The following is a 46,670-nucleotide window of genomic DNA, read 5'->3' as shown; positions in this document are numbered from 1 at the left end:
GGCTCGAACAGCCTGCCGCCTTTTTTGATTTCGGACCGACCGGCTGGATCAGTGCTTCATCGCGCCGTGGTCGTGGCTCATGCCGGGATTGTGCGAAGCCGGCTTGACCTTGAACTGCACCGCCACCTCGCCCGCCTTTTCGAACTTGAGGGTGGCCGGCACCGTGGCGCCCTCAGCGAACGGCGCCTTCAGCTTGATGAACATGACGTGATAGCCGCCCGGCGACAGCTTGACCTCGCCATTGGCCGGCAGCACGATGCCACCCTCGACCTGCCGCATCTTGGCCACGCCGTTGGTGTTCTCGACCGTATGCAGCTCGACGCGCTCGGCGGCGTCGGACGAGATCGACAGCAGGCGGTCGGCCGTCTTGGCATCGTTGTCGATGTCCATGTAGCCGGCGCCATTGGACTGCCCAGGCGCCGACGCGCGCACCCAGAGGTCATCGATCTCGACCTGGCCAACCTTGTAATCCTTGGCCCAGGCCGAACCAGCCGCGCACAGGCCCAGGACAACGACGGCGGCGAACTTGCGGATCTTCATGAGGATGTCTCTCCTGTGGGTTAACGCCGCCGGACCAGGCTGCGGGCGGCTGACAGAACCGAATCGGTCAAAGCTTCCATGGCTTCGGAGTTTACCCGCCAATGCTGCCAGTAGAGCGGCACGTCCTCCCAGGCGCGGCCCCGCAGCAGCATCAACTGACCAGCGTCAAGATGTTCCTGCACCAGCGGCAGTGGATTCATGGTCCAGCCCAACCCGCCCAGCGTTGCCTGCACGAAGGCGCGGGTGGATGGCACCCACCAAACGGGGGGCTGCCACGGCGCCGGGTCGGAGATCTTGTGCGCAAACCTCGCCTGCAGCGCATCCTTGCGGTTGAACACCAGCACCGGCGCCAGCGCCAGCGTCTGCGCGTTCACGCCCTGGGCGAAATAGCGTTTGTGGAAGGCCGGCGTACAGGTTGCCACGTAGCGCATGCTGCCCAGGGCATGAATGCGGCAGCCCTGCACCGGATCGGCCAGCGTCGTCACCGCCCCCAGCACCGCGCCATTGCGCAGCAACGCCGCGGTGTGGTCCTGGTCTTCGGACTGCATGTCGAGCGTGGCGCGGGTACGGCTGGAAAACTGCAGGGCGGCCTCGACGAACCAGGTTTCCAGGCTGTCGTGGTTCACGGCTATCGGAATACTGGCGTGAGGGACCTCGTCATCCGCCACCCCCAGGCGATTCAGGGCATCGTGTTCCAGCAGCGCGGTCTGCTCGGCCAATTGCACCAGCACCTGGCCATCGGCAGTGGCCGCTGCCGGCACGGTGCGCTGGACCAGCAGACGGCCCATGCGATCCTCCAGCGCCTTGATCCGCTGCGACACCGCGGACGGCGTCACGCTCAAGGCCTGCGCCGCCCGCTCGAAACTGCCTTCGCGCACCACCGCGGCAAGGGCCCGCAGATTGCCATGATCGATTTTCATTGGATTAGATTTACTTAATATAGTGAAGGAAAATTAGCTGTATTTCATATGCGTGGCAAGTGAGAATGTTGCATTGCCGGCCTGCGCAATGCGGCCGGCCCGCAATCCAAGCGCCGCCACAAGGCGTTGCAGTCAAAAGGTTCGCTGTCATGTTCACCACGCTGTCATCCCCCCTCTTTCTCACCGCCTGGGCCAGCGGCACGGCCACCGGGCTGGGACTGTTCGCCGTCGTCGGCGCGCAGAGCGCATTCATCCTGCGCCAGGGATTGATGCGCGCGCACTTGCTGTCGGTGGTCGCGATCTGCGCGCTGATCGACGCGGTCTTCATCTTCGCGAGCGTCTCTGGCCTGCAGGCCCTGACTGCCTGGTTCCCGTGGCTGACCACCGCCGTGCTGTGGTTCGGCGTGGCATTTCTGTCCTGGTATGCATTGCAATCGGCGCGTCGTGCCTGGACCGCCACGGGCGGTCTGGCCGCCGCGCGCGACGTGGTGCCTTCGCGCCGCGCCGCGATGCTGGGCGCGCTGGGCTTTTCGCTGCTCAACCCCCACTTCTGGCTCGACATGGTGGTAGTGGGATCGCTCGCCCACGGCTTCGATGATGCCCGCATGGCGTTCGCCGCCGGCGCGCTCACGGCCAGCCTGCTGTGGCTCGCCGTGCTGGGTATCGGCTCGCGCCTGTTCGCCCGCTTCTTTGCCAGCGCGGCGGCCTGGCGGGTGCTGGACGGCATCATCGCCGTGGTCATGGCCGGCCTGGCAATCAGCCTCGCCGTCAAGGGCGTCTGACCGTCGGGCGGCGCGGGCGTGACGGCAGCGAGGTGACCGCCGCCCGGATAGCGCGGAAGAACGCGGGCTGGGCGGCACTTTTATAATCGCCGTGTTGCCACTCTTTCGTCGGGCGCATGGCCGGCCCGCCAGACGATCATGCGCGGACCCTCTCCCTCCAAAGACGTGCGCCTGCCGCCACTGGCCGCCATCCAGGCCTTCGAGGCAGCCGCCCGGCTCGGCTCGTTCGAACGCGCCAGCGAAGAACTGTTCGTCACCGCCAGCGCCATCGGCAAGCGCATCGCCGCGCTGGAAGCCCAGCTCGATGTCACGCTCTTCATCCGCAGCAGCCGTGGCGCCACCTTGAGCGCGGCCGGCCATGAGTACCTGGAACAGGTGCGCACCGCGCTGGCCCTGCTGTCGGATGCCTCGCTGCACCAGCGCGGCGAACCCAAACTGGAACCCCTGCGGGTCGTCTCGACGCCCACCTTCGCGCGTCAGGTGCTGATCCCGGCCTTGCCCGGCTTCACCGCCGACCATCCGGAGGTCGAACTGGAGATCCTGCTGTCCATCCCCTACCTGGACATCATGCCGCCGAACGCCGATGTCTGGATCCGTTTCGGCAGCGGCAAGTATCCCGGCCTGCAGGCCCGGCCGCTGACCGCCGATCCGGTGTTCGCGGTCTGCGCGCCCGCGTACCGCGATTCCCATGGCCCCTTTGCGCAGCCGCAAGACCTGTCGCGCGCGGCGTTGTTGCGTTGCCCGATGGAACCCTGGCGCCCCTGGCTGGCCGCCGCGGGGCTGGACTGGCCCGAACCGGCGCGCGGGGTCTGGCTGGTCGACCTGGGCATGATGCTGGCGGCGGCCCGCGCCGGCCAGGGCATTGCCCTGACCCGCCGCACCCTGGCCGCCGAATGGCTGGACGAGGGCAAGTTGGTGCGCGTGCTCGACATCGAAACGGCCGGCGAATCACAGTACTACCTGTGCACCGAGGCATCGCGTCCACCCGGCGGCGCGGTCCAGGCGTTTTCCCTATGGCTGGCCGCGGTCTGCGAACGCGCCGCCCAGTGGCCAAGGGCCGCTTCGGCGGGAGCGGAATAAATTTCCAGCCCCAGGCGGAAGGAAATTCCGCGCACTCGGACGCATCGCTGGCTAGCATGCGGCGGACAGGGCTTGCGCGGCAGACCGGCAACCCGCCGTCCGCCCGCCGACATGCGGTGGCCGCGTGCTGCATCGCAGCAACCAGTTCGCCAGCCGTGCATCCGTACTAGGTATTTACGCGGAAAAACCCCGTCGGGTCAGATTCGCGTAAGCGATTAAGCAGACAGTCACAACACGCAACACAGGAGCGCGCCACCCACTTTGCCTTGCCGCCTGGCGCCGGCACACGGTTTTCCACGCAGTTCTACTAATTACAACGGAGACATCCATGGATTTTCGTTTGAAGCTGCTTGCAGGAACCCTTGCTTTTGCTGTCTCGGCCGCGGGTTACGCCGCCGATCCCATCAAGATCGGCGTTACCGGCCCCTACACCGGCGGTTCTTCTTCCATGGGCGTGAGCATGCGCGATGGCGTGCGCCTGGCCATCGAGGAAATCAACAAGAACGGCGGCGTGCTCGGCCGGCAACTGGTCGCGGTGGAACGCGATGACGAAGCCAAGAACGAGCGCGGCGTACAGATCGCCCAGGAGCTGATCAACAAGGAACAGGTCACCGCCACCGTCGGCTACATCAACACGGGCGTGGCGCTGGCGTCGCAACGCTTCTACCAGGATGCCAAGATCCCGGTGTTCAACAACGTCGCCACCGGCAGCGTCATCACGCACCAGTTCAAGGCGCCGGAATACAAAGACAACTACGTGTTCCGCAACTCGGCCAACGACAGCATCCAGGCACCGATGATCGTCGAGGAAGCCATTACCCGCCGCGGCTTCAAGAAGGTCGCGATCCTGGCCGACTCCACCAACTACGGCCAATTAGGCCGCGAGGATCTGGAAAAGGCGCTCGACGCCAAGGGCATCAAGCCGGTAGCCGTCGAGAAGTTCAACATCAAGGACGTCGACATGACGGCCCAGTTGCTCAAGGCCAAGGCCGCCGGCGCCGAAGCCGTGCTGACCTACGGCATCGGCCCCGAGCTGGCGCAGATCGCCAACGGCATGGCCAAGCTGGGATGGAAGGTGCCGATCATCGGCAGTTGGACGCTGTCGATGGCCAACTACATCGACAATTCCGGCGCCAACGGCGAAGGCGCGCGCATGCCGCAGACCTTCATCCAGGACCCCGACACCCCCAAGCGCAAGGCCTTCATCGACGCCTATCTGGCCAAGTTCAAGCCCAAGAACGACCGTATCGATTCGCCGGTATCGGCGGCACAGGGCTATGACTCGGTGTTCCTGCTGGCCGCGGCCATCAAGCAGGCCAATTCCACTGAAGGCCCGAAGATCCGCGAGGCGCTCGAGAACCTGCAGACACCCGTCGAAGGCGTGGTGATGACCTACAACAAGCCCTTCACCCACGACAACCACGACGCCATCACCGCCAAGCAAGTGCTCATTGGCGAGGTCAAGGGCGGCCGCGTGATCAAGGCCAACTAAGTTCGTCCGCAGCAATGCGGCGGCGGCTGCCCGGCCGCCGCCGCCGGCGCTCCCGCGCGCGGGGCGCCGGCATGCAGCCGTCTGACAACAGCGTTCTGCCCACGGGGGTTGGGACGGAACACAGCGCCTCACGACACATACCATGATTCTTCTACAGCTTATCTATAGCGGTATCGCGCTGGGCATGATCTATGCCGTCATCGCGTTCGGATACCAGCTCACCTTCGCCACATCCGGCACCCTTAACTTCGGCCAGGGGGAGGCCCTGATGCTGGGCGCGCTGGTCGGGCTCACGCTGGTCGGACTGGGGGTGAACTACTGGGTCATGATCCCCATCGTCTGCATTTTCGGCTTCGCGCAAGGCGTGCTGGTCGAGCGGGTGGGCGTACGACCGGCCATCAAGACGCGATCGGAATTCGGCTGGATCATGGCCACCATCGCGCTGGGCATCATCTTCAAGAACGTAGCCGAGAACGTCTGGGGCCGCGATGACCTGCGCTTTCCCTCGCCGCTGCCCGAAGCGCCGATCCAGGTGATGGGCGCCAACGTGCTGCCGATGGAACTGCTGGTGGTGTTCGGCGCGCTGGCCATGATGCTGCTGGTGGAAGTGTTCAACCGCAAGTCCATCTACGGCAAGGCCTTCGTCGCCACCTCCAATGACCGCGACGCCGCCGGCCTGATGGGCATCAACACCGGCATGGTGATCACGTTTTCGTATGCACTGTCGTCGCTGACCGCCGCCTTCGCGGGCGTGCTGGTGGCGCCGCTGACCTTGACCGGCGCCACCATGGGCGCGGTGCTGGGGCTGAAAGCCTTCGCGGTGGCCATCATCGGCGGCCTGTCCAGCGGCATGGGCGTGGTGGTGGGCGGACTGATCCTGGGGATCGCCGAGACCACCACCGGTTTCTATATTTCCACGGGGTACAAGGATGTGCCGGGCCTGGTCCTGCTGCTGCTCGTACTGACGTTCAAGCCCGCCGGCCTGTTCGGCAAGACCGCCATCAAGAAGGTGTAACCGATGAAACCCCTGCACCTTCTGCTTTCCATCGTGGCGGTTGCCTGCCTGGCGGCCGTGCCGCTGGGCGTGACCAATACGTATTACCTGCACCTGATCGAAACCATCATGATCTACGCGATCCTGCTGTTCGGGCTCGATATCGTGGTGGGCTACACGGGGCAGGTGTCGCTGGGCCATGCGGGCCTGTTCGGCATCGGCTCCTACGTGGCCGGCGTACTGTTCTTCCATCTGCAACTGCCGATCTGGGTCACCCTGCCGGCGGCCATCCTCATCGCCGCGGCCTTTGGCGTGGTGCTGGCATTGCCGGCGCTGCGCGTAACCGGGCCCTACCTGGCGATGGTGACACTGGCGTTCGGCACCATTATCCAGATCCTGATCAACGAAATGACCTTCATGACCGAAGGCCCGCTCGGCATCAAGATACCCAAGCCGTCCATCGGCGGACACGTCCTGACCAAGAGCGAGTACTTCTGGCTGGTGGCGGCGTTGCTGGTGCTGTCGCTGATCGTGGTGCACCGGATCCTGAAGTCGCACCTGGGACGCTCTTTCGAGGCGCTGCGCGACAGCCCGATCGCATCGGACTGCATGGGCGTGTCGGTCTACCGGCACAAGGTGTTCGCCTTCGTCATCAGCGCCGGCTTCGCCGGCCTGGCCGGGGCGCTGTATTCGTATTCCGAGCAGTACATCTCGCCCAATACCTATAACTTCGAGCTGACCATCCTGTTCCTGCTGGCCATCATCATGGGCGGGCGCAAAAGCCGCACAGGCGCGTTGCTGGGCGCGTCGATCATCGTGCTGCTGCCCAAGATGCTGGACGATATCGATACCTTCCGCCTGATCGCGCTGGGCGTGGCAATCGTGGTGACCGTGGGCAGCGCGCTCGCGGTGTCGAAAGGCCGCGCCGAAGCCCGCCGGGTGGCGGTGCCGGTGGCCGGCACTGTCCTGCTGGCGGTGTTCTCGTACTGGCTGGATGCGGTGACCGACTGGCGCCTGACGATCTTCGGCGCCATGATCCTGTTCGTCGTCTACTACCTGCCTGACGGCATTGTCGGCTTCGTGCGCAACCTGTTCTTCTCGAACCGCCGCGCGGCGCTGGCGGTCAAGAAAGACTTGATCAACGAGCGCGACGCTGTCCCGGACGCCGTCCAGGGCAAGGGCGAGACCCTGCTGGCGGCCAAGGGGGTGCTGATGCAGTTCGGCGGCCTCAAGGCGCTCAACGAGGTTGACCTGACGGTCGAGCGCGGCACCATCCACGGGCTCATCGGGCCGAACGGCTCGGGCAAGAGCACGATGATGAACGTGCTGACCGGCATCTACGTGCCCACGGCCGGCGCGGTGGAATTCTCGGGCAAGTCACTGGTGGGCCTGGCGCCGGCCGACATCGCCGCCACGGGCATCGCCCGCACCTTCCAGAACGTGCAGTTGTTCGGCGAAATGACGGCACTGGAGAATGTGCTCGTGGGTCTGCACCATACCTTCACCACGGGCCTGGCCGGGATCGCGCTGCGTACGTCCAAGTGGAAGGGCGAAGAACAAGGCGCCCGCGCCCGCGCCCTGGCCCTGCTGGAATTCGTGGGGCTGGAGGACATGGCCAACGAAGAGGCGCGCAACCTGCCCTACGGCAAGCAACGCCTGCTGGAGATCGCCCGCGCATTGGCGCTGGATCCGCAGTTGCTGCTGCTGGACGAACCCGCGGCCGGCCTGACGGCGCCGGATATCGTCGAGCTGCTGGCCATCATCCGCAAGGTGCGCGACCACGGCATCACGCTGATCCTGATCGAGCATCACATGGATGTCGTAATGGGCGTATGCGATACCGTGTCGGTGCTGGACTTCGGCCAGAAGATCGCCGAAGGGCTGCCCAACGAAGTACAGAGCAACGCCAAGGTTATCGAGGCGTATCTGGGCGGCGCGCCCGCCTGACGCCGAGGACGACAACATGCTATCGATCAAGAATCTGGAAGCGGGCTACGGGAAGGTGAAAGTGCTGCATGGCATCAGCATGGAGGTCCCGAAGGCCAAGGTGGTGACGTTGATCGGCTCGAACGGGGCCGGCAAGACAACGACAATGCGGGCGCTGTCGGGGATGATCCGGCCGACGGCGGGCGAGGTCACGCTGGGCGGCAAGCGCATCGACGGACTGGAATCGCATCGGATCGCACGGCTTGGGTTGGCGCATTCGCCCGAGGGGCGGCGGGTGTTTCCAACGCTGTCCGTCACCGACAACCTGCTGCTGGGCGCATTTCCCCGGCTGACGGGAAGCCGGCCCAAGGGCAATGTGCAGGCGGATCTGGAAAGGGCGATGGATCTGTTTCCGCGCCTGAAGGAGCGGCGCGATCAGTTGGCGGGGACGCTGTCCGGTGGCGAGCAGCAGATGCTGGCGATGGCGCGGGCGGTGATGCTCAATCCGGAGCTGGTGCTGCTGGACGAACCTTCGATGGGGCTGGCGCCGATCCTGGTGGAGGAGGTTTTCCGGATCATTGCGCGGCTCAAGGACGAAGGCGTGACGATGTTGCTGGTCGAGCAGTTTGCGGCGGCGGCGCTAAATGTCGCGGATTACGGGTATGTGCTGGAGAACGGCAAGATCTCGGTGCATGGGAGTGCGGACAAGCTCAAGCATGATCCGGCTGTGGTGGCGGCTTATCTTGGGGGGTCGCACTGAGGTCGTCGTTGTTGCTTGCAGCTTGTTGATTTCTTGAGACGCACGGCGGGACGCCTGCTCCTGGTGGGCCGAGGGGGCGGACGAAAAAAAAGCAGGATTGCGCTTGGCGCAATCCTGCCTTTGCTTTTTCCCGCGCGGGACGGCCGCAGGGCTTAGACGTTGATGGTCAGGGTAACGTCGATGTTGCCGCGGGTGGCGTTCGAGTAGGGGCAGACGATATGGGCGGCGGCGACGAGTTTTTCGGCTTCGGCGCGGTCCATGCCAGGCAGCGAGATCTTCAGTTCGGCTTCGATGCCGAAACCGGTGGGGATCGGACCGATGCCGACCGAGCCGTCGATGGTGGCATTAGCGGGCATGGCGATCTTGTCGCGGCCGGCGACGAACTTCATGGCGCCCATGAAGCAGGCGGAGTAGCCAACGGCGAACAGTTGCTCGGGATTGGTGCCGGCCGCGCCGGCGCCGCCCAGTTCCTTCGGGGTGGTCAGCTTGACGTTCAGGTTGCCGTCGTCGGAGACGCCGGTGCCTTCACGACCGCCGGTGACGTGGGCGTGGGCGCGGTACAGGACTTTTTCGATGGACATGGTGCGTTCCTTTTGGATGAAGGTGGGACTGCCAGGCTGGCGGGACCCTTCCCGCTTCGGCCTTTACTAACAAAATAGCGTGCTATTGCATAGCGCACTATTTTTAATCGAAGATGACAGCAGTTGCCATCATCCGCCTCAAAGGCTGCGAATCAAAGACTACCGACCAACTTTTCGCGCAACGCGTGCAACGACCTCATGGTGCCCTGCGCCTCTTCCAGCGAACACTGGGCCGCGGCGGCGATGGCGTGGGGCACGGCTTCGGCCTGGCTGCGCAGGTCGCGGCCCTGCCTGGTCAAGGTGACGATGACCTGGCGTTCGTCTTCCTGCGCGCGGGTCCGGGTGACCAGGCCCGCCGCCTCCAGCCGTTTGAGCAGGGGCGTCAGTGTGGCCGAATCCAGGAACAGGCGTTCGCCGATGTCGGAAACCGTGATTTCGTCGCGTTCCCACAGTACCAGCATGACCAGGTACTGCGGGTAAGTCAGATCCAGGCCGCGCAGCAGCTTGCGGTACACCTTGTTCATGGCCAGGGAGGTCGAGTACAGGGCGAAACACAGCTGGCTGTCTAGCAGCAGCGGGTTGAACGCGCTTTTGGGCTGGGATCTGGATTTCATTGTGCAATATTAAATAGCGCGCTATTTATAGTCAAGCACTTTTTCCGGTTTTTGTATCCGCCATGGTTGTCGGGCGGCTGGCGTCCCCGCGCCGTCGCGGCCAGCGCTGGCGCCGGCGCCTCGGCCGCCACTCAGGCGGCGTGCTCACTTTCCAGCGCGCCACGGTCGGAACCGTAACGCTTGAGGCCGTCCAGGTCCAGCACCCGCACGGCGCCATACTCGACATTCAGCAGGCCGGCCTCTTCCAGCTTGCGCAGCGCCTGGTTGGCGCGCTGGCGCGAAACCCGGGCCAGGTAGCCGACTTCTTCCTGCGTGATCGTCAAACGCATCCCCATGCCGGGATACAGCAGGGGATTGAACAGTTCAGCCAGGCAGCGTGCCACGCGCGCGTCCGGGTCCAGCAGGCGATCGTACTCGGCCTTGCCGATGAACTGCGCGACGCGCTCGTTCAACTGGTGCAGCAGGTAGCGATTGAACGGGATGCTGGAATCCAGCAGCCAGTCGAATGTGGCGGCCGGCAGGCGCGCGACCACGGAATCACGCAGTGCCACGATGTCGTACTTGCGGACTTCGCGCTTGAGCAGCGAGCCCTCGCCGATCCAGCCGCCGGCCGGCACGCCCGTCAGCGACGCGACCTTGCCTTCGGCATTGCCCACCGACACTTTGACCAGGCCGGCCAGCACGCCGATCCATGCCTGGGCGAGCTCGCCTTTGCGCTCTATGATCGACCCGGCGGCAACCTGCTGCACGGACAGGTCGCGCTCGACGCGCGCTTGCTGTTCGCTGTCGAGCACGCGAAACCAGGCCGCGGCGAGTTGCAGGGAGTCGGATAGCTGCATCGGGAATACCCTAAAAGTTCCTTGAATGTCGCGATGGTGACAGTTGGTAGCAACCCAACCTTATACCTTAACTCCTGCCGTAAATCTAAAACCAACTGGTCAAGCGCGATCACCCGCGCGCCGCATCTCGCGGCCCCGGGCCCGACACGCCCAAACCGGAGGAGACAACGTGGCACATTCATCGCCCGCATCCGCACAGATGCCGGCGGCGCTGGACACCTTTCCAGCGCTGCTGTTCGCGCATGCCGACGTACGCGGGTCGCGGCCCGCGATACGAGAGAAAGACCTGGGCATCTGGCAAACCCTTACCTGGTCGCAAGTGGCCGAGCATGTGCGCCAGGTCGCTCACGGCCTCGCCTCGCTGGGCATCCAGCCGGGCATGCATGTGGCCGTGATCGGCGAGAACCGTCCGCGGCTGTACATGGCCATGATGGCCGCGCAATCGCTCGGCGCCATTCCCGTTCCGCTCTACCAGGACGCCGTGGCCCAGGAAATGGTCTACGTGCTGCAGGACGCCGAGATCAGCGTCGCCGTGGTCGAGGACCAGGAACAGGTCGACAAGATGCTGGAAGTGCGCGAGCAATGCCCCGCGCTCAAGCACGTGGTCTACGACGACCCGCGCGGCCTGCGCCACTACACCGATGCGATGCTGCTGTCGTACGACCGGCTCGAGGAAATCGGCCGCGACTACGCCGCGCAGCACCCCGACTTCTTCGCCCGCGCCGTGGCCGCGGTGCAGCCGCATGACGCGGCCGCGATGTTCTATACCTCGGGCACCACCGGCAAGCCCAAGGGCGTGGTGCTGACGCACCATGCGCTGATCGACCGCGCCCGCGCCGTGTCCGAAATGGAGAACCTGACCGACCGCGAGGACGTGCTGGCCTACCTGCCGCCGGCCTGGATCGGGCAGAACATGTTCTCGTACACGCAACTGCTGGTCACGGGCTTCACCGTGAACCATCCAGAATCGCCCGATACCGTGTCGATCGACATGCGCGACATCGGGCCGACCTATTATTTCGCGCCGCCGCGCGTGCTGGAAGGCCTGCTGACGCACGTGATGATCCGCATGGAAGACGCCGGCTATCTCAAGCGCAAGCTGTTCCATGCCTGCATGAAGCTGGCGCGCCGCGTCGGCACGCGCATCCTGGACGGCGAATCCGTCAACCCCTGGGACCGCCTGCGCTATGCGCTGGGCAATGTGCTGATCTACGGCCCGCTGCGCAACGCGCTGGGCATGAGCCGCGTGCGGGTGGCCTATACGGCGGGCGAGGCAATCGGCCCCGACCTGTTCGTGTTCTACCGCTCCATCGGCATCAACCTCAAGCAGCTCTACGGCTCCACCGAGACCTCGGTGTTCGTCTGCGTGCAGCCGGACGGCCAGGTGCGCGACGACACGGTCGGCCCGCCCGTGCCGGGCGTGGAGATCCGCGTGGCCGACAATGGCGAGATCCTGGTCAAGAGTCCCGGCTTGTTCAAGGAGTACTACCGCAACCCCGACGCCACCCAGGAAGCGCGCAGCGCCGATGGCTGGTTCCACACGGGCGACGCGGGTTACCTGGACACCGACGGCCAGCTCAAGATCATCGACCGCGCCAAGGATGTCGGCAAGCTGGCCGACGGCAGCCTGTTCGCGCCCAAGTACCTGGAGAACAAGCTCAAGTTCTTCCCGCACATCAAGGAAGCCGTGGCCTTCGGCGCCGGCCGCGACGATGTCTGCGCCTTCATCAACATCGACCTGGAAGCCGTCGGCAACTGGGCCGAGCGCCGCGGCCTGCCCTATGCCGGCTACACCGACCTGGCGGGCAAGGACGAGGTCTACCAACTCATCGCCGATTGCGTCGAACAGGTCAATGCCGACCTGGCCACCGATCCGAAGTTGTCGGCCTCGCAGATCAGCCGCTTCCTGATCCTGCACAAGGAACTGGACCCCGACGATGACGAGCTGACCCGCACCCGCAAGGTGCGGCGCGCCTTCATCGCGCAGAAGTACGGCGTGCTGATCGACGCCCTCTTCCAGAACAAGCCGTCCCAGTACATCGAGACCGAGGTGAAGTTCGAGGACGGCCGCACCGGCAAGATCGCCGCCGACCTGAAGATCCGCCTGGTCAAGACTTTCCCCGCCATCACCGCCCGAGCCGCGTAGAGACCATGAGCAACAACGACCGCGACCAGCGCATCGGCGACGTGATGCTGGACATGCAGAACATCTCGCTGTCCTTCGGCGGCGTCAAGGCGCTGACGGACATTTCCTTCAATGTGCGCGAACACGAAATCCGCGCCATCATCGGCCCCAACGGCGCGGGCAAGAGCTCGATGCTGAACGTCATCAACGGCGTCTACACCCCGCAGCAGGGCGGCATCGAGTTCGGCGGCAAACGCTTCTCGCGCATGAATCCGCGCCGCGCCGCCGAAATGGGCATCGCCCGCACCTTCCAGAACCTGGCCCTGTTCAAGGGCATGAGCGTGCTGGACAACATCATGACCGGCCGCAACCTGCGCATGAAGTGCGGGCTGCTGGCGCAGGCCTTCCGCCTGGGCGCCGCCGAGCGCGAAGAGATCGAGCACCGACAGTTCGTCGAGAACATCATCGACTTTCTCGAAATCCAGGCCTATCGCAAGACGCCGGTCGGGCGCCTGCCCTACGGCCTGCAAAAGCGCGTCGACCTGGGCCGCGCGCTGGCCATGGAACCGCGCCTGCTGCTGCTGGACGAGCCGATGGCCGGCATGAACATCGAGGAAAAGCAGGACATGAGCCGCTTCATCCTCGACGTGAACGATGAATTCGGCACCACCATCGTGCTGATCGAGCACGACATGGGCGTGGTCATGGACATCTCCGACCGCGTGGTGGTGCTGGACTACGGCAAGAAGATCGGCGATGGCAAGCCGGAAGAAGTCCGCGCCAATGAAGACGTCATCCGCGCGTACCTTGGCGTCGACAGCGCTCCCGCCGCCGAGGGCGCCGACGCGCAGGCAACGCCCCCCGCCCCCTACCCTCCCCGCGAGGGGGAGGGTGATAACTCACTGGCAGCACGGACATAAGGGGCGAATGATGGGATTTTTTCTGGAAACCTTGTTCGGCGGCCTGATGAGCGGCATGCTGTACGCGTTGATCGGCCTGGGCTTCGTGCTGATCTTCAAGGCCTCTGGCGTCTTCAACTTCGCCCAGGGCGCGATGGTGCTGGTGGCGGCGCTGTCGATGGCGCGCTTCTCGGAGTGGATTCCCCGCTGGTTCGGCTTCGAAAACATGATCCTGGCCAATGTGCTGGCGTTCATCGTCAGCGCCATCGTGATGTTCCTGCTGGCAGTGGCGATCGAGCGCTTCGTGCTGCGCCACCTGGTCAACCAGGAAGCCACCACGCTGCTCATGGCCACGCTCGGCATCAGCTACTTCCTGGACGGACTGGGCCAGATCGCCTTCGGCAGCTCGGTCTACTCCATCAATGTCGGCATGCCGAAAGACCCGCTGCTGATCCTGGATACGGTGTTCGAAGGCGGCCTGCTGATCAATCTCGAAGACCTGACCGCCGCGGTCATCGCCGCGCTGCTGGTGGCGGCGCTGGCGCTGTTCTTCCAGTTCACCTCCACCGGCCGCGCCCTGCGCGCCGTGGCGGACGACCACCAGGCGGCGCAGTCCATCGGCATTCCGCTGAACCGCATCTGGGTCATCGTCTGGAGTGTCGCCGGGCTGGTGGCGCTGGTGGCCGGCATCATCTGGGGCTCCAAGTTCGGCGTGCAGTTCACGCTCTCGACCGCGGCGCTGCGGGCGTTGCCGGTGGTGATCCTGGGCGGACTGACGTCGGTGCCGGGCGCCATCCTGGGCGGCCTGATCATCGGCGTGGGCGAAAAGCTGTCCGAAGTCTATCTGGGCTCGCTGGTCGGCGGCGGTATCGAGATCTGGTTCGCCTACGTGCTGGCGCTGGTGTTCCTGCTGTTCCGTCCGCAAGGACTGTTCGGCGAGAAGATCATCGACCGCGTCTGAGCGCCTTCTAGGATAAAAACATGTTCTATCGCGAAAACGGCCAATTCAAGACCAGCTATCGCGCTGACCAGCAGATCTTCCCGATCCGCCAGGACCGCGTGTTCATCTGGCTGCTGCTGGCAGTGGCGTTCATCGCCATCCCGGCGCTGTCCAGCGACTATCTGCTGCGCGCCATCCTGATCCCGTTCCTGATCCTGTCGCTGGCCGCCGTCGGCCTGAATATCCTGGTGGGCTATTGCGGCCAGATCTCGCTGGGCACCGGCGCCTTCATGGCGGTGGGCGCGTATGCGGCCTGGAACTTCGGCGTGCGCTTTCCGGGCATGCCGCTGATCGTCCAGATCCTGCTGGGCGGCTGCTTCGCCACCATCGTCGGCGTGATATTCGGCATTCCCAGCCTGCGCATCCGTGGCCTGTACCTGGCCGTGGCCACGCTGGCGGCGCAGTTCTTCGTCGACTGGGCGTTCCTGCGCATTCCGTTCTTCACCAACTACTCGTCGTCGGGCAACGTCTCGGTGCCGCCGCTGACCGCCTTCGGCCTGCCGGTGCAGAGCGCGCTCGAGAAATACCTGTTCGTACTGATCCTGGTGGTGGTGTTCAGCCTGCTGGCCAAGAACCTGGTGCGCGGCGCCATCGGCCGCCAGTGGATGGCGATCCGCGACATGGACGTGGCCGCGTCGGTGATCGGCATCCGCCCCATGTACGCCAAGCTCACGGCCTTCGCGGTCAGCTCCTTCATCGTCGGCGTGGCTGGCGCGCTGTGGGGCTACATTCACCTGGGTTCCTGGGAACCGCTGGCCTTCGACCTGACCCGTTCGTTCCAGCTACTGTTCATGGTCATCATCGGCGGACTCGGCTCGATCATCGGCAGCTTCTTCGGCGCGGCCTTCATCGTGCTGGTGCCGGTGGCGCTGACCAACGTGCCGCACATGCTGGGCCTGTCGCTGTCGGTGGACACCGCCGCGCACGTCGAGCACATGGTGTTCGGCGCGCTGATCGTGTTCTTCCTTATCGCCGAGCCGCATGGCCTGGCGCGGTTGTGGAGCATCGGCAAGGAAAAGCTCCGCATCTGGCCGTTCCCCCATTAATGATGAGCCCACCCCCGAAGCGCCTGCGGCGCTTCCCCCCAAAGGGGGCGCCACCGGGGACCGGCAAAGCCGGATTCGCCGCGGCCCGGATGGTGTGGCTCCCGTTGTGATCATCGTCGGTAGTAGCGGTATGCGCGCCACGACCGACATCCTGAATACCCGGCTCAAGACCGGGCCAACCCCGGTGTCCGAGGGTTTATGACCCAAACACCACGCAGGAGGTAAATGGAGATGAAGCGTCTTAACCTGAAGTTGGCGGCAGCCTTGGTGGCCGCAGCCGGCGCCGTCGGCGCCGTGGCCACGCCGGCAATGGCGGCGGAAGAGCAGTTCGTTCCGTTGCTGGTGTATCGCACCGGATCCTTCGCGCCGCTGGGCATTCCGTGGGCCGACGGCAAGCTGGATTACCTGAAGCTGGTCAATGAACGCGACGGCGGCGTCAACGGCGTCAAGATCACCTATGAGGAGTGTGAAACCGCCTACGCCACCGACCGCGGCGTGGAATGCTACGAACGCCTGAAGGGCAAGGGCACCGGCGCCTCCGGCTTCGACACCCAGTCCACCGGCATCACCTTCGCGGTCAGCGACAAGGCCATCGTCGACAAGGTGCCGGTCGAGACCATGGGCTACGGCCTGTCGCAATCGGTCGATGGCAGCGTGTTCGAATGGAACTTCCCGCTGCTGGGCACCTACTGGACCGCGGCCGACGTGATGATCCAGGACATCGCCAAGAAAGAAGGCGGCATGGCCAAGCTCAAGGGCAAGAAGATCGCCCTGGTCTACCATGACTCGCCCTACGGCAAGGAGCCGATCCCGCTGCTGCAGAAGCGCGCCGCCAAGGAAGGCTTCGAACTGCTGCTGTATCCGGTGACCGCGCCGGGCGTGGAGCAGAAATCCACCTGGCTGCAGATCCGCCAGGCCCGCCCGGCCTACGTGCTGCTGTGGAGCGCGGGCATCATGACGCCCACCGCCATCCGCGAAGCGCAGGCCAGCGGCTACCCGCGCGACAAGATGTACGCGATCTGGTGGGCCGGCTCGGAAGGCGACGTCAAGGACCTGGGCGATGTCGCCAAGGGCTACAACGCCATCACCATCCACAACAGCGGCGCCGAACACGACAAGGTCTATGACGATCTGAAGAAGTACGTCTATGACAAGGGCCAGGGCGCCGACAAGACCGGCAAGACCACGCTCGGCACCATCGCCCATACCCGCGGCATGATGATCTCGATGCTGCAGGTCGAGGCGATCCGCACGGCGCAGGAGAAGTACGGCAAGGGCAAGGCCATGACGCCGGAGCAGGTGCGCTGGGGCTTCGAGAACCTGAACATCACCCAGGAACGCCTGGACCAGCTTGGCTTCGGCCACATCATGCGTCCGGTGAAGACCTCTTGCAGCAACCACAAGGGTGACGACTGGGCCCGCATCGTGCAGTGGGACGGCGCCAAGTTCAAGGTCGTCTCGGACTGGTATCAGGCCGACAAGGCCCTGCTGGACCCGATGGTCAAGGAAGCCGCGGCGAAGTACGCCAAGGAAAAGAACATCACGCCCCGCACTTGCGAGAACTGATGTGAACCGGCGGCCGGCGCCCCCCCGGGGCGTCGGCCGCCACCAAGCCGCAGGAACCGCCATGACCGCAGCAACGACTACCGCTACTACCGCCGACACCCCCAAGGTGCTGCTCGATGTGAACGGCATCGAGGTGATCTACAACCACGTCATCCTGGTGCTCAAGGGCGTGTCCCTGCAGGTGCCGGAAGGCCGGATCGTGGCCCTGCTGGGCGCCAACGGCGCCGGCAAGACCACCACCCTGCGCGCCATCTCCAATCTGCTCAAGGGCGAGCGCGGCGACGTCACCAAGGGCCACATCCAATACCGCGACCAGCGCATCGAAAAGCTGTCGCCGGCCGAACTGGTCAAGCGTGGCGTGGTGCAGGTGATGGAGGGCCGCCATTGCTTCGCCCACCTCACCATCGAGGAAAACCTGCTGACCGGCGCCTACACCCGCGACCTCAGCCGCGGCGACACCAGCGCGGCGCTGGAGCGCGTCTACCAGTATTTCCCGCGCCTGAAGCAGCGCCGCTCCAGCCAGGCTGGCTACACCTCGGGCGGCGAACAACAGATGACCGCCATCGGCCGCGCGCTGATGGCCAACCCCAACATGATCCTGTTGGACGAACCGTCCATGGGTCTGGCGCCGCAGATCGTCGAAGAAATTTTCGAGATCGTGCGCGACCTGAACCAGCGCGAGCGCGTCAGCTTTCTGCTGGCCGAGCAGAACACCAACATCGCGCTGCGCTACGCCGACTACGGCTACATCCTGGAAAACGGCCGCGTGATGATGGACGGCGCCGCGCAGGACCTGGCCCAGAACGAGGACGTGAAAGAGTTCTACCTGGGCATTTCCAGCGGCGAACGCAAGAGTTTCCGCGACAACAAGTTCTACCGCCGCCGCAAGCGCTGGCTGGCCTGATCCCTGGAGCGGCGACGCCGGCGCGGTCCGGCACGCCGCCGGCAACGACACCGCAGTACGGCACACGAGAGGGTGCGATCCCATGTCCGAGTTTTTCGATGTCCTGGAAACCCGAGCGCCCGAGCAACGCGAGCGCGAGTTGATGGCGGCCCTGCCCGGCGCCATCGCGCGCGCCATCGCCCGCGCGCCGGCCATTGCAGAGCAACTGCGCGGTATCGACCCCGCCACCGTCACCTCGCGCGCCGCGCTGGCGCGCCTGCCGGTGCTGCGCAAGCATGAGCTGCTGGAACGCCAGCAGCTCAGCCGCGAACAGGCCGCGCAACCGGCCGGACCGCAAAAGGCCTTCGGCGGCTTCTCGGCCATCGGCTGGGGCGAGGCCATGCGCGTGTTCGCCTCGCCCGGCCCGATCTACGAACCCGAAAGCGCGCGCGCCGACTACTGGCGCTTCGCCCGCGCCCTGTATGCGGCGGGCTTTCGCGCCGGCGAGCTGGCCTACAACTGCTTCTCGTACCACTTCACCCCGGCTGGCTCGATGATGGAGACGGCCGCGCACGCCGTCGGCTGCACCGTATTCCCCGGCGGCACCGGCCAGACCGAACAGCAAGTGCGCGCGATCCAGGATCTGTCGCCCAGCGGCTACACCGGCACGCCGAGTTTCTTGAAGATCATTCTGGAAAAGGCCGATGAACTCGGCGTGAAGCTGGATTCGCTGCGCCGCGCCCTGGTATCGGGCGAAGCCTTCCCGCCCTCGCTTCGCGACTGGCTGGCCGCGCGCGGCATCGAGGGCTACCAGGCCTACGGCAGCGCCGATCTGGGCATGATCGCGTTCGAGACGCCGGCGCGCCAGGGCCTGGTGCTGGGCGAGGACATCATCGTCGAGATCGTGCGTCCCGGCACCGGCGAACCGGTGCCCGACGGCGAGGTCGGTGAAGTCGTGGTCACCACGCTCAACCCGGACTACCCGCTGGTGCGCTTCGGCACCGGCGACCTGTCGGCGGTGATGCCCGGCATCTCGCCCTGCGGCCGCACCAACACCCGCATCAAGGGCTGGATGGGGCGCGCCGACCAGACCACCAAGGTGCGCGGCATGTTCGTGCATCCCTCGCAGGTGGCCGACGTGGTGCGGCGCCATCCCGAGATCCTGCGGGCGCGGCTGGTCATCAGCGGCACCACCGGGTCGGACAAGATGGTGCTGCGGGTGGAATCGCGCGTGCGCGGCGAAGACCTGGGCGCGCGCATCGCCGAATCGGTGCGCGAGGTGACCAAGCTGCGCAGCGACGTGGAATGGGCCGAGGCCGGTTCACTGCCGAACGACGGCAAGGTCATCGACGACATCCGCACCTACGAATAACAAGGACAAGAAGAAGAAAGGCGCGCGTCCGGGACCGGCAAAGCCCGGGCGCGACAGCGCCTTCTTCGCGGCAACGGCGGGATCAGTTGCCCAGCGGGCGGGCCAGCCACTCGCGGCCCTTGAGCATGCCGTTCCAGTAGATCCACGGCAGCATCGTCGCCTTCAGGAACCAGGCGCTCCTGCGCGGCACGGTCGGGTCCAGCGGGAAGGTGGGCAGCAATTTGCCGCCATAGCCAAACTCGGCCAGCACGATACGGCCGCGCTCGACCGTCAGCGGGCATGAACCGTAGCCGTCGTAGGTGACCGGAAGCGCATGGCCCTCGCGCAGCGCCAGCAGGTTCTCGGCCACCGTGACGATCTGCTTGCGCGCCGCCGCCGCGGTCTTGGCGTTGGTAGTGCTGATGCCATCGCCCAGCCCGAAGATATTGCCGTAGCGCACATGGCGCAGCGTAGCCGGATCGACCTCGCACCAGCCGGCCGCATCGGCCAGCGCGCTCTGGCGCAGGAAATCGTGCGGCACCTGCGGCGGCACCGCGTGCAGCATGTCGAACGACTTTTCCACACGAGTGACCGCGCCATCGGCATCCTTGACGTCGAACCAGGCCTTGCGCGCCGGGCCGTCCACCGCCGCCAGCGCCGAATTGAACGCCAGCGAAATGCCGTAGCTCTCCACATAGCGCATCAACGGCGGAACGAAGGTCGGCACGCCGAACAGCACCGCGCCGGCCAGGTCGAACTCGACATCGATGCGATCCAACACGCCGCCGCGGCGCCAGTGGTCACACGCCAGGTACATGGCCTTCTGCGGCGCGCCGGCGCACTTGATCGGCATGGCCGGCTGCGTGAATAGCGCCTTGCCGCCCTTCAGGCCGCGCACCAGCTCCCAGGTGTAGGGCGCCAGGTCGAAGCGGTAGTTGGAGCTGACGCCGTTGCGGCCCAGCGTTTCCGACAAGCCATCCACCTTGTCCCAGGCCAGGCGCAGCCCCGGGCACACGATCAATTGCTGATAGCTCACGGCGCTGCCATCGGCCAGCATGACCTGGTTGGCCTCGGGCTCGAAACCGGCCGCCGCGGCCTGCAGCCAGGTGGCGCGGCCCGGCATCACCGCGCGGGTCGGCCGTACGGTCTTGGCAACGTCGAACGCGCCACCGCCGACCAGCGTCCAGGCCGGCTGATAATAGTGCTTGTCGCTGGGCTCGATGACCGCGATGCGCAGGTCCGGACGGCGGCGCAACAGGCTGGCGGTCACGCCGATGCCGGCCGAGCCCCCTCCCACCACCACCACGTCGAAATCGCGCCGCGCCTGTGCTGCCGTCTGCATGGTTGTCTCCCTTCTAGCGACCGGTCCGGGGTGGCCGGTTCGTCATGTATTGAATTGCCGAGAACAGCGCCATGCCGGCCACCATGGCCGCCACGAAGACCAGGGCCTCGGGCACACCGGCGGCGGCCGCCACCAGGGCCGGCCCCGGGCAGAACCCCGCCAGCCCCCAGCCCGCGCCGAATGCCAGGCTGCCCAGCGCCAGCCGCGAGTCGATACGCGTGGCCGTGGGCCATTGCAACGGTTCGCCGGACAGGCTGAGACGGCGCCCGCGCAGCCAGGCAAAGCCGGCAGCCGTCACCGCCAGGGCGCCGCCCATCACCAGCGCCAGCGAAGGATCCCAGCGTCCGGCCAGGTCCAGAAAGCCCAATACCTTGGCGGGGTTGGCCATGCCGGAGATGATCAACCCCAGGCCAAACACCAGCCCCGCGAAAAATGCGAAAAATGCCGCCATGTCAGCCTCCGATCAGGTGTCGCACGACATACACCATGGCGAATCCCGCCGCCATGAACAGGGCCGTAGCCAGCAGGGAACGGCGCGAACCGCGCGCCAGGCCGCACACCCCATGGCCGCTGGTGCAGCCCGAGGCGTAACGGGTCCCGATGCCCACCAGCAGGCCGGCGGCGATCAGGCGGCCGTTGCCCGCTTCCACCACGATCGGCGGCAGCGCACTGCCCAATTGGTACAGCCAGGGGGACAGGCATAGCCCGAGCAGAAACGCCAGGCGCCAGGCGGCATTGCGGTCGGGCGGCAGCAACCCGCCGAGAATGCCGCTGATCCCGGCAATGCGGCCCGCGCCCAGCATCATCAGGACGGCGGCCACGCCAATGATGGCGCCGCCGACCAGCGCGCTCGTGGGAGTGAAAGCAGCGACGTCGATCATGATGCGAGCGCCTCCATGGTCCGGCCGCAATACAGGCTGGACAGGGTTTTCATGACCTGGCTGACCTCAAAGCTGGCCAGTTGGTAATACACATACTTGCCCTGGCGGCGCGTGCTTGCCAGGCCTTCGTCACGCAGCACACCCAATTGCTGCGACAGCGTCGGCTGGCGGATGCCGGTCAGGGACTCGAGTTCGCCGACATTGCGCTCGCCCTGCACCAATTGGCACAACAGGAGCAGACGGTCTTCATTGGCCAGCGCCTTGAGCAAAGTGCAGGCCTGCGAAGCGGATTCGCGCAGCGCGGCGACTTCGCATTCGGTGAGGGGATCATTCATTTGATGGGGGTCAATCAGCGGAAGAAAGTTTGAACATTATATTGACCAATAAAATATTCAACAATATTATTTGGAAAAATATATTGTTAGCCGACCCCCACCCCTTTCCGGCCAAGGCAACCGCCATGACTCCGCAGATCCAAGCCTTTTTCGACCCGGTCACCGCCACCGTCACCTATGCCGTGCACGAGCCCGCCCCCGGCGGCGCCTGTGCCATCATCGACTCGGTGCTGGACTACGATCCCAAGTCCGGCCGCACCACCACCGCCAGCGCCGACCGCGTCGCCGCCTATGTGCGCGAGCACGGCTTGCGGACCGAATGGCTGCTGGAAACCCACGCCCATGCCGATCACCTGTCGGCGGCGCCGTACCTGCAACGCCAGTTGGGCGGCACCATCGCCATCGGCGAGAGCATCCGCACCGTGCAAGGCGTATTCAAGAAGATCTTCAACCTCGAACCGCAGTTCCATCTCGATGGCTCCCAGTTCGGGCACCTCTTCGCCGACGGCGAAACGTTCCAGATTGGCGCCCTCGCCGCCAGCGCCATGCACGTGCCCGGCCATACCCCGGCCGACATGGCCTACCGCATCGGCGATGCCGTCTTCGTCGGCGACACCCTTTTCATGCCCGACGTCGGTACCGCGCGTTGCGATTTCCCGGGTGGCGACGCCCACCAGTTGTACCGCTCCATCCATCGCCTGTTGAGCCTGCCCGCCGACACCACGCTGTATATGTGCCACGACTACCCGCCCGCCGGCCGCGAAGCCGCCTGGCGGACCACTGTCGCCGCGCAACGCGCCGGCAACATCCACGTGCGCGACGGCATCACCGAAGACGACTTCGTCGCCATGCGCACCGGGCGCGATGCCACCCTGTCCATGCCCACGCTGATCCTGCCCGCCATCCAGGTCAATATCCGCGCGGGCCACTTCCCGCCCGCCGAAGACAACGGTGTGCGCTATCTCAAGATCCCGGTGGACGCCCTCTAGTTCCGCGCCCGGCACGGCGCTCCCGGCGACGCACTTGCGCGCCGCCGGGATATCCCGCAAGATCGGCCGGTCACCCGATTGCCGATCAGACGGAACTCCCCCATGTTCGCCGAAGCCGAAGCCGACCCAGTCCTCTCCAAGGAAGCGTTCAAACCCCTGGAAGCCAGGCTGCGCGTCGCGCTCCTGAACGCGCAGTACCAGCGCCTGCAGAAAGCCGAGAAGTCCCTGCTGGTGGTGGTGACCGGCATCGACGGCGCCGGCAAGGGCGCCACCGTCAACCTGCTCAACGAGTGGATGGACCCGCGCCACATCAAGACGCTGGCCTATGGCCCACCGGAAGGCGAGGAACTCGAACGGCCGCCGATGTGGCGCTACTGGAAAGACCTTCCGCCCAAGGGCAGCACCGGCATCGTCTTCGGTTCCTGGTATGCCCCGCTGATCCGCGAAGCGGCGCGCAAGCGGCCCAACCAGGACAGCATCGAAGCACAGTCGGTGGCCATCCGCCGCTTCGAGGCCATGCTGGCTGCCGAGGGCGTGCAGATCGTCAAGCTCTGGTTCCACCTGTCGAGCGACGCCCAGCGCGCGCGCGCCAAGCGCCTGCTTGCCAGTCCCGAGACGTCCTGGCAAGTCAGCCCGATCGATCTCAAGGTACACAAGAAGTACGACCGTATCCGCAACAGCGGCCAGGTCGTCATCAATCACACCGACAGCGGCCACGCGCCATGGGTGGTGATCCCCAGCGCCGACGAGAACATGCGTTCGGCGCGCACCGCCGAAGCGGTGCTGGCCGCCATGCGCCAGCAGGGCGTGCCGCGCATCCCGCCCACGTTCGTGGCCCACACCGGCCCGGCCCGCATCCTAGACCGGCTCGGCCAGCTCGACTATGACGCCAAGCTCGACCGTGAAGACTACGAGTCCGAGCTGGGCCTGCTGCAAGGGCGCCTGGCGCGCGCCGCGCGCTCGAAGAAGTTCCAGGAACGCTCGCTGGTGCTGGTGTTCGAAGGACAGGACGCCGCCGGCAAGGGGGGCGCCATCCGCCGCATCACGCACGCCCTGGACGCGCGCCAGTTCGACATCACGCCGGTGGCCGCGCCCAACAGCTACGAATTGTCGCGCCCCTATCTATGGCGCTTCTGGCGCCACGTGCCGGGACACGGCCGTATCGCCATCTTCGACCGCTCCTGGTACGGCCGGGTACTGGTCGAACGGGTCGAGAAAATCACCCCGCCGTCGCACTGGCGCCGCGCCTATTCCGAAATCAACGACTTCGAGGCGCAGTTGGCCGGCAGCGGCGCGCTGGTACTGAAATTCTGGTTGGCGGTCACCGCCGACGTGCAACTCGAACGCTTCAAGGAGCGCGAGAAATCGCCGTTCAAGAATTTCAAGATCACTCCCGACGACTGGCGCAACCGCGACAAATGGAAGGAATACGCCGCCGCCACCAACGAGATGCTGGCGCGCACCGACGTCAAGCACGCCCCCTGGCACCTGGTATCCGCCAACGACAAGCGCTACGCTCGCCTTCAGGTGCTGCGTCACATCGTCGAAGCCCTGGAAAACCAACTCTGACCCGCAGGAGGCACGCCCCATGAGTTCCGCCGAAATCCGCCCCGTCGTCGCCGCCGATTTTGACGTCTGGCTGCCCTTGTGGAAGGGTTACCAGGACTTCTACCGCGTCGACATCCCCGATGCCGTCACCCGCACCACCTGGGCCCGCTTGCTGGATCCGGCCGAGCCGATGCATGCCGCCCTGGCCTACGACAGCGGCAAGGCCGTCGGCATGGTGCACTGGATCTTCCACCGCTCCACTTGGACAGCCGGCGATTACTGCTACCTGCAAGACCTGTACGTGGCGCCCGACACCCGCGGCACCGGTGCCGGCCGCAAGCTGATCGAACACGTCTATGCGCAGGCCGCCGCCGCCAACTGCGCCCGCGTGTACTGGCTGACCCACGAGACCAATGCCACCGCCATGCAACTGTACGACCGCATCGCCGACCGTTCCGGCTTCATCCAATACCGCAAGGCGCTGCCATGAGCGCGCGCGATCCGGACTGTCCCCTGTGCCAGACCGACGGCGGCGCGCTGCTGTGGCGCGGGCCGCACCTGCGCCTGATCGAGGTCGATGATCCCGACTACCCCGGCTTCACCCGCGTGGTGTGGAACGGCCATCTGGGCGAGATGACCAGCCTGTCGGCCCATGGCCGCGACCTGCTGATGCGCGCGGTATACGTGGTGGAAGAGGCGCAGCAGTCGATCCTGGCGCCGGACAAGATCAACCTGGCCTCGCTGGGCAACATGGTGCCGCACCTGCACTGGCACGTCATCCCGCGCTGGCGCGGCGACCGCCACTTCCCCGACCCCATCTGGGCCGTCCCCCGTATCGCCGCGGGGGCCGAATCCGCCGACTGGCACCAGCGCCAGACGCGCATACGCGCCCTACTGCCGCGCTACCGCGACCGCCTGGTCGAGGCCATGAACGCGCTGCTGTGGCACTGAGCCCATGACCGGGCAGTTGGCGGCCCGGCATCAACCCGGACCGCCCGCGCGCCAGCCGCGGCGCGCCAGCCAGCGCAGGTAGACGGCCTCGAGCTGGGCGGCGGTGACGGCCGGACTGAACCGGCCGCTCGCCACGTAGGCGCGGCCCATCCGGCCCATCTCGCGCCGGCGCGGCGCATCGCCCAACAGCGCATCGAGCGCCCGCGCCAGCGCGGGCACATCGCCGGGCGGCACCAGCAGGCCCGAGACCCCTGGCAACATGGTCTCCGGCACCCCGTCGACATCGCCCCCGATCACCGGCACGCCCAGCGCCGCAGCCTCGATGAACACCGTTCCCAGCGCCTCGCGGCGAGTCGGCAGCGCGAAGATGTCGAATGCCATCATGACCTCGACGATATCTTCGCGCCGCCCCAGGAAATGGATACGTTCGGCCAGACCCAGCGCCACCGCGCGGGCCTGCAGCAAAGACAACATCGGCTCGCCATCGCCCGCGAGCACCAGGTGCGCTCGCGGATGACGGCCGCTGATGCGCTCGAACGCGTCCAGCAGGTCGTAATGGCCCTTGTCCGGGCGCATGGCCGCGACGCAGCCGATGATGGGCGTGTCGGCCGGCAACCCAAGTTCGCGCCGCACGCGGCCCGCGTCGCCCGCGCCTGCCGGCTCGACCGGGGAATGCACCATGGCGACCTTGCGTGGCGGCGCTCCCCTGTCGAGCAACTGACGGCGTACGAATTCGCTGACGGCGATCACGCCATGCGCCAGCCAGGTATAGGCATAGAGGGAGTGGATCGGCTTGGCCAGGTGGCGCGTGCGCACGATTAATGGCGTGCCCGCCAGGCGAGCGGCAATAGCGCCCAACACGGTATCGCGCCGGCTATGGCTGTGGACCACATCGAAGGGCGTGCGGCGCAGTTGTCGGCGGATCCGGAAAATGGCGCGCCAGTAATTGGCCACGCCATCCATCGGCATGGTGTGCACGCGAAAACCGGCCTCTTGCAACCGCAGCGCCAATTCCGAGTGCGGTTGGCAGACCACTTCGAGGTCGTGACCGCGTTCGCGCATCGCCAGCATTTCCTTGAGGATGCAGTATTCCTGGCCTCCGAACGAAGTGGCGGCCTCGGTGTGCAGTATGCGTAACCGCGGCCGCACGCCCGGGGCCGCGGCTGCCGGCCCGGGAGCCCCATCGCTCCAGCCATGGCCCTGGCGAATCAGGTAGGCTCCCAGATAGGCACAATCGACGGGCGCAAGCGGCGCGACGCCATCGTGGGGCGCTTCGGCGGCAACCAGCCTGCCGTCTTGCCAGACCCGGATGGTGCCACTTGTGGACAGATCGAAACGGGCTCCCTGCGCGGCCCAATCGAGCACCTGCATGCTGGCCTCCAGGCGAGCCACCCGATAGGCGTCGTTGGGCGCCACCATGGGCTGCGGCCGTACCTCCACCATCCGGCCGGGAGCCTCTGCTGTCGGGTGATAGGTCAGAACATAAAGCGGCGACAAAGCGGAATCTCCAGGCAGACAAATGACGGTGTCGGAGGCGGCGGCCAAGCGCTGCCCTATTCAAACGAACAAGGTCAAATCCTATAGAAATCAACGCCCTTTCAATCTCGGACTAGTCTGAATTCAGGTAATATTCAATATTCTTAGTGTTACGCTGCATTGCAACAATCAAGGAGTGGATATTGACCTTGCAGGCCCCGCCCGAGCCCCGGCCCGTGTCTTTCATGCAGGCATTCCTGCGCTCGGAAGCGCTGGGCGGCTACGTCCTGATGCTGGCCGCCGTGGTGGCGCTGATCATCGCCAATAGCCCACTCGCTCCGCATTATTTCGACGTGCTCGGCACCAAGCTGGGGTTCCAGGCCGGCCCCGTGACACTGAAGGAATCGGTGCTGCACTGGATCAACGACGGCCTGATGGCGGTGTTCTTCCTGCTCGTGGGCCTGGAAATCAAGCGCGAAGTGCTGGATGGCCAATTGCGCGGCGCGGCCCGCATCGTGCTGCCCGGCATCGCCGCCCTGGGTGGCATGGTCATGCCGGCGGTGATCTATGTCCTGATCAACCTGGGCAGCCCCGACACACTGCGCGGCTGGGCCATCCCGGCCGCCACCGACATCGCCTTCGCGCTGGGCATCCTGGCACTGCTGGGCAGCCGCGTGCCGACCTCACTGAAAGTCTTCCTGACCGCGCTGGCGATCCTGGACGACCTGGGCGCCATCGTCATCATTGCCTTGTTCTACACGTCCGAACTGAACCTGTTCGCGCTGGCCATGGCCGGGGCGCTGCTGGCCTGCCTGGTCTGCCTGAACCGGGCCGGCGTGCTGCGCCTGACGCCCTATCTGCTGATCGGCATGGTGCTCTGGTACTTCGTGCTGAAATCCGGCATACACGCCACGCTGGCCGGCGTGGCGCTGGCGCTGACCATTCCACTGCGCCCGCAGCACCAGGGCCATGACGGCGGGCATTCGCCGCTGCACGCGTTGGAACACGCACTGCACAAGCCGGTCGCCCTGCTGATCGTGCCCTTGTTCGGCTTCGCCAATGCGGGCGTGTCATTTGCCGGCATGGGCCTGTCCAGCCTGGCGCAGCCGGTGCCGCTGGGCGTGGCGCTGGGCCTGTTCCTGGGCAAGCAGTTGGGCGTGTTCGGTTTCGCCTGGCTGGCCATCAAGTCCGGCATTGCCAGCCTGCCGCGCCACGCCAGCTTCACGCAGTTGTACGGGGTGGCCCTGCTGTGCGGCATCGGCTTCACCATGAGCCTGTTCATCGGCGCGCTGGCGTTCACCGATCCGGCCGCGGTCGATGCCACCAAGATCGGCGTGCTGACCGGCTCACTGGCCTCGGCGGTGGTGGGCTTCCTGTTGCTGCGGGCCGGCGGCGCCACCGCGCGGCAGGCCAACGCCACGGCCTAGCGCGGCGCCCGGCGGGAGTAGACTGGTGGCACCGCAGACAGGAGCCACCATGAAGCCGTCCGCCATCTCCGTGCAACGCGTCTATGAAGGTATTGGTCCCGATGGGCACTACCGGGCCCTGGTGGACCGCCTATGGCCGCGCGGCCTGCGCCGCGTCGACCTGGCGCTGGACGAATGGGCCAAGGATCTCGCCCCCAGCAGCGAACTGCGCAAGTGGTTTTGCCACGTCGACGAACGCTGGGATACCTTCCGCGAGAAATACCTGGCCGAACTGGCCGAACCCGAGCAGCAGGCCCGCATGGACGCCCTGCTGCAAGCCGCCAGCGGGCGCCCGGTGACCCTGCTGTATGGCGCCCGCGATACCGAGCACAACCAGGCGGTGGTATTGCGCGACGCGCTGCAAGAATACGCCCGGCATCACCGCAAGCGCCTCGCCGGCGCCTCGGGCTAGCACATCGACCCACGTTCAAGAATGCCTGGCAAGGGCGCGCGGTCCCGTGAGGCAAGGCCTGCGAAACCTAGCGGCCTGCCGCCGCCGGGTTGGACAGTGGGAAGTTGCTGTCGGTCAGGCAGGCCTTGATCCAGCCGTAATCGTCGCTGTCGTCGACCTCGCCATCGATCTGCGGCAAGGGCTTGGATGAGTAGGTCGCCGCCCGCATTTTGGGCCCGGTATTCCAGCGCGCATCGTCGGCCACGCCGTCCGGACAGTCAGTGTCCTGCCCGTTGTACGAGCAGGAAGCCACCGGCACCGGCTTGTTGTCGACCAGCTTGGCCACATAGCGCTGCACATAGACCGCGCCGGTCGCCCAGTATTCGTCCGTGCTGCAGATGCGATCATTGTTCTGGTAGTGGCGGATCGCGAAGCAGGCGTAGTACTTGTAATCCGGCGGCAGCACATCGCAGGACGTTTCATAGCCGGAGTAAGGTCCGCCCGTGAATTGCTTGCGAAAATCCCGCTGGCTCAACGCCACGCGGATCAACCTGGGGAGCTTGTCGCCCTTCCTGGATTCCTTGAACTCGCCGGCGCGGGCGCGGATGAGGTCAGCCGCGACAGCGGCCAGCGTCTTGCCCTCGGGAAGCGATTCGGAATCGGACATCAACCCCTCCAGGCGCATGTTGCGGGTCTCGATCCAACGACGCTGGCTGTCCACCAGCATCGCGCGGATCTCCGCATCCGGCGCCTGCTTGAGCAACGCGGCGTAGGCCCGGTTCAACTCGGCGTCGGCGGCCACCGCGCCGCGGTCCGAGCAGATCAGCTTCTCGGCGGGCGTGCTGGCCTTGTGGCAATCGATCGCCCACACCGGCGCCGACAGAACCCCCAGCCCGGCCAGGCACAGCAGCCGCGCCGTGCGATTCTTGAAACCCATGGTGCTTCTCTCCCTGGCGCCTGGCCGCTGGTTCAGCGGCTGACGACCTCACTGTCTTCCATGACGATGCGGTAGCGGTTGCGCAGGTCCAGCACATACGTGAAATTGGAGGTGCCGGTTGCGGTCTTGCCGCGCGACGGACTCGATACCTTGAAATCGTAGAGGCCCTTGACCATGCACATCTGGTCCTGGCACTTGGCCCGCAGCGAATTCTGGTCCACCACGAAGCGCCGCACCGGCCAGCGCGCGAAATAGGCCGTCTTGTCCGCCAGGATCTCCGACTTCGGGCGCGTCTTCTTGAAATAGTCGACCGTGTCCGCGTAGAACTCGCGCGTGAAATTCATCGCCTCTTCATTGGTGCCGCTGCCCGCCTGGATCATCAGGGTCGCGGCATTGATCGCCCGCTGCTCGTCGGAAATCGGGGCCGGCGCGGGATCCTTGGTCATGTACGGATTGGCCACCGGCGCGGGGCCGGACGGCGCCGGCGACGCGGCCGGCCGGCGAGGCGGCAGACGGGTATCGTCGGCGGGCGCCTGCGCCTGCGGCGCGGGCGCGGCGGCGGGCGCAGGCACAGGCGGCGCCGTGCGCGGGGTGCCCCCCTGCGCGGGCTCGTTGGCGGCCGTCCTCACGTTGCCCGTGCGGTTGATGCCGTACTTGGCGATTTCCTGTGGCGAGAAGAAATACATCTCTTTGGACGGCGTGCTGAACATGATGCCCAGCACATCCGCCGACACCCCATACTTCGGCAGGGTGGCGACGATGTCCGACACCCCGAACTGGGCCTGTTCGCCCGTCATCTCGGGCGCGGTGATCTGGTGCACGCCCAGGCGGCCTTCGGCCAGGCGCTGGCGCCCGGCAAAGAACACGAACGCGCAGGCCGAGGCACAGTAGCTGTCCTTGGGAATATAGGTATTGAGTCCGCGCTCGTAGACCTCCTCGGCCACCACCAGCCCGATGTGCACCAGGCCGCCACCGTTGTTCTGCAGAATGAGGGTGGTGATGCTCGGATGCTCGCGCAACGCCTTCTTCATGTGCAGCAGGTCGTTGGCGCTGACCGCGCCGACGTAGATCAGCAGGTTCGGTTCGCTCGGCAGATAGAAGAACGGGCCATAGCGCTCGGGCTCTTCCTTTTGCTGCGCGGGCGCCTGCGCCTGGGCGGGCGCCATGGACAGGCCCGTCAGCGTGATTGCCAGGCCCATGGCCAGTGTCGTCAGTTTTCTTTTCAGCATCATCAGTCCTTGTCCTCGGAACGCATGCCACGGGCCGGATCGCCTCCGGGTCGCGCCGTCATACCCGCGTTGGGCGGCGCGGCCCGCCCCTTCGAATCCGGGATTTTATCCATCTCGCCGGCCATCGCCAGTTTCGGGGTCCGTGCGCCCCTATCGCGCCTGGCAAGCCTGCACGCCATCGGCGATCGCGCGCGCCAGCCGCTGGACGGTCTCCGGCTTGCCCAGCCTGGCTTCCTCGTCCGGATTCACGATCACGCCCGCCTCCACCAGCACCGCCGGCATGACGGCGGTCTTGAGCACCGCCAACCCGTCGTAGCGATGCACCCCCAGGCGACGGTCCAGCAACGGCCGGTTTTCACCGGCGATGGGCTCGGCGTGATACAGCGACGGCTTCTCGCCCGCCGCCAGCAACGCCTCGCCGATCGCCCTGGCACAGCGCAGGCTGTCCTCGTAGCGCGGATTGAGCTGCGAGACAAAGATGGAGAACCCCGCGAACTCACGCTGGCGGCCGGCGTCGATGTACTGCTGCTGCATCGAATCGTGGTGGATCGAGATGAAGAAATCCGCATCCGGCGCGATCCGGGTGCGCCGGCCCAGCGGCACCTCGGCGCCGTCGGCGGAAACGCGCGTCACGCGGTTCCCCAGGGCCAGCAGGTCAGCGGCCACCGCGCCGCTCAGGTCCAGGTTATACAGATACTCCACCCGGCCGCTGGCGCCGGTCGCGCCCGGCTGCTTCGGGGTATGGCCGGTGTCCACCACGACGTGGGCGGCCTGCGCCGCCCCTGTCGCCAGGACCAGCAGGGACACCGCCATGCGCCGCGCCCATCTGCCCGCCACGTTCCCGCCCTTGCCCGCCTGACCCGCCATGACCGATGCCACGTTTGTCTTTGCCCTGTAAGAAATCCGGATAGCCGCCTCGCGGCGGCGTCGACTGCCGCGGATTCTCGCGCAGCGGGCCGCAATCGGCAATGTCCGCTTGCGGTGCGCCGGGCCGGTTGGTAACAGCGCGTCCCGGCGCGCGCCGCGCCGCCGACGACCTCCTCTCGGCCGCGATCCCGGCATCGGCCCCGGCGCGAAGCCCCGGCGGAAGCAAATGACATAGATGGTTACCGGCCCGCCGCATTCAGGCCGCTCTCATTTTGGCGCGCTACCATCGAAACCATGCCCCTCGCATCCGCGGGCGCATCCCGGCTCGCGGCATCCTTACCCGGAGGTCCCCAGCATGAGTAATCTGAACGGAAAAGTCGCCGTCGTCACCGGCGCCGCCAGCGGCATCGGCAAGGAAATCGCGCTGACCCTGTCGCGCGCCGGCGCCGCGGTCGCCATCGCCGACCTGAACCAGGCCGGCGCCGACGCCGTCGCCCGCGAAATCGAACAGGCCGGCGGCAAGGCCATGGGCGTGGCCATGGACGTCACCAACGAAGACGCCGTCAACCAGGGCATCGACCGTGTCGCCGCCGCCTATGGCAGCATCGACATCCTGATCTCGAACGCCGGCATCCAGATCGTCAACCCGATCGAGAACTTCGCCTTCGCCGACTGGAAGAAGATGCAGGCCATCCACGTCGATGGCGCCTTCCTCACCACCAAGGCCGCGCTCAAGCACATGTACAAGGATGATCGCGGCGGCGTCGTGATCTACATGGGCTCGGTGCACTCGCACGAAGCCTCGCCGCTCAAGTCCGCCTACGTCGCCGCCAAGCACGCGCTGCTGGGCCTGGCGCGCGTGCTGGCCAAGGAAGGCGCCAAGCACAACGTGCGTTCGCATGTCATCTGCCCCGGCTTCGTGCGCACGCCCCTGGTCGAAAAGCAGATTCCCGAGCAGGCCAAGGAACTGGGCATCAGCGAAGAAGACGTGGTCAAGAAGGTGATGCTGGGCGATACCGTCGACGGCATATTCACCACCGTCGAGGACGTGGCACAGACGGCGCTGTTCCTGTCGACCTTCCCCAGCGCTGCGTTCACGGGGCAGTCGTTCGTCGTCAGCCATGGGTGGTACATGCAATAAGGGCAGCACGGAGCGAGAGCATCGCGGCCCGTCCCGAGGCCGCGGCCCGCCCCGCTATCGAGGTTCCGCCCACCGGCCTGCCGTGCGCGCGAACGCCGCCGGGAAGTCTTGATATCCTTGAACCGTAGCCACGGCGCTGCGCATGATGCGCCGTCCGACTTCGATTTGAGGATTGCCATGTCTTTCAGCACCGACGCCTGGGCGCGCAACGCCGCGCTGTACGAAAAAACGCGCACCATGCCGTTCAACCAGGAACTGGCCAGCGGCCAGCTCAGCGAGCAGGCGTTCCGCCACTACATGATCCAGGACGCCCACTACCTGCTGGCCTTCGGCCGCGCCCTGGCGGTCGCCGCCGCCAAGGCCGACCACGCCGACGGCGTGGTGCAGTTCGCCGATGCGGCCAAGAACGCGGTGGTGGTCGAACGCAGCCTGCACGAAGGCTTCATGAAGCAATTCGGCATCGATGCAGAGACGTTCGCCAGTACCCCGCTGTCGCCGGCCAGCCATCACTACACCAGCTTTCTCATCGCCACGGCGTGGAGCGCGCCGTATCCGGTGGCGCTGGCGGCGTTGCTGCCGTGCTTCTGGATCTATGCCGAGATCGGGCGCGACATCCACTCGCGCGCGACGCGTCCCAATCCCTATGGCGCGTGGATCGATACCTACGCCGGGGAAGAATTCCACAGCCTGGTGCGCGAAGTCATCGCCTCGGTGGACCAGGCGGCGGACAAGGCGTCCGCGCAAACGCGCGACGACATGCACCGGGCGTATACGCATGCGGCGCAGTTGGAATGGATGTTCTGGGACTCTGCGTATCGGATGGGGGAATGGCCGGTGTGAGACGACGCGTACCGGATAGGCCCAGCGACTGCGGTCAGACCTTCGGCATCACGGTCGCAGGGGGTTCCGGGCAGGCCGAAGCCGGCGTCAGCGGCACCTGCCGTTCCGCTGCGCTGGCGCCGGGCACCGTGATGTCCTGCACCACGACCGCGCGCCGCTCCACATAGACCTCGTAGTCCTTGCCAGCGGCTGGCGTGAAATACCCCGCATTCTTCGTCTCGGGCCAGCTCGTGATGGTCACGGACCCATAAGGCCCGGCGCTTCTGTACGTCCCGCCGACCTGACCGTAAATGGTTACCGGAATACCCGCCTTGATGATGAATTCGTCGAACACCAGGCCCGAGATGTTCGGCGAAGGCGGCATTCCAACACTGCCGCTACCGCGCATGTGCGAACGCTGGATCGTTTCCAGCCCGTCGCCATGACCGAACAGGCCCGACGCGGGCAGGAAGCAAGTCCTGTCAAAATCCAGGCGGATGCGATCCGCCGTATATACATACACGCGAACCCGCGCACTGCTGCCAGCGTCGTAACGGCTGAGAATATTGGGATTGGTGGCGGAGCAACCCGCCAAGGCGCCACCCAGCAACACAGCGGGCGCCATGCAACGCAACACAGCAATCATCTACCACTCACTCAAAAGAGAAGAAATTAGCCAGGGCAAACGCGGTGCTCACTTGCCATAGGCATCGCGAGGCTCGGCCAGGCGGAACAAGCCTGCCTTGCCGCATTGATAAGGATAGGCCTCGATGCAGCGCTTGCGCATCGTGCGCGCCAGCATTTGCGCCATATCCGCCGCGATCCGCAGGCCGTCTGCGGCCGGCCCCCGATTGGAGTAGTCGCGCAAGGAAATCGGATAGGTGTCTTCGGCGTAGCCGCGGTATTCACCCGATACGGCGTCATACAGGCGCACCTTGATGCTTACCGATGGGCCGTATTGCTGATAGCCGCCAAAGCCATAGGGTTCGCCCAATGCCACCACATACTTTGCCCCGATGGCCGCTGCGTCTTCCTTCAAGGTCAACGGCCGCGCGGAATCCGGATTCACCTTGCGCAGCTTGAATGTCGCCTTGATGCCTGCCGCATCCATCGCGCCGGGTAGTTCGTTGTTCAGGGCCTTGCAGACCGCCTCGGCTGCATACAGCGCTGGCAGCGCAGTACGTGCGCCGATCCAGCCCGTGTCGTCGATTTTCTTCTGGTAATTGCAATCGGACGTATAGGGCCACGACTTGTTTGGCGTCATGGACTTGGCTTGTAGACGGAGGGAAAGGGACGGGGTTTGCTCGGGCGCAAGGTAATTGCAGGTGTGGGGAGATATCGGACTGAAAGTGAGGAAATCGCGCCACGCAACCATACTGTGACGTTGCTATACGGTGGTACCAAAACTGGCGATACAACCGGTCCGTTACCGGATTCGTCTCAAATTCACATCTGATCATCGCTATAGGACTCACCGTCGCGCCCTGTCGCCCTCGTAAGGGCTATATCTCCCTATGCCTGAATCCTACACATGCGCGATCACACCGGTCGCGATGATTTGTGCATCGCGGCTACGTCGGCCTCGCGCCCGTGCGTCGACTGCACCGGCGTCAAGTGCTCTCCGCATGCGAGGGCTGCTGCACGTGGGTACGGCCTAACACTAACGGGATCTATGGAAAACCCCAAATCTATTGCGCCCGCGCACGCACCACCCGGACGCTTCGTCATCCCTGCCAACTCTGCCGCCAAACGACCCAATTGGTCGACGCCAATAGCATTACTCGCGGGGCATTTTGTCGCTCTTCTCAACATATACACCCTCGGCTTCTTGCTGTCTGGCGGCCCGCGCCAGCGACCCGAGCTTGGCGAACACCTGTATGTATTAATGACCACTTACCTCGTGGGATACGGACTTTGTCTGATGATCAGCGCGCGACTGGGTGATCTCTTGGGATATCGGCGCCTGTTCCTCGCCGGTTTAGGGCTGTTCACTTTGGCATCAGCTCTAGGTTGCTTCGCAGCCAATACGATGGAAGAGATCCTTGCATCACAAGCCTTGCTAGGGATCGGGGCTGGTATGGTAACGCCACAAACCTGGACATCGTTACGCGTGTTATCCACCGGTGACCTGCGCCGTAAGATTGTTGCCCTGGCGTTGGTGGTGGATGGAAGTGCGTACCTGATTGGGGGAATGCTCGGTGCAGTGCTGATTGCGCTAAACCAAAATGCGTTTGGTTGGCGGCTAATGCTTTTCATGGACCTACTGATGGGTCTGGTAGCGTTGCTAGTCGGATGGCGTTGCGTGCCAACGTTGCGCACGAGAGCTTGCGGACCTCTCGATCTGCACGGCGCCGTAGTTGGAACCCTAGGATTGGCATTAATTTTGATACCACTCGCGGGAGGCCCGCTACGCGCCTGGCCCTGGTGGTCTCTTGCTGGGCCACCATTGGCACTAGTTGTGCTGGCATATTTCGCTCACCACGAGAACAAACTGTCTCGAAGCACGCATATACCGATTATGGACGTGAAAATATTCGGAAGTCAGACCTTTATTGCGACATTGGGAGGCGCATTTCTCTTTTATATTGGCGCGGGTACTTTCGCCAGTTCATTGATGCTGCTGTCGGAGTTCGCTCTGGGCGGAGATAACCTGCCACTATCGACAACATCCACACTCGTGGCTATCGGAACGATCGGCGGCTCGCTGGCGGGCCTGCCCTTTGCAGCAGGCCATGGTCGTCTGGTGCTGTTGGCCGGAGTGACCATTTTTGCATCAGGTGCCGCGATCTTAGCAGTCATAGCACTCACCGAAGCGGATAGCTACGCATGGCTTAGGGCGTCATTCGTATTTATCGGAGCGGGCCCTGGCTTGGTATATACGCGAGCAATTGACGCGCTTCTTGAGGTGACGCCTGACGACCAGGCGAGCACGGTCTCCGCGGCTATATTGGTCTTTCCGGTTATCGGTATATATATAGTATGGGCTCTGATCGATGTAACTCTGTCGTTGACCGTGAAATCTACTAATCAGGCCGCGGGGCTGGATATTGTTGCGCTGGCGCCGGCGATATTTTTTAGCATTACAGCCCTGCTCGCCAGCTTGATGCTGTTCACGATTGGAACTCGTCGATAGAGGTCAAACACTTGCCCGGTGATGTCCGGCGATGGCGGTATCCCGACACTGCCGCTGCCCCGCATGTGTGAGCGCTGGATCGTCTCCGGGCCATCGCCGTGGCCGAACAGCCCCGACGCAGGCAAGAAGCAGGTCCGATTGAAATCCAGCCGGATGCGATCAGCCGTATAGACGTAGACGCGCACGCGCACTGGTGGCGGCATCATAGCGGCTCAGGATATTCGGGTGGGTGGCGAAAAACCCGCCAGCGTGCCGCCCAACGACAGGACGGCTGTAATGGATCGCAATACAGCATTCATGATTCACGGTTCCCTACTTGAAGCAAATCCGACGTAATTGCCGGGGCTGATTATTTCCCGCAGGCAGCACCGCGGCTCTACCAGGCGGAAGAGACTGGCCGTGGCGCATTGATGAGAACCAGTCAATTGGAATATTAATTTTCAAGCACGCGCATAAACTTCTCGACATCAACCACATCAACATCCCTATATTCAGAACTCAGACTCGAACCACAAATAAATCCGACACTATTGCAATAAGCCGCATATATCGATCCTGCGTGGCAGTCAGGACGAAACACGTCCAACGAAGGACTAGAAAATTCGCCACCACACCACGAAATCAATGCCCCTCTATTAACAAACCAACGTAATGAGGCCTCAACACTCTCCTTCCAGCGTCTTTCTGTTGGCCATAAGTTGATCTTCATTTCGAAAGAAACGTTGCTTAAATCCTCCCCAACCCACTCACGCGCCTTTATTTCAGAAAAATCGGCCCAGATATTTTTAAATGAAGATATATTCTTCGCCACGTCAGACGAATACCCTTCTTTCCAGTAACCAAAAAATATCAAACCAGGCACTTCTTCCTGATATATCTCCCCTGTATTCTTATCTACAAATGTCCAATAGATTCCAAGACTCGCACTAGTCCTCATAGGCCAAAATTCCTCATCTGTTGGGCGGAGGGCTTGATTGCCGTAACAATATTCCCAGCCGCAACTTTTCCAACGTTTTCTTTTGCCACAAAGATAATCACATCATTCCCGTTAATTTTCCTATAAAAGCCTTTTACCGCTTGCCCACCTTGACTCATAACATGATCGAAAGTTTTTTCTGGATTTGTCAAGATAATCTGCCCAATTTCCTGAAACGCTTGTCTGGCCGCTTTTGATCCAGAATTCGCTGTGATTATCCCTGCTTCGATCAAATGTCTAGCCGAATGATCTATTCGACCAATATTTGAAAGTGCGGCTCGCGCGGCATCTTCGGAAAATCCTAGCGCGGCCTTGCCACCGATTGAGCCTCCAATCTTGCCAACATCAACCGCCTTCCCCACGTCAGCAAAAACATGCAGCGCCTGCCCTCCCTTCTTCAGCATCCCTCCAACAACAGGCACCAGTCCCAACGAAGAGAAAAACCTGTTCGCCTCTTCGCCCGTCGCCGTCCTCCCCGTCACCAGTTCATACAGCGCACTGGCGTTTGACACCCCGGGCGCGAGGTCTAGCACCGCCTGGGCAAGTGTGTCGGCCTTCTCTTTGGTCAGTTGCGGGTAGTGGCTGAGTATCAGCGCCACATCGTAGGCCGACGCCATCCGGTCTGCTCGATCAAACCCCTCCTGGAAGCAGCGCGCGTCGGTACACTCCCTCAACAACTCGTCAGTCAGCTCGGCTTTCAACCGCCCAACCTTATCGCGGTTCATATAGCGGCTGTTGTTCTCTAACTCGATACGCGCCGCGACTTGGGCAGCACTGGCTGCATTCGGATCGATAGCCGCCGCAATACCGGCAACAATGCTGGTTATCAGATTGACGCGGGCCTGCTGATCCTCCGCAGATAGATTCTTACCACCATCTCCCTCCAGATTTTCCAGCAGTTTGCTCAGCACCACGCCTGATAGCGCGCCCACACCGCCTGCTCCGCAGGAAGCTCCTTGAGCAGCGGCTCCCGCGCAGCCAAGCACGGCATGCAACGCCGCATGACCTGCCGAGCCTTCACCACCCAGCTCACGGCTCAACTCTTTGATCTGCGCAGCGCCTAGCGTCTGCAGGTAATTTACGGTAGCCGCCTGAACAAACTGACCTGTGCCTCCCATGACGTTGCCACTCGCCGCGCCCAGGATGATGGTGCCCCACTGGCTGTACGTTCCTCTGGCCCCCCATTTGCCTTCCAGATCTGCATACTCCTTCGCGGCTTGGATGCGCTCGGCATAAGACAAGCGCGGGTCTTCAGAGCGCTGCTTGGCAGCCTGTATTTCCCTAGCCCGATTCGTCAGGAACTGCCCCAACTGCCGGCTGGCCTCCGACGCGATCTCGAACCCCGCCTCGATCTTCTCCTTGTCAAAGATCGGCTTCAGCGTGTTCAACGTGTCCGACGTATCCCGATTCAGCGCCGCAATCGTCTCCGCCACAGTCTTGCCTGTCAGCGCCCGCTGTCCTTCTTCATCGCGGATGATGATGGTGCCGCCACTGATGGCGCTTTGGGTCGTGGAACTGCTATTGCCGCCGGCCGCAACCACCGTCGGTAGATTGGCGGAAAAGCCCCCACTCGACGCCAAGGAAGTGCCTGCGTCCTTGCTCGCGCCGCCGGCCACCTGGTTGCCCTTGGTGGTGCCCAAGCCAGCGGGGCTTTCTCCCCCCGCCGACGCACTACCGCCAAACCCGAACCCTCCGCCCACGGCGATTTGGTTGGCGCTATAGCTCGCCGAGTTCTTGATATCACGAGTGACCAATGTCCCGGTGCTGAGCATGTTCAGTCCATCTGCCACCGCCTTGTCGCTGCTGGCGATGACACTGCCGATCAACGTCGTGTTGTTCTTGACGTCGATCAGGAACCCGCCGTCGCCCGCCCACAAGCCCGTCTGTTCAGTGACAGACTTGAAGTTGCTGTTCATCTTGCCGGTGCCGAAGTTAGCGGCAGCCGTACTCTGGCCATAGCAATAGGGCGGAATGCACAACGTGATATTCACGCCAGCGCTGGTCTGTTTTGAGGTGTACGTGCTTGTATCTTGCAGGCTCTCCAGCAACAGGTTGCCTCCTACCGAGGCCAGAATCTGTTCCGCCTTTCCGGATGCGCCTTTTAGCGTCGTGTCTCCCCCCGACTGCAACGCCAGCACGTTGCCCGCGGTGACGGAACTGTTGGTCCAGCTGTCATCCCGGCCGTTCTCCTTGCCCCGTGCAATAGAGGCTCCCAACTCCACCGTCAAACCGTTGGATGTGCCGGTGCTGTAGCCGATACCAATATTGAAACCGCTGCTCTTGCTGTCCGTCTTCTGTTCGTAGAAGTTCTTGGCCGCCTGCAGCAGGATGTCGCCGTCGGCCTTCAGCACGGCATTGTTGCCCGCCGACAGGTTGGAACCCGAAACCGTTATATCCGATGCGCTTCCCGCGCCCTTGGCGACAATCGTCAGGTCCTTGCCCGCAGCGATGTTCGATCCCACCGAGGTGGACGAGCTTCTATCCGTAGTGCTGCTGCTCTTGCTGCTGCCGAAGCTGATCTTGATGCTGCCGCCGCCCATCTTGTCGATGGCACCGGCGTCCTTTGCCGCGCCGGCGGCCGCGACCGCGTCATAGGCGTTGCTGGCCGCAAGCGCTGTGGTTCCACCCGCCAGCGCGGTCATGACAGGATTGCCGGACTTTCCGGATGCTTCCGCCATACGTCCGGCCGTTTGCATGGCGCTGACCACAGGTGTGCTGGCCGTGACACTGAAGCCAGACTGCTTCATCTCGTGCACTTCACGCTGGCGCATCGTGTCGAAACTGCCAACGATACTGACGTCCCGGCCGATCATCGTGATGTCGCCTTGCCGTGCCAGGACATCACTGCCAAGCACGTTCAACGAACCGCCCGCGTTGATCAGCACGTCCCCCGTCACACTGCCGATGGTGCTACCAGTATTCAGGCCACGCTTGGTGTCCATCCAATCCGTCGTCTGACGCGATCCGTAGCTGAGGCCTCCCAGTCCACCAAAGCCGGATTTCTTGATCTTCTCGTACTGGTATTCGCTGGCGGAGTTCTTTTCGGCAACGATATTGACATTGCGATCCGCCGACATGACCAAGTCGTTCTGTGCCGCCACGTTGGAACCCAGCACATTCAGATCACGCCCAGCCACCATCACGGCGCTATCGCCGGTGAAGGTGGAAGACACCGCCTGCGTCCAGGACGCTTCCTTGATGCGGTGTGTCGTCTTGCTAGAGAGGAACCCCTTCGTCTTGTAATAGATCTCGTTATAGGCATACCCGCTGGAATCCCCCGCCAGCACATTGATATCGCGCCCCGCGCCGAGCGCCAACTGCTTGTCGGACGACACTTGCGCGGCAATGGCATTGATATCCTGCGCAGCCATCAATGTCAGGTTCCCGGCAGCGGCAATGCGGGTTCCCACGTCCTCCGTCGTACGCATCTCCGACCGGTTCTTCTTGCCGAAGTTGAACGACTCGCCGTAGCTCGTCCCCGCGGCGGTCAGGTTGATATCGTTGCCGGCGCGAATGCTCGCATCACCGCTGGTGACGATGGCGGCAGCCTGCGCGTTGACGTCGCGGCCCGCCTGCGCATTCAGCGTTCCGGCGTCGATACGGGCGACCCCGTCGACGATGGTGTTGCTGATACCGCCACGCACGTTCGATTGGGTGCTGGCGGTGAGGTTGATGTCGCGGCCCGCGGTCAGCGTGACGCCGTCACCCTTGAGCAACCCGGCCAGGTTATCGATGTCGTTGCGCGCATTCAGGTTGACGGTCTTGCCCTGGATCGTGCCCACGGTGTTGCGCACGTTCTGCGCATCGACCACCAACGCGTTGCGTGCGCCGAGGGTGCCGCTGTTGTTCACGTCGCCCGTCGCGCTGATCTGCGTGTCACGGCCGGCGATCAACGTGCCATCACCGCGCAGGTCGCCCGGCTTGACGGCCAGGTAGACCTGCGGCGCCAGCACCTTCTGCTGCGTGCCGTCGGGCAGCGTGACGGTTTGCTCAACCATCCAGACGATGTCGCTGGTCAGGTGGCGCATCTGCTCTTCAGTAAGCGCGGTGCCCACGGCCAGGCCGAACTGCTTGGCGAAGTCGGCGCCGGCGGAAAGCAGCGCCTTGTACTGGGTTTCGTTGTCGGTGTAGTCGCCGACGAAGCGCTGGCCGGTCGCCAGCATGACCTGTTCAGCCACCAGCTTCTGCTCATAGAAGCCGTCGCCCAGGCGCTTGAGGACGTGGCCAGGGTCCTGGTTCAGTTTCTCCAGCAGGAAATCGCTGGACACCACGGACCGCGAGCCGATGAACTGGCTGTCGGTGGCGATCAGGTAGGGCGCGTTGGGCGCCGTGATGACCTGGTACAGCTTGCTGGTCGGGATGGTCGGCGGCAGCACGACCACCGCAATGGTCTGGTTGCCGGGCAGCGTGATGCGCGTCAGCGTTGCCGGCGGCAACGCCTGGACGACGGTGCTGGCGCCCGGCGTCTGGCCAGACGGCGCGACGGCGGCGCCGCCCTTCGCGTCGCCCAGGCCGGTCTCGATGCGTTCGGCCAGGACGGTGGCGTTGTAGTCGGAACGGTTGTACTTGCGGGAGTCGTTCTTCTCGTAGGTGTAGGCCATGGTGCCGACACGGTCGACCGTGCGCAGTCCCTCGGCGCCGACGTTGCTCAGCGTCCCACCCTCGGTTTTCAAGGCGCCGCCGGCGAGGATGCGGCTCTTGTCGTTGACGACGTTGCCAACAAGGCGGGCATTGCCGCCAACGATGATCTTGCCCGGATCGCTCTCTGTGATGCGGGTCTCGCGCGTGATCTCGGTCACCTCGTAGAAGGTGAAGTCCTTGATCATGCGGTTGTTGCGGAAGTCGGCGTTGAATGCCTTGATCTTCTCGTTCAGCGTGTCGTACAGCTCCAGGTCGTGGTCGTACTGAGCCTGCTGCTGGGCCAGGTCCGCGGGGCAGCGCCAGCCGCAATCATCCGGCGACGGGGGTCGCCTGATGCCGCTGGGACGTTCTACCTCGAAGACGGACCAAATCTTGGCGTCGGGCTTGTACAGGAACTGCGCGGGGTTTGTGTAGCACTCGCCCGCATCGCCGCCACTGCAGCCGGAATATTCGGCGATATATGCCAGGCCAATCGGCGCGCTGACACCCGCCCGCCCCTGCTGGTCCTCCTGGATGTTGCTGTAGTCGAACGGCGGCCCGTACTGGCTTTCCGGATAACGCGCCGACGGCATCAGCAAGCGCCGCTCGTCGTATTGGCCCATCCAGCTCGGTCCGCGACCGCAGATGGACTTGACGGTGTTGCAGAACCACATGCCCTCGCCATCGACGATGTCGGTGGTGCCATCCAGACGGTAGAACCATTTGGCTTCGCGGCCGACTTCGACGGTTTCGCTGGCGAAGTGCAGGTTGCGGTTCTGAATGCTGGCCGCGGCGATGTCGGCGTTGCGCTCGACCTCGATGGTGGCGGACTCGTTGGACAACAACGCCGCCTGGCCGGTGGCCTTGCCGGCCGCGTCCAGCGTGCCGCCCAGCCGCAGGTCGCCCGCGGCGTAGATCAACGCGTGCTCGCGGTTGGTCAGCGTGCCCACGCCCAGGTCCATGTCGCCACGCGAGGCGATGACGGCGTTGGGTTCGTTCTGCAGCAGCGGCGTCTTGATGCCGATGCGATCGCCGTAGATGCGGCCGGTGTTGAGCAGATTGCCGGCATTGATGAGCGTGTAGCCGCCGTCGATCAGGCCGGCGTTGCTCAACAGGCCACCGATGATCAGTTCGTTGTTGCGCACCGCGATCAATTCGCCGGTGGCGCGGTTTGTCAGGGTATCGGCTGTGATCTTCAGATCCTGGCCGGCGTGGATCTTGCCGTCGTTGTCCAGGTTGCCTGTGACCAGCTCCAGCGAGGTGCCAGCGGTCAGGGCGCCGCCGGTGTTGGTCACGCTGCTGAAGGCCAGCTTCGCCTTGGCGTCCGACGAGACGTTGCCGCGCGTGTTGTCGAGCACGCCGGTGGTCAGGGTCAGCGCCTGGCCGGCGCCGATGCGGCCGGCCTGGTTGTCGATGGCGGTTGTGTCCAGCGTGACCTGCTGGCCCATCAGGCCAAGGGCGCCCGCAGTCGTGGCGCCAGCGCCGGCATTGCCATTGGCGAGTGTGTCACGGTTCTTCAGGCTGCCGGCAGTCAATGCCAGCGCGTCGTCGGCCTGGATCAGGCCGGCGCTGTTGTCCAGCACGCCTTGCGTCTTGAGCGTCAGGCCGCCGGCCGCGACGATGCCACGCGTGTTTGAGAGGCTCTGGGCGTTCAGCGTGGCCAGGCCCTGGGCGGCGACGGTGCCGTCAGTGTTGTCGATCGCGCCGGCCGTCTTCAGGTCCAATGCGCCGCCGCTGGCGACCTTGCCGCCGCTGTTGGCCAGGCTCGCAGCGTCGATGCCAAGCGTGCCGCCATACAGGCCGCCCGCCTGGTTCTGCAGCGCGCCGCCGGTGGTGACCGCGAGTTTGCCGTCGGCCTGGGCGATGCCATTGCGATTGTCGATGGCGGCCGCCTGGATGTCGGCGCTGCCGCCAAGCAGCTTGCCGCCTCGGTTGTCGAGCGTCCCCGCGGTCTCGACGCGCAAGGCGTCGTTGGCCTGCACCGATCCCCCCTGGTTGTCGATGCCGTCGGCGCCGCGCAGCGCCACGCTCTGGCCCGAGACCACGCCGCCGGCCGCGTTGACCACGGACCTGCCGCGCAGGTCCAGCGCGCCGGCGCCAGCCAGCGTGCCACCGGTGTTGTCGATGGCGCCCGTCACCTGGCCGTCGAGCGCCGCGCCGCTGGTGAGTTTGCCGCCCGTATTGTCCAGGCCGGCCGCGCGCAAGGCCACGGAGCCGCCATAGACCGAGCCGCCGCGATTGGTGACCGCGCCCGTGGCGTCCACGCGCAATGCGCCCCCGGCGACGAACTTGCCGCCCGACAACCCGAGCGCGTTCGCGGTGATGGTGGCATCGCCACCCGCCACCAGGGTGCCGGGGTTGAGCAGCTGATCCACCTGCGCGCTCAAGGCGCCGAGCGGACTGATGGAGCCGTCCGCCTGCAAGCCCGCCGTGAGCGCGCCGCGGTTCTCCAGCTGGCGCGCCACGATGCTGGCGTTGCCAGCCGAGGACATGGCCTGGTTGTTGATGACCTTGGCGGCGGCGTTCAAGCCCAGCGCGCCGCCCGCGGCGACAGCGCCGTCGTTGACGATGTCGCGGGCGCTTTGCACCGAGAGGTTCGTGGCGGCCTGCAGGCGACCCGAAGGCTGGATGCGAACGTCGCCGTTGGCGCTGACCGTCAGCGTGCCCGTCAGCGCCGCGAGGTTGCCGCCGATGTTCACGCCGACCCCGGCTTCCGTGCCGATGAGGCGAATGCTGTTGGCATACATGCCGCCCAGCGCGGCGACGTCCAAGGCCACGCCGGTGCCCGCGCCGGCGCCGGTCAGGGCCGCAACGTCGATGCCGTCATAGCCGACGCGCGCCGCGCCCGCGACCACGTTCAGATTACTGGCCCAGACTTGGGCGTTCAGTTCCAGCGTGCGCGCCATCAGGTCGAGCTGACTGAGGTTGGCGCCGTACAGGCCCGCGCCTTCGATGCCCAGGCGGCCGCCCGTGATGTCGAAGCCCAGCGCGCCATCCGCACCAATGACGGGCTTGCCGGTGGTGAGCGTGGCGCGGTTGGCATTGAGGAAGCCGCAACCGTTGCAGGTGATGCCCGCGGGGTTGGCGATGATGACGTTGGCGCGATTGCCGGCCACTTCCAACATGCCCATCAGCCGCGACGGGTTGGCGGCGGTGACCTGGTTCAGGATGGCCGTTGCGCGCTGGTTGCCCAGCATCGGATTACCCGCCACTTGCCCGGCCAATTGCGTCTGGCTGGCCGCGCCGCTGTTGTTGAGCACCACGCCCGAGGGGCCGACGTTGAACTGGGTGAAACGGTTGTTCGACACACCACCGGCCGACGGCGGCGCGATATTGACGACGGGCACGCCATTGCTCACGCCCACCACGGGCTTGGCGCCCGGCACGCTCTTGTCGACGGAGATGGGTAGCGTCTGCGCCAGGACGGGCGTCCAGATTTGCGAGTACAGGACCAACCAGACGACTGCGGAGCGAAGCTTGGACATGGCGAGGCAACTCTCGGTAAGCGTGAAGCAACTGGACGGATGACGGCCGGGGCGCACGCGCCCCGAACGGTCTAAAACTCGAACATCAGCGTGGCGGCGAACACCGTGCTTTGCGTTTTCAGGTTGTCGGGCTTTTTCAAGGGCCAGCCCGCCGACAGGTCATAGCTGGCATTGACATAGGGCATGGCGATGCGGCCGCGCAGGCCGGCCACCGCGCCGACCAACGTACGGCTGGCCAGGTACTGGGCCGACGGCCCCCCGACTCGGCCAGCGTCCAGCCCGGTGTAGACCTGCTGGCCCGGCAGACCCGCCAACCCGCCCAGGTCCAGCGACAGGTCATTGCGCAAGGTCCAGCCGTCTTCCGCGGCCAGCGTCATCTGCCCATCGAAGCCGCGCACCGCGTAGCGGTTGCCGATGGTGAAGTAGTCGGCCGGCACGATGGGCGTCTTGGCGTGCTGGATCTGCCAGTTGGCCTGGTACGCCATCTGCTGGCCGGCCACTTTGAAGGGCAGGTATAGACCTGCATTGGCCGTCAGGATGGTGCTGCGCCCGTTCCAGCCGGGATCGCCGTAGACATACCCCGGCTGGTTGGAGAACTGCGGCAGCGTGCCGCGCACCCCGCCGCCGATGTCCAGCACCATCTGGTCGATGTAGTGGCGATGGCCGTAGCTGAACTCGTAGCCGGC

Annotated in this window: 40 protein-coding genes; 22 read left to right on the top strand and 18 right to left on the bottom strand. The window is 64.8% G+C overall.

The annotated features are described in order from the left end of the window. Positions 1–48: 48 nt before the first annotated feature. A complete protein-coding gene (locus AC6LKG_RS19345; protein WP_498167001.1) occupies positions 49–540 on the bottom strand; it encodes a copper chaperone PCu(A)C in 492 nt (163 codons plus the stop codon). A 20-nt stretch (positions 541–560) separates the two neighbouring features. Continuing rightward, positions 561–1,460: a LysR family transcriptional regulator ArgP gene (locus tag AC6LKG_RS19340; RefSeq protein WP_498166999.1), complete on the bottom strand. Its 900-nt coding sequence runs from the start codon at positions 1,458–1,460 to the stop codon at positions 561–563. Between the two features lie 149 nt (positions 1,461–1,609). Between AC6LKG_RS19340 and AC6LKG_RS19335 the strand changes: the two genes are divergently transcribed. From AC6LKG_RS19335 to AC6LKG_RS19310, 6 genes are all read left to right on the top strand, one after another. Further along, positions 1,610–2,242, top strand: coding sequence for a LysE/ArgO family amino acid transporter (locus AC6LKG_RS19335; protein ID WP_498166996.1), 633 nt, complete (start codon positions 1,610–1,612; stop codon positions 2,240–2,242). A 138-nt stretch (positions 2,243–2,380) separates the two neighbouring features. Further along, entirely contained in the window at positions 2,381–3,322 is a 942-nt protein-coding gene (locus AC6LKG_RS19330; RefSeq protein WP_498166994.1) for a LysR substrate-binding domain-containing protein, read from the top strand. Between the two features lie 328 nt (positions 3,323–3,650). After that, positions 3,651–4,814, top strand: a complete 1,164-nt coding sequence (locus tag AC6LKG_RS19325; protein ID WP_498166992.1) for an ABC transporter substrate-binding protein — start codon at positions 3,651–3,653, stop codon at positions 4,812–4,814. A 142-nt stretch (positions 4,815–4,956) separates the two neighbouring features. Then, positions 4,957–5,829, top strand: coding sequence for a branched-chain amino acid ABC transporter permease (locus tag AC6LKG_RS19320; RefSeq protein ID WP_498166991.1), 873 nt, complete (start codon positions 4,957–4,959; stop codon positions 5,827–5,829). A 3-nt stretch (positions 5,830–5,832) separates the two neighbouring features. Next, the gene (locus tag AC6LKG_RS19315; protein ID WP_498166989.1) at positions 5,833–7,755 is read left to right on the top strand and encodes a branched-chain amino acid ABC transporter ATP-binding protein/permease; all 1,923 of its coding nucleotides are present in this window, start codon (positions 5,833–5,835) and stop codon (positions 7,753–7,755) included. Positions 7,756–7,771: 16 nt separating this feature from the next. Then, positions 7,772–8,494: an ABC transporter ATP-binding protein gene (locus AC6LKG_RS19310; RefSeq protein ID WP_498166987.1), complete on the top strand. Its 723-nt coding sequence runs from the start codon at positions 7,772–7,774 to the stop codon at positions 8,492–8,494. A 152-nt stretch (positions 8,495–8,646) separates the two neighbouring features. Here AC6LKG_RS19310 and AC6LKG_RS19305 read toward each other — a convergent pair whose 3' ends face one another. From AC6LKG_RS19305 to AC6LKG_RS19295, 3 genes are all read right to left on the bottom strand, one after another. After that, the gene (locus tag AC6LKG_RS19305; protein ID WP_498166985.1) at positions 8,647–9,075 is read right to left on the bottom strand and encodes an organic hydroperoxide resistance protein; all 429 of its coding nucleotides are present in this window, start codon (positions 9,073–9,075) and stop codon (positions 8,647–8,649) included. 152 nt (positions 9,076–9,227) lie between these two features. After that, a complete protein-coding gene (locus AC6LKG_RS19300; RefSeq protein WP_498166983.1) occupies positions 9,228–9,689 on the bottom strand; it encodes a MarR family winged helix-turn-helix transcriptional regulator in 462 nt (153 codons plus the stop codon). A gap of 131 nt (positions 9,690–9,820) precedes the next feature. After that, positions 9,821–10,528: a Crp/Fnr family transcriptional regulator gene (locus AC6LKG_RS19295; RefSeq protein WP_498166981.1), complete on the bottom strand. Its 708-nt coding sequence runs from the start codon at positions 10,526–10,528 to the stop codon at positions 9,821–9,823. A gap of 169 nt (positions 10,529–10,697) precedes the next feature. On the opposite strand from AC6LKG_RS19295, the gene AC6LKG_RS19290 reads away from it, so the two are divergent. The 7 genes from AC6LKG_RS19290 (at position 10,698) to AC6LKG_RS19260 (ending at position 19,419) form a co-directional block, all read left to right on the top strand. Further along, positions 10,698–12,674, top strand: a complete 1,977-nt coding sequence (locus AC6LKG_RS19290; RefSeq protein WP_498166979.1) for an AMP-dependent synthetase/ligase — start codon at positions 10,698–10,700, stop codon at positions 12,672–12,674. Between the two features lie 5 nt (positions 12,675–12,679). After that, positions 12,680–13,573 carry an ABC transporter ATP-binding protein gene (locus AC6LKG_RS19285; protein ID WP_498166978.1) on the top strand — a complete coding sequence of 298 codons (894 nt, stop codon included), beginning with the start codon at positions 12,680–12,682 and terminating at the stop codon, positions 13,571–13,573. Positions 13,574–13,583: 10 nt separating this feature from the next. After that, positions 13,584–14,513 (top strand): branched-chain amino acid ABC transporter permease, encoded by a 930-nt coding sequence (locus tag AC6LKG_RS19280; protein ID WP_498167009.1) that lies wholly within the window; start codon positions 13,584–13,586, stop codon positions 14,511–14,513. Positions 14,514–14,533: 20 nt separating this feature from the next. Beyond that, positions 14,534–15,598, top strand: a complete 1,065-nt coding sequence (locus AC6LKG_RS19275; protein ID WP_006389832.1) for a branched-chain amino acid ABC transporter permease — start codon at positions 14,534–14,536, stop codon at positions 15,596–15,598. A 225-nt stretch (positions 15,599–15,823) separates the two neighbouring features. After that, the gene (locus AC6LKG_RS19270) at positions 15,824–17,164 is read left to right on the top strand and encodes an ABC transporter substrate-binding protein (protein WP_498166976.1); all 1,341 of its coding nucleotides are present in this window, start codon (positions 15,824–15,826) and stop codon (positions 17,162–17,164) included. Between the two features lie 61 nt (positions 17,165–17,225). Further along, complete coding sequence (locus AC6LKG_RS19265) at positions 17,226–18,068, top strand: ABC transporter ATP-binding protein (RefSeq protein WP_116792322.1); 843 nt, start codon at positions 17,226–17,228, stop codon at positions 18,066–18,068. An 82-nt stretch (positions 18,069–18,150) separates the two neighbouring features. After that, the gene (locus AC6LKG_RS19260) at positions 18,151–19,419 is read left to right on the top strand and encodes a phenylacetate--CoA ligase family protein (RefSeq protein ID WP_498166974.1); all 1,269 of its coding nucleotides are present in this window, start codon (positions 18,151–18,153) and stop codon (positions 19,417–19,419) included. A gap of 82 nt (positions 19,420–19,501) precedes the next feature. Here the strand turns inward: AC6LKG_RS19260 and AC6LKG_RS19255 are convergent, their stop codons facing one another. The 4 genes from AC6LKG_RS19255 to AC6LKG_RS19240 are packed head-to-tail and all read right to left on the bottom strand — an operon-like array spanning position 19,502 to position 21,956. Continuing rightward, positions 19,502–20,740 carry an NAD(P)/FAD-dependent oxidoreductase gene (locus AC6LKG_RS19255; protein WP_498166972.1) on the bottom strand — a complete coding sequence of 413 codons (1,239 nt, stop codon included), beginning with the start codon at positions 20,738–20,740 and terminating at the stop codon, positions 19,502–19,504. A gap of 13 nt (positions 20,741–20,753) precedes the next feature. Next, entirely contained in the window at positions 20,754–21,191 is a 438-nt protein-coding gene (locus AC6LKG_RS19250) for a DUF6691 family protein (RefSeq protein ID WP_498166970.1), read from the bottom strand. A gap of 1 nt (position 21,192) precedes the next feature. Further along, entirely contained in the window at positions 21,193–21,624 is a 432-nt protein-coding gene (locus tag AC6LKG_RS19245) for a YeeE/YedE family protein (protein WP_498167007.1), read from the bottom strand. Then, the gene (locus AC6LKG_RS19240; RefSeq protein WP_498166967.1) at positions 21,618–21,956 is read right to left on the bottom strand and encodes an ArsR/SmtB family transcription factor; all 339 of its coding nucleotides are present in this window, start codon (positions 21,954–21,956) and stop codon (positions 21,618–21,620) included. Before AC6LKG_RS19240 ends, AC6LKG_RS19245 begins: the two co-directional genes overlap by 7 nt. Positions 21,957–22,081: 125 nt before the next feature. Here AC6LKG_RS19240 and AC6LKG_RS19235 point away from each other — a divergent pair, with 125 nt between their 5' ends. From AC6LKG_RS19235 to AC6LKG_RS19220, 4 genes are all read left to right on the top strand, one after another. Further along, positions 22,082–22,945, top strand: coding sequence for an MBL fold metallo-hydrolase (locus AC6LKG_RS19235; RefSeq protein WP_498166965.1), 864 nt, complete (start codon positions 22,082–22,084; stop codon positions 22,943–22,945). 102 nt (positions 22,946–23,047) lie between these two features. Further along, positions 23,048–24,514, top strand: a complete 1,467-nt coding sequence (gene pap, locus AC6LKG_RS19230) for a polyphosphate:AMP phosphotransferase (protein WP_498166963.1) — start codon at positions 23,048–23,050, stop codon at positions 24,512–24,514. 19 nt (positions 24,515–24,533) lie between these two features. Then, positions 24,534–24,983 carry a GNAT family N-acetyltransferase gene (locus AC6LKG_RS19225; RefSeq protein ID WP_498166962.1) on the top strand — a complete coding sequence of 150 codons (450 nt, stop codon included), beginning with the start codon at positions 24,534–24,536 and terminating at the stop codon, positions 24,981–24,983. Further along, positions 24,980–25,444: an HIT family protein gene (locus AC6LKG_RS19220; protein WP_498166959.1), complete on the top strand. Its 465-nt coding sequence runs from the start codon at positions 24,980–24,982 to the stop codon at positions 25,442–25,444. Before AC6LKG_RS19225 ends, AC6LKG_RS19220 begins: the two co-directional genes overlap by 4 nt. 30 nt (positions 25,445–25,474) lie before the next feature. On the opposite strand, the gene AC6LKG_RS19215 is transcribed toward AC6LKG_RS19220, so the two are convergent. Further along, a complete protein-coding gene (locus AC6LKG_RS19215) occupies positions 25,475–26,593 on the bottom strand; it encodes a glycosyltransferase (RefSeq protein ID WP_498167004.1) in 1,119 nt (372 codons plus the stop codon). A 530-nt stretch (positions 26,594–27,123) separates the two neighbouring features. Here AC6LKG_RS19215 and nhaA point away from each other — a divergent pair. Further along, on the top strand, positions 27,124–28,347 hold the full coding sequence (gene nhaA, locus AC6LKG_RS19210) for a Na+/H+ antiporter NhaA (RefSeq protein ID WP_498166958.1): 1,224 nt from the start codon (positions 27,124–27,126) through the stop codon (positions 28,345–28,347). Between the two features lie 49 nt (positions 28,348–28,396). Then, positions 28,397–28,798 (top strand): DUF488 domain-containing protein, encoded by a 402-nt coding sequence (locus tag AC6LKG_RS19205; protein WP_498166955.1) that lies wholly within the window; start codon positions 28,397–28,399, stop codon positions 28,796–28,798. Positions 28,799–28,865: 67 nt separating this feature from the next. Here AC6LKG_RS19205 and AC6LKG_RS19200 read toward each other — a convergent pair whose 3' ends face one another. The 3 genes from AC6LKG_RS19200 to AC6LKG_RS19190 form a co-directional block, all read right to left on the bottom strand. Then, positions 28,866–29,714: a lysozyme inhibitor LprI family protein gene (locus AC6LKG_RS19200; protein ID WP_498166953.1), complete on the bottom strand. Its 849-nt coding sequence runs from the start codon at positions 29,712–29,714 to the stop codon at positions 28,866–28,868. 32 nt (positions 29,715–29,746) lie between these two features. Then, positions 29,747–30,946 (bottom strand): COG3904 family protein, encoded by a 1,200-nt coding sequence (locus tag AC6LKG_RS19195; protein WP_498166950.1) that lies wholly within the window; start codon positions 30,944–30,946, stop codon positions 29,747–29,749. A 147-nt stretch (positions 30,947–31,093) separates the two neighbouring features. Continuing rightward, a complete protein-coding gene (locus AC6LKG_RS19190; RefSeq protein ID WP_498166949.1) occupies positions 31,094–31,756 on the bottom strand; it encodes an N-acetylmuramoyl-L-alanine amidase family protein in 663 nt (220 codons plus the stop codon). 409 nt (positions 31,757–32,165) lie between these two features. Here AC6LKG_RS19190 and AC6LKG_RS19185 point away from each other — a divergent pair, with 409 nt between their 5' ends. Beyond that, positions 32,166–32,951 carry a 3-hydroxybutyrate dehydrogenase gene (locus AC6LKG_RS19185; RefSeq protein ID WP_049076994.1) on the top strand — a complete coding sequence of 262 codons (786 nt, stop codon included), beginning with the start codon at positions 32,166–32,168 and terminating at the stop codon, positions 32,949–32,951. Positions 32,952–33,128: 177 nt separating this feature from the next. Next, positions 33,129–33,791: a thiaminase II gene (tenA, locus tag AC6LKG_RS19180; RefSeq protein ID WP_049076995.1), complete on the top strand. Its 663-nt coding sequence runs from the start codon at positions 33,129–33,131 to the stop codon at positions 33,789–33,791. Positions 33,792–33,825: 34 nt separating this feature from the next. Here tenA and AC6LKG_RS19175 read toward each other — a convergent pair whose 3' ends face one another. Next, positions 33,826–34,416 carry a hypothetical protein gene (locus AC6LKG_RS19175; protein ID WP_235432717.1) on the bottom strand — a complete coding sequence of 197 codons (591 nt, stop codon included), beginning with the start codon at positions 34,414–34,416 and terminating at the stop codon, positions 33,826–33,828. A 48-nt stretch (positions 34,417–34,464) separates the two neighbouring features. After that, on the bottom strand, positions 34,465–35,145 hold the full coding sequence (locus tag AC6LKG_RS19170; protein ID WP_498166948.1) for a hypothetical protein: 681 nt from the start codon (positions 35,143–35,145) through the stop codon (positions 34,465–34,467). Positions 35,146–35,442: 297 nt separating this feature from the next. Between AC6LKG_RS19170 and AC6LKG_RS19165 the strand changes: the two genes are divergently transcribed. Then, positions 35,443–36,903: an MFS transporter gene (locus AC6LKG_RS19165; RefSeq protein WP_498166947.1), complete on the top strand. Its 1,461-nt coding sequence runs from the start codon at positions 35,443–35,445 to the stop codon at positions 36,901–36,903. A gap of 433 nt (positions 36,904–37,336) precedes the next feature. Here the strand turns inward: AC6LKG_RS19165 and AC6LKG_RS19160 are convergent, their stop codons facing one another. From AC6LKG_RS19160 to AC6LKG_RS19150, 3 genes are all read right to left on the bottom strand, one after another. Next, positions 37,337–37,840: a hypothetical protein gene (locus AC6LKG_RS19160; protein ID WP_498166945.1), complete on the bottom strand. Its 504-nt coding sequence runs from the start codon at positions 37,838–37,840 to the stop codon at positions 37,337–37,339. Further along, positions 37,837–45,984 carry a hemagglutinin repeat-containing protein gene (locus tag AC6LKG_RS19155; protein ID WP_498166944.1) on the bottom strand — a complete coding sequence of 2,716 codons (8,148 nt, stop codon included), beginning with the start codon at positions 45,982–45,984 and terminating at the stop codon, positions 37,837–37,839. Before AC6LKG_RS19155 ends, AC6LKG_RS19160 begins: the two co-directional genes overlap by 4 nt. A gap of 71 nt (positions 45,985–46,055) precedes the next feature. Then, positions 46,056–46,670 (bottom strand): ShlB/FhaC/HecB family hemolysin secretion/activation protein (locus tag AC6LKG_RS19150; protein WP_498166942.1); only part of this gene is annotated, 615 nt, incomplete at its 5' end.

It is taken from the genome of Achromobacter sp. 46006 (assembly GCF_059761975.1).
This window is presented reverse-complemented; position numbering and strand designations above follow the sequence as displayed.

Bases quoted from the DNA above. Each gene is read 5' to 3' on its own strand.
- AC6LKG_RS19335 (WP_498166996.1), top strand. From the start codon at position 1,610: ATGTTCACCACGCTGTCATCCCCCCTCTTTCTCACCGCCTGGGCCAGC.
- AC6LKG_RS19200 (WP_498166953.1), bottom strand. From the start codon at position 29,714: ATGGGTTTCAAGAATCGCACGGCGCGGCTGCTGTGCCTGGCCGGGCTG.
- AC6LKG_RS19280 (WP_498167009.1), top strand. From the start codon at position 13,584: ATGGGATTTTTTCTGGAAACCTTGTTCGGCGGCCTGATGAGCGGCATG.
- AC6LKG_RS19205 (WP_498166955.1), top strand. From the start codon at position 28,397: ATGAAGCCGTCCGCCATCTCCGTGCAACGCGTCTATGAAGGTATTGGT.
- AC6LKG_RS19250 (WP_498166970.1), bottom strand. From the start codon at position 21,191: ATGGCGGCATTTTTCGCATTTTTCGCGGGGCTGGTGTTTGGCCTGGGG.
- AC6LKG_RS19285 (WP_498166978.1), top strand. From the start codon at position 12,680: ATGAGCAACAACGACCGCGACCAGCGCATCGGCGACGTGATGCTGGAC.
- AC6LKG_RS19260 (WP_498166974.1), top strand. From the start codon at position 18,151: ATGTCCGAGTTTTTCGATGTCCTGGAAACCCGAGCGCCCGAGCAACGC.
- AC6LKG_RS19325 (WP_498166992.1), top strand. From the start codon at position 3,651: ATGGATTTTCGTTTGAAGCTGCTTGCAGGAACCCTTGCTTTTGCTGTC.
- AC6LKG_RS19295 (WP_498166981.1), bottom strand. From the start codon at position 10,528: ATGCAGCTATCCGACTCCCTGCAACTCGCCGCGGCCTGGTTTCGCGTG.
- AC6LKG_RS19195 (WP_498166950.1), bottom strand. From the start codon at position 30,946: ATGATGCTGAAAAGAAAACTGACGACACTGGCCATGGGCCTGGCAATC.
- pap (WP_498166963.1), top strand. From the start codon at position 23,048: ATGTTCGCCGAAGCCGAAGCCGACCCAGTCCTCTCCAAGGAAGCGTTC.
- AC6LKG_RS19315 (WP_498166989.1), top strand. From the start codon at position 5,833: ATGAAACCCCTGCACCTTCTGCTTTCCATCGTGGCGGTTGCCTGCCTG.
- AC6LKG_RS19345 (WP_498167001.1), bottom strand. From the start codon at position 540: ATGAAGATCCGCAAGTTCGCCGCCGTCGTTGTCCTGGGCCTGTGCGCG.
- AC6LKG_RS19175 (WP_235432717.1), bottom strand. From the start codon at position 34,416: ATGATTGCTGTGTTGCGTTGCATGGCGCCCGCTGTGTTGCTGGGTGGC.
- AC6LKG_RS19300 (WP_498166983.1), bottom strand. From the start codon at position 9,689: ATGAAATCCAGATCCCAGCCCAAAAGCGCGTTCAACCCGCTGCTGCTA.
- AC6LKG_RS19190 (WP_498166949.1), bottom strand. From the start codon at position 31,756: ATGGCGGTGTCCCTGCTGGTCCTGGCGACAGGGGCGGCGCAGGCCGCC.
- AC6LKG_RS19170 (WP_498166948.1), bottom strand. From the start codon at position 35,145: ATGGTTGCGTGGCGCGATTTCCTCACTTTCAGTCCGATATCTCCCCAC.
- AC6LKG_RS19270 (WP_498166976.1), top strand. From the start codon at position 15,824: ATGGAGATGAAGCGTCTTAACCTGAAGTTGGCGGCAGCCTTGGTGGCC.
- AC6LKG_RS19320 (WP_498166991.1), top strand. From the start codon at position 4,957: ATGATTCTTCTACAGCTTATCTATAGCGGTATCGCGCTGGGCATGATC.
- AC6LKG_RS19165 (WP_498166947.1), top strand. From the start codon at position 35,443: ATGGAAAACCCCAAATCTATTGCGCCCGCGCACGCACCACCCGGACGC.
- AC6LKG_RS19235 (WP_498166965.1), top strand. From the start codon at position 22,082: ATGACTCCGCAGATCCAAGCCTTTTTCGACCCGGTCACCGCCACCGTC.
- AC6LKG_RS19340 (WP_498166999.1), bottom strand. From the start codon at position 1,460: ATGAAAATCGATCATGGCAATCTGCGGGCCCTTGCCGCGGTGGTGCGC.
- AC6LKG_RS19160 (WP_498166945.1), bottom strand. From the start codon at position 37,840: ATGAGGACTAGTGCGAGTCTTGGAATCTATTGGACATTTGTAGATAAG.
- AC6LKG_RS19255 (WP_498166972.1), bottom strand. From the start codon at position 20,740: ATGCAGACGGCAGCACAGGCGCGGCGCGATTTCGACGTGGTGGTGGTG.
- AC6LKG_RS19305 (WP_498166985.1), bottom strand. From the start codon at position 9,075: ATGTCCATCGAAAAAGTCCTGTACCGCGCCCACGCCCACGTCACCGGC.
- AC6LKG_RS19240 (WP_498166967.1), bottom strand. From the start codon at position 21,956: ATGAATGATCCCCTCACCGAATGCGAAGTCGCCGCGCTGCGCGAATCC.
- AC6LKG_RS19155 (WP_498166944.1), bottom strand. From the start codon at position 45,984: ATGTCCAAGCTTCGCTCCGCAGTCGTCTGGTTGGTCCTGTACTCGCAA.
- AC6LKG_RS19225 (WP_498166962.1), top strand. From the start codon at position 24,534: ATGAGTTCCGCCGAAATCCGCCCCGTCGTCGCCGCCGATTTTGACGTC.
- AC6LKG_RS19220 (WP_498166959.1), top strand. From the start codon at position 24,980: ATGAGCGCGCGCGATCCGGACTGTCCCCTGTGCCAGACCGACGGCGGC.
- tenA (WP_049076995.1), top strand. From the start codon at position 33,129: ATGTCTTTCAGCACCGACGCCTGGGCGCGCAACGCCGCGCTGTACGAA.
- AC6LKG_RS19310 (WP_498166987.1), top strand. From the start codon at position 7,772: ATGCTATCGATCAAGAATCTGGAAGCGGGCTACGGGAAGGTGAAAGTG.
- AC6LKG_RS19185 (WP_049076994.1), top strand. From the start codon at position 32,166: ATGAGTAATCTGAACGGAAAAGTCGCCGTCGTCACCGGCGCCGCCAGC.
- AC6LKG_RS19330 (WP_498166994.1), top strand. From the start codon at position 2,381: ATGCGCGGACCCTCTCCCTCCAAAGACGTGCGCCTGCCGCCACTGGCC.
- AC6LKG_RS19265 (WP_116792322.1), top strand. From the start codon at position 17,226: ATGACCGCAGCAACGACTACCGCTACTACCGCCGACACCCCCAAGGTG.
- AC6LKG_RS19275 (WP_006389832.1), top strand. From the start codon at position 14,534: ATGTTCTATCGCGAAAACGGCCAATTCAAGACCAGCTATCGCGCTGAC.